Source organism: Dactylosporangium sp. NPDC049525 (genome assembly GCF_040676755.1).
Classification (GTDB): Bacteria; Actinomycetota; Actinomycetes; order Mycobacteriales; family Micromonosporaceae; genus Dactylosporangium.
In genome coordinates this window covers 1-54,881 of sequence record NZ_JBFAPO010000063.1, presented here as the reverse complement: position 1 = coordinate 54,881, position 54,881 = coordinate 1, and the positions used below count along the sequence as shown (strand labels likewise).

Sequence of the window (54,881 nt, the reverse complement as noted above, 5' to 3'; positions counted from 1 at the left end):
CCGGCCGCCGCATACCGCTCGTGGCCGAGCACGCCCGTCATCAGCTCGTGCCAGACGTCGGCGATCTTCCAGAAGTTCATGTCGGGCCGCTCGGTCAGCGGGGTGGAGAACCCGAACCCGGGCAGCGACGGCACGATCACGTCGAACGCCTCGGCCGGGTCGCCGCCGTGCGCGGCCGGGTCGGCGAGGGCGTCGACGACCTTCGACCAGTGCCAGAACGTCCACGGCCAGCCGTGCGACAGGATCAGCGGCGTCGGGGCCGGTCCGGTGCCGGGCCGGCGCATGAAGTGCAGCGGCACGCCGGCGACGTCGACGCGGTAGTGCTCGTAGGCGTTGATGGCCCGCTCGGCGGCGCGCCAGTCGTAGCCGTCGGCCCAGTATTCGACCAGCGCCCGCATCTGCGCGGGCGGCACACCGTAGAAGCCGTCGTCGTTGCCGGTGCCGCGGGGCCACCGGGTGGCCTTCAGCCGCGCGGTGAGGTCGGTCAGGACCTCGTCGGGGACGTGGATCGGCTGCTGCGCCAGCGGGAAGCTCATGCCGCACCCAGCTTGATGACGCGGGCGAAGGCCGGCATGGCCGCGGCGATCGCGTCCTGCTCGGCGCCGTCCAGCCCGGCGATGAGCTCGGCGAGGCGGTCCACCCGGCTGGCGTGCCGGGACCGCACGATGTCCGCGCCGGCGGCGGTCAGCGTCACCAGCACGGCCCGGCCGTCGGTGGGGTCGGCGCGCCGCTCGACCAGGCCGTCCTCCTCGAGGCGCTGCACCAGGCTGGTGATGGCGGGCTGGGTGAGCTGCTCCGTCGCGGTCAGCGCGGTGAGCCGCATCGGCCCGCGCCGCGACAGCGTGTGCACCACCGACAGTGCGCTGAACCCCAGCCGCTGCACCATCGGCAGCCGGATGAACAGCGTGTTGAAGTCCTCGATGAGCGTGGTCAGCGCATCGACCTGGGTTCGCTTCACCGGCGAACTGTATCGAGAATCTATATAAAAATTCAATGCGACACGGGCGTGGTCCACGCCACCATGCACCGCACCCGACCCGGCGCGACGCTGGTGCACGTCGCGGGCGCGGGGCACGTCATCGCCCGCAACCAGCCGGACCGCTACCGCGACCTCGTCACCGGCTTCCTCGCCGAGGTGCGCTGAGGCGGAGCCGGACGGGCGCGGCCGGTCCTTGCCCAACGGCCAGCGTGACGGCTACGGTGCAGCGGTGACTGCCGGGTCGGCCATGTGCCGTGCACAGACAAGGCGTCCGGCAGTTCGTTGAGCTGCCGGCGGGCCCGTGGCCCGCCACTCCTTCCGCACCGCCCCGCATGAGCGGAGCCTGCCGAGGAAGGAGGTGATCGCATGTCCCGCTTCGAAGATCTCAGCATCGGCGACGTCGTCGTCGGTGAGGTGTCCGGCGTGGTGCCGTTCGGCACGTTCGTTCGGTTCGCCGACGGTGTCGACGGCCTGCTGCACGGCGTGACCGGCCTGCAGGTCGGCGCCGCCGTGACGGTCCGCGTCCTGGACAAGGACGCGGAGCGCCGGCGCGCCAGCCTGGCCCTGGCCTGATCGACGGCGGGCACCCTGGAAACGGGTGCCCGCCTTGGTCAGAGCGCCGCCGGTTGCAGTTCCGCCGCGCGGCGGCGGGGTGCGACGCGGGCCACGAACAGGGCCGCGGACACCAGCAGCGAGCCGATCGCGAGGATGCCCATCGCGGTGCCCGGCGGCACCCACTGGGCGATGAGCCCGCCGAGCGTGGCGCCGACCGCCTGCATGGCCAGCAGCCCCGAGCCGAACAGGCCGAGTGCCTGGCCGTGCAACGGTTCCGGCGTCGTGGCCAGGAGCCGGTCCTGCAGCAGCAGCGTCGCGCCGTAGCCGATGGACGCGATCCCGGCCAGGGCCGCCGCGACCGGCAGCGGCAGTTCGAGGAAGAACAGCAGGTACGGCGCGGCGAGCAGCCACCGCAGCGGCCCGCTGAGCCGGAACCGCAGCCGCGGCGGGACGAACCGCCCGGCGATCGCGTCACCGGCGAGCATGCCGATGGCGGAGGTGACGAACAGCACGCTGGCCGCGGCCGGCGAGTACGGCACGAACAGCGCCTCGCAGCCGACGATGAGCCCGTTCGGCACCCACATCGCGATGTACACGCCGGGCTGCCACACCTGCCGGTTGCCGCGCCAGGTCGCCCGCACCGACGCCCGGTCCGTGGCGCGCGGTGGCCGCCGGCTGAGCCCGAAGCGGGCCATGAGCGCCGACACCACCTGCAGGCCTGCCCCGACGAGCAGCGCGCCGCGCGGCGACACGGCGGCGACGAGGGCACCGCCGACGGCGAAGCCGCCGATCTGCATCGCGCCGACGGACATGTTCAGCAGCGATCGACCGAGGATGTAGCCCTCCGCGGGGAGGATCTCGGCGAGCAGCCCGTACCGGACGCCGCCGCCGACGGAGTTGGCCAGGCCCTGCGCGAAGATGACCGCGAACAGGGCCGCGATCGGCAGCCCCGGCACGGCAAGCACGGCGGTCGTCAGCGCCGCGAACACGGCGAGCCCGGTCAGCGCGGCCCGGGGCGGCACCCGGTCCGCCCACGACAGCACCGTCGCCGCGCCGATCAGCTGGGCGAACGACGCACCGAACATGCTCAGCGCCGACAGCAGCGGCGAGTCGGTGGCCGCGTAGACGAGCGTGCCGAGCCCGATGCCCGCCACCGTCCCCGCCGCCACCTGCCCGGACACGGTTCCGAACAGGGCGGTGAACTCCGGCGCGCGGAAGAGTTGCCGATACGTTCGCATGATCGGCATCCTGCGGCGCCGGTACCGGCGAGCGTAAAGTTTCGAGTGGAGGCGAAACGTGGGGTTCTGGCAGATCGGCACCGACGTGCTGGCGCGCAGCCGGTTCGTGGTGTCACCGCTCGCCGAGACCGTCGCCTGCCTGTCCGCGCTCGGCGGTCAGCACGCCCGGTCCGCGCCGCAGCGGGAGTGGCTCGCCGCGCACCGCCCCGCGTTCGACGCCCACTACGCCGGCGACCCGTTCGTGCGCCCGTTCCTGCGCGCCGCGATCCGGCCCGGGTGGCTCGCCGACTTCCTGGTCATCCCGCCGCACACGCCCGGCGAGACGTTCTCCACGGAGCTCGCCCGGCTGCGCCGCACCCCGGACGCCACCGCCCGCTCGCACCTCGGCCTCGAGGGCGCCCTGCCCGACGTGCTGCTTGCCGACGGTCTCACCGAGCGGGCCGGCGACCTCGTCGAATGGGTGTGGTCCCACCTGGTGCGACCGGGCTGGCCGCGGCTGCGCCGCGTCTTCGAGGCCGACATCGTGTCGCGCACCGACCGGCTCAGCACCGGCGGCTGGGCCGCCGTCCTGGACGGCATGCGCCCCGGCATGCGCTGGCTCGGCGACGGCCGGCTCCAGATCAACACCTACGACTACGCGCCGATGGACATCAGCGACGCCGACCTGCTGCTGATCCCGACGACCGCGGCCCGCGGCTGGGTCGGCTGGGAGGAGCCGCCCCGGTCCTACTCGATCATCTATCCGTGCACGGGCTGGCTCGCCGCCCCGACCGGCGACGCCCCGCCGGACGCGCTCGCCCGCCTCCTCGGCCCGCTGCGCGCCACCGTCCTGACCCTGCTCGCCACGCCGCTGAGCACGACGCAGCTGGTCGCGCTGACCGGCGCCGGCCTCGGCTCCGTCGGCGGCCACCTGCGGGTCCTGCTCGACGCCGGCCTGGTCACGCGACGCCGGTCCGGCCGCTCGGTCCTCTACTACCAGACCCCGACCGGCAGAGCCGTCACGTCGCCGAACGCCTGACCGGCGTCGCGTGCACCCCGACCCGCGGCGCGACCGATCCCGACGCGAATATGAGGAACTCTCGTCCGCGGTGACGATCACGTACCTACCGTGGACTCGTGGCTCTGCGTGATCTCAGTGTGAACGTCAGGATCGTCGCCGCCGTGCTCGTCGCGGTGCTGGTGGCGCTCGTCAACGGTGTGCTGTCGGTGTCGGCGCTCGGCAAGGCCAGCGACGCGGCGCAGCAGATCTACAGCAACAACGTCATGAGTACCAGCGCGGTCGGCAAGGTCCGGGCGACGGCGACGCTGGCCCGCGTCGACCTCGCCAACCACGCCGCCGCCAACGGCGACGCAGCCACCCAGGAGCAATTCGTGCAGGCGTTCACGGCCGACCTCGCGGCGTTCAACGCCGCGCTGGAGGAGTACCGCAGGAGCGGGCCGGCCGGCGACGTCGCGGTCGTCGACGACCTGCAGGCGACGTGGGCCGAGTACGTGCGGATCGCGCAGAACGTGCAGCTGCCCAACGCCACGAAGGGCGACCTCGCCGCCTGGCAGAAGGTCCGCACCACCGAGGTGGCGCCGGTGTTCGCGACGATCAACAAGGACCTGGACAGCCTGGAGACGTCGGAGGCGGCCGCCGCGGCGGCGTCGGCGACGTCGGCGCGCCACTCGTACGAGTCGAGCCGCACCGCGGCGATCCTGCTGCTCAGCATCGGACTGCTCGGCGCGCTCGCGCTGGGACTGCTGGTGGCGCGCGGCATCGTGCGGTCACTGAACCGGGTCAAGGCGGTGTGCGAGGGCCTCGCCGACGGCGACCTGACCCGCACCACCGGTCTCACGTCCCGCGACGAGCCGGGCCAGATGGGCCTGGCCCTGGACACCGCCACGACCCGGCTGCGGCAGACGGTGTCGACGATCGACGGCTCCGCGACCCGCCTCGCCGGCGCGTCGGAGCGGATGTCGGGCGTGGCGACCCGGATCGCCTCGTCGGCGGAGGAGACCTCGACCCAGGCGCAGACCGTCGCCGCGGCCGCCGAGGAGGTGTCCCGCAGCGTCGACACGGTGTCGGCGGGCAGCGAGCAGATGGGCGCGTCGATCCGCGAGATCGCGCAGAACGCCAGCGAGGCGGCCCGGGTCGCGAGCGAGGCGGTGCAGATCACCGAGCAGACGTCGGCGACGATGAGCCGGCTCGGCGACTCGTCCGCGGAGATCGGCAACGTCATCAAGGTGATCACGTCGATCGCCGAGCAGACGAACCTGCTCGCCCTGAACGCGACGATCGAGGCGGCGCGGGCCGGCGAGGCCGGCAAGGGCTTCGCGGTCGTCGCGTCCGAGGTCAAGGACCTGGCGCAGGAGACCGCCCGGGCCACGGAGGACATCTCCCGGCGGGTCCAGGCGATCCAGAACGACACCACCGGCGCGGTCGCCGCGATCGAGCAGGTGTCGGCGGTCATCGCCCGCATCAGCGACTACCAGACCACCATCGCCTCCGCCGTGGAGGAGCAGACCGCGACCACGTCGGAGATGAGCCGCAGCGTCACCGAGGCCGCCGCCGGCACCGGCGAGATCGCGCAGAACATCACCGGCGTCGCCGAGGCGGCCCGCCTGACCAGCGCCGGCGTCAGCGAGTCCGAGCAGGCCACCACCGAGCTCGCCCGCATGTCCGGCGAACTGACCGACCTCGTGGGCACGTTCCGCTACTAGATCGTGTTGTACCGCGGGACCCGCTCCTGCCCGGACAGGGCGCCGATCGCGGCCATGATCTCGTCGGTGGCGGTGCGCCGGTCGCGGGCGTCGCCGGCCAGCCCGGCGAGGTGCAGCGGCGCGCCGAACCGCACGGTGATCCGTTCCCGCCCTGGCAGGCCGCCGGTGCCCGCCAGGGCGACCGGGACGACCGGCACGCCGGCGGTGAGCGCCAGCCATGCGACGCCGGTGCGGCCACGGTACAGGCGGCCGTCACGCGACCTGGTGCCCTCCGGGTAGATGCCGAACGCGCGGCCGCCGGCGAGCACGTCGAGGGCCGTGTCGAGGGCCTCCCTGGCGGCCGGCCCGTCGCCGCGGCGCACGGGGACGGCCCCGGTGGCCCGGAACCACCACCGGCGCAGCCGGCCGCGCTCGAAGTATTCGGCCTTGGCCAGGAACACCACCCGGCGCGGGACGACGAGCGGGATGACGACGCTGTCGTAGAACGACAGGTGGTTGCCGGCGATGATGACGGCCCCGCGCCGCGGCACGTGCCGGAGCCCTTCGACGCGCGGGCGGTACCAGAGGGCGAAGAGCAGACGCAGCAGTGGCATCCGGCGAATATAGCGTCCGAACGGTCGGACGCTATAGTGGTGTGATGAGTCCCCGCCGTACCGTCGCGGAGGCCCGCCAGACCCGGGCCGGCATCGTCAGGCACGGCGTCGACGTCGCCTCCGTCGAGGGCCTCGAAGGTCTCACCATCGGCCGGCTCGCCGCCGACCTCGGCCTGAGCAAGTCCGGTGTCCTGGGCCACTTCGGTGACAAGGAGACCCTCCAGCTCGCCGTCGTCGAGCTGGCCGCCGACGAGTTCTGGCGCGACGTCTGGGAGCCGGTCGCCGCCACCCCGGCCGGCCTGCCCCGGCTGCGCGCCGTCGCCGGCTCCTGGCTGCGCTACCTCACCTCGGACCGGCCGCCCGGCGGCTGCTTCTTCATGGCCGCCGGGCCGGAGTTCGACGACCGGCCGGGCCCGGTCCGCGACGCGATCGCCGGCGCCGCCGATCGCTGGCACCGCGAGCTGCTGCACCAGGCCCGCACCGCCGCCCTCGACGACCCGGAGCAGGTCGTGTTCGAGCTGGCCGGCGTGATGCTGTCGCTGCACGCCGCGCACCGCCTGCGCCGCGACCCGGCCGCCGCGACCCGCGCCGCCCGCGCGGTCGCCCGCCTCCTCGACCGCCCGTGACCGTTCACCGCAGGACGAGCAGGTCTCACCGCAGGACGAGCAGGTCGAGGGTGTCGACGACCGGGCCGGGCTCGGTCGCGGCGGCGTTGCGCAGCCGCACCAGACCCGCGTCGTATGCCTCGTCGCTGATCAGCTTCAGCGGGGTGTGCGCGTCGCGGCGCAGCATCGCGACCGCCTCCGGCAACGACGCCGCCGTCGTCTGGGCGACCCGTTCGAGGGCGACGGTGCGGAATCCGGCCGCGGCGAACGCCGCCTCCACGTCCTCCACGCTGGGATAGGTGTCCAGCACGGCCGCGGCCTCCGGGAAGAACCGGACGAGGCCGATCCCGTCGTGCCGCCCGGCGAACACCGACCGGATGAGCACCGGCGCACCTGGCCGCACGACCCGGCGCAGTTCGTGCGCGGCGGCCGTGAGGTCCGGCACGTGATGGATCACCGTCGACATCCAGACGGCGTCGACGACCCCGTCGACGACGGGCACCCGCGCGGCGTGCCCGGCGATCACCGGCAGGTACACCGACCGGGCCCGCATCGCCGCGGACGGCTCCACCGCCAGCACCTCCACGCCGTGGAACCAGGCCGTGAAGGCCCGGGCCCAGCTGCCGGTGCCCGAGCCCAGGTCCAGCAGCCGCTGCCCGGGGTGCGGGTCGAGATGCCGCCCCACCGCCTCCCGCCAGGCGCTCAGCCCGTCCCCGCTCAGATGCCGGTTCGTCTCGAACGCCGCGGCGTCCCCCTCGTCGTACGCGATACGAGCCATCCCACGACCCAACGCCCTGGCGGCCACCGGTACAAGAGGAAGGTGCGTCGATTCACAGCTGCGCGGGCCTGTTAGCGTGCGGTCCATGCCGCCGAGGTTCCTGGTGTTCGACCTGTTCCACACGCTGGTCGACGGCGCCGACGCAGAACGCGACCGGGTCGTCCGCGAGATGGCCGGGATGGTCGGTGTCGAGCCGGAGGCGTTGCTGCGGGCGTACCGCGAAACCTGGGACGAGCGGCTCATGCGCTGGAGCGTCGAGGAGACGATCCGGATCCTCGCCGGTCGGCTCGGCGCGGACCCGTCCGACGAGGCGGTGGCCCGCGCCGCCGCGCACCGCCGGGCGCTGGCGCGCCGCGTCCTGGACTCCGTGGACCCCTCGACGCTGGCGGCCCTCGACGCGCTGCGGGCCGGCGGCGCCCGGCTCGCCCTGGTGAGCAACGCGACCGCGGAGGCCGCCGAGGTGTGGCCCGCGTGCGCGCTCGCGTCCCGGTTCGACGTCGCCGTGTTCTCCTGCGTCCTCGGCATCGGCAAGCCCGACCCGCGCATCTACCTGGCCGCCGCCGAGGCCCTCGGTGCCGCCCCGGCCGACTGCGTGTACGTCGGCGACGGGGCGGACGGCGAGCTGGCCGGCGCCGCCGCGGTCGGGATGCGGGTGCTGCGCACCGTCGAGCACAAGGACACCGACCCGACCTGGCCCGGCCCGGTCATCCAGGCCCTGCGCGACCTCGAGGACTGCCCCGTGTAGAAAGACCCGGTGAGCCTTCCGCAGCCCGAGGACCTGGCGTCGCTGGTCCTGCGCACCGACTTCAGCGACGACGCCGCGTGGGCCGCGGTGATGGCCGCGATCGACGCCGAGACCGACGGCGCCACGTTCGTCAGCGATCCCGCGTATGACGGGGTGAGCATCCAGGCGCTCGTGGACGCCGACGCCGCCGCCAGCGAGGACGAGCAGATCACCTACCTGTTCCTCGCGGACGCGACCACGATGCGCGACGAGGAGCGGCCGCTGCTCGCGGTCGACCTGTGGGGCGAGCCAGGGCGCACGTTCCGGGTGCTGGCCCGCTGGTATGCCGACGTGTCGGCGAACCTCAGCATCGCGAACCTGGGCTTCGACGAGTTCGCCGACGGTGTCGACGAGGACGGCGCCTATCGCGGCTTCGGCGACGACGACTAGGACGCCAGGTGCCGTTCGACGGCGGCGACCTTCGCGTCGAGGGCGCCGGTGACGCCGTCGCGCCAGTCGACCTTGATGACGGTGGAGGTGCGCGGGGACTTCGCGTGGACGGCCTCGACCGCGGCGCGGACCACGGCCATCGCCTCGTCCCAGGTCTCGCCCTCGACGGTGGTGAACATCGCGTCGGTCCGGTTGGGCAGGCCTGAGGCCCGCACGACCCGCACCGCCTCGGCGACGAGCGCGCCGACCTCCGGGCCCGCACCGAGCGGGGTCACGCTGAACGCCACGAGCACCGACATGGCACCACCCTACCCAGCACCGGCCGGCGGCGGGTCAGCACATGCGCAGGAAGCGGTCCAGGACGCGGGTGCCGAACAGCAGGCCGTCGACGGGGACGCGCTCGTCGACGCCGTGGAAGAGGGCGGTGAAGTCGAGGTCCGGCGGCAGGCGCAGCGGGGCGAAGCCGAGGTGCCGGATGCCGAGGCGCTGGAAGGCCTTCGCGTCGGTGCCGGCCGACAGCATGTACGGCAGCAGCCGCGCGTCCGGGTCCTCGGCCGTGATCGCCGCGGTCATCGCGTCGACCAGGGTGCCGTCGAAGCTCGTCTGTACCGACGGCATGCTCTTCCACTCACGGCTGACGCCGGGCCCGACCACGGCGTCGACCTCGCGCAGGAACGCGTCTTCCCGATCCGGCAGCAGCCGGCAGTCGAAGATGGCCGAGGCGGTCGACGGGACGACGTTGTCCTTGTAGCCGGCGGAGAACATGGTGACGTTCGCGGTGTCGCGCAGGGTCGCGCCGATCATCCGGGCGACGGAGCCGAGCCGGCCGAGGATCGCCGACGGGTCGTCCTCGTCGAAGGCGACGCCGGTGAGCTCGCTGACGCCGGCGAGGAAGTCCCGCACCGGCGGGGTGAGGGCGAGCGGGAACTCGTGCGCGTCGAGCCGGGCGACCGCGGCGGCGAGCCTGGCGACGGCGTTGTCGGTGTGCAGCAGCGAGCCGTGCCCAGCCGTGCCGCGGGTGTACAGCCGCAGCCAGCCGACGCCCTTCTCGGCCGTCTCCACCAGGTATGCGCGGACACCGTCGGCGACGCTCAGCGAGAAACCGCCGACCTCACTGATCGCCTCGGTGACCCCGTCGAACAGTTCCGGCCGGTGCTCGACCAGCCAGCCCGCGCCGTGGACGCCGCCCGCCTCCTCGTCGGCGAGGTACGCGAAGACCAGGTCCCGCGGCGGGACGACCCCGTCGCGGCGGAACCGGCGGGCGACGGCGAGGCTCATCGCCGCCATGTGCTTCATGTCGACGGCGCCGCGCCCCCACACGTATCCGCCGGAGACCTCGCCGGAGAACGGGTGCACCGACCACTCGGACGGCTCGGCCGGCACGACGTCCAGGTGGCTGTGCACCAGCAGCGCACCCCGTTGCGAGGCGCCGGGCAGGCGGGCGATGACGTTGCCGCGGCCTGGCGCGCCGGACTCGACATACGTGGTCTCGTAGCCGGCGTCCTCGAGGCGCTCCGCGACGTACTCGGCGGCGAGCCGCTCACCCCGGGTCCCGGACGCCTCGCCCGTGTTGGTGGTGTCGATCCGGATCAGTTCGCTCGCCAGTGTCACGACCTCGTCCACGCGGCCGAGGGTAACCGGTCGCGCCCCAGTGCACGGTGGCGTACTGGCCGAGCACCGCAGCCCCGCCGCACACCCAGAACACCGCCTCCGCGTGCCGGGCGAGGGCCACCAGCGCGGCGACGAACAGCGCCGCGGGGACCAGCCCCACGGCGCGGTCCACGGCCTTCAGGCCACGGACCGCGCCGCCATCCCACCACCGTGTCATCCATATGAATCCTACCGGCACGATAGGCAAATAGGAATGGTGCGTACGTGTGCGGCCGGCCTGCCTATGTGGCGGGCTTGGCGGGCACCTCGAAGTCGTAGACGAACGTCTTCAGGTCGACCTTGACCAGGAGCGTGCCGGCCGGCGCGGTCTTGCCCGCCTGCTCGCAGGTGACGCTCACGTGCTGCACCGCGTTGGGCGGCAGGCCCGGCAGTGCGTGGGCGTCCGCGGCCCCGTCCACCTGGTTGCAGGCGGCGACCTTGCCGTCCGGCGCCCGGAAGCCGTACTTCGCACCGGCCGGACCGACCACCTCGAACAGTGCGGTCTCCGGCGCCGACGCCTTCGCCGTGAGCACCCGCACGGACGTCGGCCCGTACTCCGGGGCGTCCTCGGCCCGCGGGCTCGCGCTGGGCTCCGGCGCCGCGGTGCTCCCGGCCGCGGTCGGCGTGGCGCTTCCCGAAGCGGCCGCGACCGGCGCCTCCCCGCCGCCCGAACATCCGGCCACGCACGCCGGAAGTAGCACCGCAAGCATTCCGCCACGCAGCAGATATGACAGCTTGAAATTCGCCATGTGTACCCTTTCTCGCCTTTTCTCAGGTCGTGATAGTAGACAGCACGGAATGCATTGCATAGGCCTGTTGCGATGCCGTCGGTATGCGTTATCTTCCTCTAGCCATCGAGCTTGATGGCGCTACGGGGCGACGTCGCTCCGGTTCCTGGGGAGGAATACGATGAGTTTCACAAGAAGGGTCGTGAACGCCTCATTGGCGGTCTCGATGATCCCGGTCTCGGTGGCCGGTGCCACCATGCTCGGGGTGGCGCCGGCGGCGGCGTCGGACACCGGCGTGCAGGCCTGCCCGCCGGAGGGCGACACCACCAAGTACACGTTCACCAACATCTCGACGTCATCGCGGCCGACGGATGTCTACAGCGCGTACATCACCGGGCCGGGCACCATCACGTACACGGAGAACACCACCGCAACGGTCGGGTTCACGGCCTCGGCGTCGGTGACCGCGGAGGCCGGTGTCGTGTTCGCCAAGGCGAGCGCGACGATCGGCGTCAGCGTCACCGCGCAGCGGTCGTGGACGTCAGGGTTCAGCTACGCGCTGGCGGTCCCGGACGGCCAGCGGCGCAGGATGCGGCTGTTCCAGGAGTCTCGCAGCTTCCTCGTCAAGAAGGAGAACTGGAGCTCCGGGTTGTGCACCTTCACGGTCGCCTACAGCGGCCAGAGCGCCAACGCACCGCGCACCACCCGCGTCGATGAATGGAAGCTCGAAGCCTGACATCGACCGTCGGCACGACCGGCCCCTGCGGATCTCCTCCGCGGGGGCCGGCTCGCATCCGGCCGCAATTTCGAAACCACGCAATGATTGGCGCCGACGCATATTCCGTCGCGCCCATGGCGGCGTAATTGCAATTCGGACGGTCGACGGGAATGCCGCTTCCGGGCATGCCTCAGCGGTCCGTCGCGATACACGCCGGACATCGCGGTGGTCAGTGGCTGACAATTCTTCCGGTGACGCCTGAGAGCTTCTGCCTCAGCGCACAATGCAACCCGGATCTGAACACCCCCGTGCTCCCCCGTTGACGCACGATCGTTGGTTACCGCGCGTGCCGCCGATCGTGACACATTGCATCAGCGCACGCAAGATGCACGTCCGTCACTTCCGATACCGACAATGCCGGCGGCACGACCTATGGCATTCGACGATTGTCCGGAGTGTTGCGTTCATTCGGCCGCATGGCGGGCGGGCACCGCGGATTCGCGGACACCGGCCTCGCAGTCGTCGACGGCCTCGTCGAGGACGTCGGCGGCGGCCGGGCCGGCGGCGCCGCGGAGCCCGGCCAGGTAGTCGGCCCGGGCGTAGGAGTGGGTCGTCTCGGCCCACAGGAACCGCAGCGCCGGCACGGCCGCCGCGACGCCCAGCCGGCCGAGGCCGCGAGCCGGGGTCTCGGCGGCGCACCACGCGCGCTCCTCGGCCGCGGCGGTCAAGGCCCCGAGCAGCACCGGCACGTCGTCCATGGTGCCGTGCCCGGCGAGGACACCCACGGCACGGTGGGCGAGCACGGCGTCGCCTCCACCGGCCCAGCCCCGGGCCCGCTCCAGCGCAACCACCCCGAGCGCGTCCAGGGCGGCGCCCAGGCCGGGCACCGTACCGAACGCGTTGCGCAGCACAACGTTCTCGGCCAGGTCGAGCAGCACCGGGTCGCGGCGGCGGCCCAGCTCCTCCAGCGCGAACCCGCGGCCAGCGCCACCCCGCTCGACGGCCGCGACCAGCCGCGCGCTCGCCTCCTGCCGCAGGGACTGCCGGGACGGCACCGGCGAGGACCGCGCTCGGGCCCGATCCCAGTCGGCGCGCTGGGCGTCGAGCGCGGCCCGGATCCGTGGCGACGCCTCCGCCCACGCCGACCAGGGACCCCAGTCGCCGTCGACGGCGTCCCGCAGCTCCTCGTCGCAGGCCCGGGCGAGCACGACCGGCTCGAGTCCGGCGCACATCGCTGGTCCGCCGTCCTCCCACATGCCGTTGACCGTCCACCTCCAGAACCGCCCGCCGGTGACGTAACGGCGCAGGCGCTCCAGGGCGCCCACCGAGTTTCGCGAGCAGGACGGCGACGTGGTTCTTGACGGTCGCGGGGGGAGATGCCGAGCACCGCGGCGATCTCCGCGTTGGGCAGCCCTCGGGGCGACCTGCACCCGGCGATGATCCATACCTTCCGGAGACTGACAGGCGTGAACGGGGCGCGGTCGAGGACGTCCACGACCATCCCGGCATTCGCGACGTCCAACAGCAACAGCGTCGCCGGGGCGTTCGTCGCGTCCTCAACGAGCAGCGGCCACCCAGTCAGGTCCACGCCCGGCGTAGCTTTGCCGCCGAGATACAGCCTTCCTGTGCGGTCGCTCAGGTAGCTGTGCGGCGCCGGATCGGCACGGTCATGGCCTTGATTCTGCGGCATACGGGCGAGGCAGCACCGAAGGGCGTGGCGTGCCGCGGGCGGCTACCGGGTCAGGGCGACCGTCACCGGGCCGCCGGCCGGATCGGCGCCCGCGACGAGGGTGAACGGGACGCGGAACACCCGCCCCGGCGCGGCCGGCCACGGCAGCCGGGCCGAGCCGATCCGGCGGCCGTCCTGCACGGCGACGACGTGGGGGAGGCGGCGGAACTCGTCGCACCACAGCTGCAGCCGGCCCCGCACCGGCGCGGGACCGCCCGGGCGGACGAGTTGCGGCGCGATCCAGCGCAGCGGCGCCGCGCAGCGTAGCTCGACGTGCGGGGCGGCGGCCGGCGGTACACCATCCGACCCCACACCGGACAAGTGGTCGAGGACGGCGGGCGCGACGTGCCGGCCGTCGAGGGCGGCGAGGTCGGCGGTGTCGACGGGGTGCAGGAGGTTGCCGGCCGCGAACACGCCCGGCCGGCTGGTCGCCAGGGCGGTGTCGACGCGGGGGCCGCGGGTGCCGGGGTCCAGGACGAGGCCGCCGGTGCGGGCCAGCTCGTGCTCGGGGATCCAGTCGCCGGTGAGGACGACGGTGTCGCACGGCACCCGGCGGCGGCGCCCCGTGCGCAGGTCCTCGACGTCGACGGACGTGACCCGGCCGTGGCCGTTGACGGCGACGAGGCGGGTGCGGGTCAGCACCGGGACGTCGAGCGCGACCCGGCCCGCGACCCGCAACGTCGCGTGCGCGTCCGCGGTGGTCATCACCACGGGACGGCACCCGGCGTGGCGCAGCGTGAGGACGGCCGACCAGCTGACCAGCTCCGCGCCGACGATGACCGCCCGCCGCCCGACGTCGCGGTGGTACAGGTGGACCAGCTGCTGCAGCTGCCCGGTGGTGTAGACGCCGTCGGGGCGGTCACCGGGGATGTGCCGGGCGGGGCGGGGCCGTTCGCGGGCGCCGGTCGCGAGCACGACCGCGTCGGCCTCGATGACGCGCCGCCCCTTGGGCGAGGTGACCTCAAGGGCGTGCTCGCCGGCCCAGCCCGTGACCATCGCCCCGGTCTCCAGGCGGGCACCGGCGGCCCGCGCGGCGGCGGTCAGGCGGCGGGCGTAGTCGGGGCCGGAGACGAAGCGGCGCAGGTCGCGGATGCCGTACCCGAGGTGGTCGCTGTGCCGGGGGATGCCGCCGGTCTCCGCCTCCCGCTCGATGACCAGGACCCCGTCGCCGAGCCGGCGGGCCAGCGCGGTGGCCGCGGTGAGCCCGGCCGGCCCGCCACCGACGACCGCGACCCGGACGTGTTCGCTCATGCCGTGCCGCCGCGGGTCTCGACGAGGTCGTGGAGCTGCGCGCCGCAGTAGAAGCCCTGGCAGCGGCCGTTCATCGCCCGGGTCCGGCGGCGCAGCCCGTCCAGGCCGGCCGGCGGGATGGGGGAGCGGTAGGCGTCGCGGAGCTCGCCGCTGGTGACCCGCTCGCAGAAGCACACGATCCGGCCGTACTCCGGGTCCGCGTCGATCGCCGCCGCGTCCTGGTACGGGCGGATCCCGGCCTCGCCGAGGTTCGGCATCCGCGGCGGGTCGGGCAGGTCCGCGCGGGGCGTCAGGTCCAGCAGGCCTTCGAGGAGCTCGCCGACGTGCTCGGCGATCGCCATCCCCGCGGTGAGCCCGGTGGAGCGGATGCCGCCGACGAGCACGTAGCGCCGAGCGGCGTCCACGTCGATCAGGTAGTCGTCGCGGTCGATCGCGGCGCGCAGCCCGGCGTAGGTCGCGGTGACCTCCTCGTCCAGCAGGCGCGGCATGAGCTCCCGGCCGCGCTCCAGCAGGAACGCCAGCCCGTGCTCCGACGTGCCGGTCGCGGTGCGATCCCGCAGGTCCTCGGCGGTCGGGCCGAGCATGACGTTGCCGTAGATGGTGGGGCTGACGAGGACGCCCTTGCCGACCTTGGACGGCACGGGCAGCACGATGCACGGCACCAGCGGCCGGGCCAGCTTGTCGAACACGAACAGCTCCCCGCGCCGCGGCGTCACGCTGAACCGTTCGTGGCCGAACAACCCGTCGAGGGTGTCGGCGCCCAGCCCCGCGGCGTTGATGACCCAGCGGGCGGTGACGTCGCCGCCGGCGCACGCGAGGCGGGTGGCGTCCGGGCCGGCGGCGACGGCGGTGACCCGGTGCCCGCGCAACAGCGTCACGCCGCGGTTGACCGCGTCGGTGGCCAGGGCGAGGTTCGTCGTCCACGTGCACGTGATCGACTCCCCGGGCACCGTCAGGCCGCCGAGCGCGCCGGGGCCGAGGGCCGGCACCCGCCGGTAGACCTCGGCCGCGTCGACGAGCTGGCAGCCGGTGTACCCGTTGCGCTCCGCCTTGCCCCGTAACGCCGGCAGCGTCCGCTGCTGTTCGTCCGTCCACGCGACCAGCAGCGCGCCGGTGCGCTCGACCGGGATGCCGGTGGCCGCCGCATAGTCGCCGAGCATGGTGTACCCGCGGGCGACCAGCCGCGCCTCGAGCGTGCCGGGCGTCGCGTCGAACCCGGTGTGCAGGATCGCCGTGTTCGCTTTGCTGGTGCCGTCGCCGACGTCGTCGCGGGCCTCCAGGAGCGCGACGGACAGCGACGTGCCGCCGAGCAGCCGGGCGATCGCGGACCCGACGATGCCCGCGCCGACGACGGCGACGTCGAAGTCGGCGGTCATGCGGTGGCCGGGGCCGAGGCCGGGGTCGAGGTCAGGGTCGCGGCGGCCGCGGTGCGCCACCGGCCGAGGTGCTCGGCGGCGCGGTCCGCGGACCATTCGGGTTCGTACGTCGCCGCCGGCCGCCACCCGCCGGTGACCCCGGCGACGGTGAGCGCCGGGTCGAGGGCGAGCGCGGCGCAGGCGGCGGCGCCGAGCGGGGTCGCGTGCGGCGACGGGTACACATCCACCGGCAGCTGCGCCAGGTCGGCCTGGGCCTGCATCAGCACCCGCGAGCGGGTGAGGCCGCCGTCGACCCGCAGCCGGGTCAGCGGCGTGCCGAGGTCGTCGCCGACGAGCGCGGCGAGGGCGGCGACCTGCGCCGCGACGCCTTCCAGGACGGCCCGCACGAGGTGGCCGCGGCCGGTGCTCAGCGTCATCCCGGTCAACGACGCGGTCGCGCCCGCGTCCCACCACGGCGCGGCCAGCCCGGCGAGGGCCGGCACGCAGAGCACGCCGTCGCTGCCCGCCGCGGCGACGGTGTCGAGCTGGTCGGCGCCGTCGATGAGGCCGAGGTCGGTGAGCCAGCGGACCGCGGACGCGGCCGTGTACACCTGCCCGTCGACGCAGTAGTCGACGGCGTCGCGCAGCCGCCAGGCGATGGAGGTCGACAGCCCGGACCGGGACCGGGTGGCGGCCCCGCCGAGCTGGGCGAGCAGGAACGCGCCGGTGCCGTAGGTGCATTTCGCGGTCCCGGCCGTCAGGCACGACTCGGCCAGCAGCGCCGCCTGCTGGTCGACGATGAGCCCGGTGACCGGGACGTCGCCGCCGAACGCGCCGGTGGTGCCGACGACCGCGTCGCTGGCCACGATGTCCGGCAGCGGCTCGGCGCCGAGCCCGAACACGTCCAGCAGCTCGCCGTGCCACTGGCCGGTGTCGAGGTCCAGCAGCAGCGACCGGCTGGCCGTCGACGCGTCGGTGACGAACGCGCCGCACAGCCGGTGCACCAGCCACGTGTCGGTGGTGGTGACGACCCCGCCGGTGGTGAGGTGCTCGCGGATCCAGCGCAGCTTCGGCGCGGAGAAATACGGGTCGAGGACCAGGCCGGTCAGCGCCGCAACCCGGTCGGCGGACGCGGACCGCGCGGCGCAGACCGTCTCGGCCCGCCGGTCCTGCCAGACGATCGCCGGGGTGAGCGGCGCGCCGGTGACCCGGTCCCAGGCCAGGACCGTCTCACCCTGGTTGGCCAGGGCGACCGCGGCGAGGGGCACCCCGGCCTCGGCGACCGCCCGCCGGCCGGCGGTGAGCACGGAGTCCAGCAGCGCGAGAGGGTCCTGCTCGACCGCGCCGCCGGGCAGGTAACTGGGCCGCAGCGGCTCCTCGGCGATCGCGAGGACCGCCCCGTCCGCGCCGGCGACGATGGCCTTCGTGCCCGACGTGCCCTGGTCGATCGCGAGAATGTGCATGTCCACCGTCGCCTCCTCGACGGTGTATATCAGCTCGACCGTGCACGACTGCCACGACGCGGCCGCCGGCCACGTCGAGTGACCATCTGGTCGCCGGCCGCGCCGTACCCCACGGCGAAAGTGAACAACAGATGTTGCGGGCATGAACTCCGCTTGCGGGTCGCCGTGTGGGGCCGGACGGGTCCTACCGTCGTGCATATGACCAGCTTGGTGCGGCCGCGGGTCGACGTCGCCGCGGCCCGGGACCTCGCCGAGGCCCTGCTCGCCGACCTGCCGCAGCGGTGGGCGCACACCGCCGGCGTTGCCCGCCGCGCCGCCGAGCTGTGCGCCGCGATGGACGCCGCCGACCGCGACCGGGTCGTGACCGCCGCCTGGCTGCACGACATCGGCTACGCCGAACCCGTCCGCGACACCGGCTTCCACCCGCTGGACGGCGCCCGGTTCCTGCGCCGCTCCGGCTGGACCGCGCGGATCAGCGCCCTGGTCGCGCACCACTCCGGCGCCTGCTACGTCGCGGAGGTCCGCGGCCTGCACCACGAGCTGGCGGAGTTCCCGCGGGAGCTGTCACCGGTCGCGGACGCGTTGACCTACGCCGATCAGACCGTCGGCCCCGACGGTGCCCGCGTCGACGTGCGTGCCCGGATGGCGGAGATGCTGGCCCGGCACGGCGCCGCGTCGGACAACGCCCGCGTCCACCACCTGCGGGCCCCCGACATCCTTGCCGCCGCCGAGCGGGTCGAGCACCGGCTGCGCCTGGCCGCACTCGCGGCCTGACGGCCGCAGGCACGGCCCGCTGGTGACCCGCCCGCCGCGGCGGGGTCGTGGGTCAGCCGGCGCCGCGCATCATCCACGCCGAGCGGCCGAACGCCCGGCGGAACACCCCGTTCTGCGAGCTGGGCTCGTCGTCGCCGGCCCGCCGCAGGTCGCGCGGCACACCGTCCACCTTGGACCGTGACGACAGGAAGATCAGGCCGCTGATCAGAGACCCGATCAGCAGGATTGCGAGGACTAGGTACAGCACTGGCATCGCCCCCCGATGAGTTGTGGCCTTCAATGTAAGGTCGGCGCGTCGGCCCGCACATCGGCCGCTCGGGTCTTGCCGGAACCTTGCGCGGCGGGCCGCCTGCCCGCCACCGGGCGGCGGTCGATCGGCCACCTCCCGTTCACCGGATCGCGCCGCGGGCAAGGGTCACCCGGTGCCGGCGTTGAGGATGCGGCGGGCGACCTCGTCGATCGGGGCGGCCGGCAGGTGCAGCGTCGGCGTGAGGCCGTCCGGCAGGTCGGCGCCGACGAACACCGACGTGCCGCACGCGCGGAGCATCGGCACGTCGCCGTGACTGTCACCGACCGCCGCGACGTCGGCGAGCGACCAGCCGCGGGCCGCCGCGTGTTCGGCCAGCAGCGTCGGCTTCGTCGACGGGAACACGTGGCGGAACCCGCCGCCGTCCAGGATCTCGGTCGCGATGACCGCGTCGACGCCGAGCCGCGCGGCGAAGTGCGCGGCGTGCGGGGCGAAGGCGAGCGACACGATCACGACGTCGAGGCCGGCGTCGCGCAGCGCCGCGATCCCGTCCGCGGCGCCGGAGGCGAGGGGGACGTCCGCGAGGGGCGCCGCGAGCCGCTCGGCGGGCCACCCGCGCAGCAACGCCCACACGGCGTCGCGGACCTCGACGATGGCGTCGTCGCCGCGGGCCTGTTCCCAGACCGCCATCCGATCGGCGAACCCGTGCCTGGCCGCGGTCGCCTCCAGACACGTCGGCCCGCGGGTCAGGGTCCCGTCCAGGTCGAATGCGACCAGCCGCACCGTCATATCGCGAGTCTGCCGTGGACCCGGCGCGGCCCGCCACCTCTCGGAGCGCGGGCAACGCGGCGTCCGATCGCCGCCAGACGCGGGCCGCGCCACCCGCGAGGCTGATCCACATGACGACGAACACGATCTCGAACCCGATCTCGAACCCGCTTGACGGCAAGGTGGCGCTGGTGACCGGCGGCGGGCGCGGGATCGGCGCCGCCGTGGTGCGGCGCCTCGCCGCCCAGGGCGCCGACGTGGCGCTCACGTTCCAGCACGACCATCAGCGGGCGGCCGAACTCGCCGCCGCGGTGACCGCGACCGGCCGGCGGGCGCTGGTCATCCAGGCCGACAGCGCCGACCCGGCGGCCGTGGTCGGCGCCGTCGACCGCGCCGCCGCCGAGCTCGGCCGGCTCGACATCCTGGTCAACAACGCGGGCGCGTTCCTGCTCGGCCCGCTGCAGGAGCTGAGCCTGGCCGAGTTCGAGCAGACCGTGGCGGTCAACGTCCGGGCCCCGTTCGTGGCCACGCAGGCGGCGGTGCGGCACATGAGCGCCGGCGGCCGGATCATCAACATCGGCAGCAACGCCGCGGAGCGGGTCGTGTTTCCCGGCTTCTCGCTGTACTCGATGAGCAAGACCGCGCTGGTCGGGCTGACGAAGTCACTCGGGCGGGAGCTCGGGCCGCGCGCCATCACCGTCAACCTGGTCCACCCGGGCGCGACCGACACCGACCTCAACCCGGCCGGCGGGCCGAACGCGGCCACCATCAACGGTTTCACCGCACTCGGGCACTTCGCGGACCCGTCCGACGTGGCCGCCGCCGTCGCGTTCCTGGCCGGCCCCGACGGCCGGTACATCACCGGCGCCACCGTCCACGTCGACGGCGGCTTCACCATCTGAGCCGGTTCTGAGCCGGTTCTGACCCGGATCCGACCCGGATCGGGTCCGTCGTCAGGACCGAGGTCGGCGACGGTCGGGTATCGGGCACCGCGGGGCCGAACCGGGGCGGGGCGGCGGCCGTTGCCCAGTACAGCCGGACGGTGCAGCGCCGGGGAAGACGGGGCGCCGACCATGCCGCAGGCGACAGAACCCGCTGTCCTGCCCGGCGCGGTCGCGACGATCATCGGCGGGACGCTGCGCCGTGCCCGCGGGCGGGTGACGGTCGCGTTCGCGGTCGCCGGGGTGCTGTGCGGGGTCGTCGCGGCCGGGGTACCGGCGCTGGCACACAAGCTGGACCTGTCGGCCGGGCAGGTCGGCGCGGTGCTGTTCGCGTGGGGCCTCGCGGCGTTCGCCTCGATGCAGTCGCTGCGGCTGCTGCTGCCGGTCGCCGGTCACGCGCTGGTGCTGCGGGCCGCCGGGCCGGCCTGCGCGGTCGGCGCCGCGGCGATGGCCGTCGCACCGGGCTTCGGGCCGGTGCTCGCCGCCGCGACGGGTTTCGGCGTGGCGTTCGGCGCCCTCGAAGCCGCCGTCAACGCGCAGGGTGCGGCGGTGGAGCGGGCATACGGCCGGCCGCTGCTCAACGGCATGCACGCCGCCTGGGCGGTCGGCGCCGGCGCCGCGGGCGTGTTCGTCGCGGTGTGCACGCACCTCGCGGTCTCCTACACGGTGACGGTGGCGGCCGTGGCGGTCCTGGTGCTGCCGCTGACCCTGCTCGCCGGGCCGCCGTCGCAGGACATGCCGTTGCCGGCCCGGCGGCGGGGTTCGCTGCCGCCGGCGGTGTACCTGCTGAGCGTGCTCGCCTTCGCCGCGTTCATGGTGGAGGGGACCTTCGCTGACTGGTGCGGGCTGCTGCTGCGCGACGGTGCCGGGGCGTCCGCGACCGTCGCGGCGCTGGGCCATCCGCTGCTGCAGGCGGGGATCCTGACGGGACGCGCCGTCGCGGACCGGCTCCGGGCCCGGGCCGGCGCCGCCGCCGTCATCGTCTGGTGCGGCACCGCGGTCGCGGTGGCGTGCGCGCTGCTCGTGGTCCTGCCGGCCGTGCCGGTCGTGCTCGCCGCCGTCTACGTGACGGGCGTGGCCGTCAGCCCCGTCCTGCCGCTGGTGTTCTCCCTTGCGGGCACCGCCCGCCCGGACCGGGCCGAGGCCGCTATCGCCCAGGTCGGCGCCGCCGGCTACGCCGGGCTGCTGGCCGGGCCGGCCGTGCTGGGCGCCGTCGGCGGGATCGTGCCGCTGCCGGCGGCGATCGGCGGCCTGGCCGTCGTGCTCGGCATCGCCATCGCGCTCCTCGGCCGCCGCGCCGGCCGCTAGGGGCTGTTCCGCGCGACCGGCAGCGTCGCAGGTGCCTAATGCGACCCGGTCCCGGCCGGACTGTCCAGCGACGGTTTCGCCGGCACGGTGGCCGCGGGCTGCGGGCGGGTCCGGCGGGCCCAGGCGACGACCGGCGGGACCAGCGTGCCCAGGACCGCGAACACGGCGCCGAGCAGCAGCCACCCCGGCGCGCCCCAGCCGACCGCGAGGCTGGTCACCACGAACGGGGCCAGCATCTGGCCGAGCTGCATGCCCATCGCATAGGCGCCCTGGTACTGGCCGTGCGCGTCCGACGGCGCGAGCCCGAACGAGATGCCCCAGCCGGCCGCCGAGTGCCACAGCTCGCCGGTGACGTGCGCGAGCGCGCCGAGCACCAGCAGCGCGACGGTCACCGGCATGCTGGTGCCGCCACTGAGCGCGAAGAGGGCGCACCCGGCGAACAGCGCCAGCCCGGCCCGCCGCGACGAGCGGGCCGCGCCGGACAGCGACTCCGTGCCGCGGGCGGCGCGGACCTGGAACAGCACCACCGCCGTCGTGTTCACCAGGAACAGCACGGCGATCAGCCAGCGCGGGGCGTCGGTGCGGTGCGCGATCCACAGCGGCAGCGCCACCTCGAACAGCCCGAAGTGGGTCGCCATCAGCCCGTCCAGCACCACGAACGCCAGGAACGGCCGGTCCCGCAGCGCGACCAGCCGCGGCCCCGTCGTCCTGGACGGCGCCGCCGGCACCGGTGCCAGCCGGCGCAGCACCAGCGCCGCCGCCGCGTAGGTGACCGCGTCGAGCAGGATCAGCGTGAGGTACGCCTGGCGCGTGTCGACCGCCAGCCCGACGCCGGCGACGGCGGCACCGGCGGCGATCCCGACGTTGGTCACGGAGCGCAGGTACGCCCGGGTGTGCACGCGCCGGTCCCCGGGCACCGCCCCGGCGATGACGGCGCCCTTGGCCGCCCGCTGCGCCGCGTCGGCGATTGCCATCGGCACCCCGACGAGCAGGTAGGACCAGAATCCGTGGACCGTGACCAGCGCCACCGACCCCGCGCAGAGGACGAGCAGGCCGGCCACGAGGATGCCGCGCGGGCCGCGGTGATCAGCGACGTACCCCATGGGCGCGCTCGACACCAGGCACACCAGGGCCGTCACGGTCAGTGCCAGCCCGGTCTCCCGCACGCTCAGCCCGACCGACCGGGTGAGGAACAACGCGACCGAGGTCATCGACACGCCGTTGCCGAACGTGTTGATCAGGGTGGCACCGGCGAGCAGCCGCAGTGGACCGGGTTCGGGAAGCATGCGGACATTAAACAAGACGTACGTACGGTTTGCTACCCCGCCGTGGTCTTCGCCTCGGCGCGGGCGGACAGGTCGGCGCGGATCCGCTCCAGGGTCGCGGCCATGGCCTGCGGCATCGCGCGGTCCCGGCCGCTGACCCGCTCGAAGGTCAGCACACCCCGGCCGGCGCTCAGCGCCATCGTCTGCACCAGGCGCGTCCCGCCCGGCACGGCCGTGAGCACGAAGCGCCACGTGGTGCTGTCGGGGAACCGCCCGCGCCGCAGCGTGCGGAACGCGAACTCCGCCCCGGGCTCTGCGACGGTCACCACGCACTCGCGCGTCCAGCTCACCCCGCCGCTGCGACTCGACCCACGGAACCTGGCACCGGGCACCGGTCCGGTCGCGGCGTCGTCCCACTCGCAGCGGTAGCACTCCGGACTCCAGCGCCCCATCCGCGTGACGTCGGCCACGGCGGCGTAGACCTCGGCGGGCGGGGCGGCGATCACCACCTCGGCCCGGGCGCTCATCGCGACGACCGGTTCGGCCGGCGCGAGGTCGGCGTAGGCGTCCTGCAGCCGCCGGGCGTACCGGCCTCCGGTGGCGGCCAGGATCAGGCGCAGCGGCAGTCCGCCGGTGCGCAGGACCCGGCCGGCCAGGTCGGCGTCGGCGGCCATGACCCACGGCACGACGAACCCCATCCGCACCGGCAGCGCCTTGCGCATCGCCCGCTCCATCGCGGCGTGCCGCGCCGGGGTGATCCGGTCCGCGACGATCGGGACGACCACGGCCTCCTCTTCCGCGAGGTGTTCGACCATCAGGTCCCGCAGCCGCACCGCGGCGTCGGCGAGCTGGGCTTTGGCGTTCTGATCGCCGTTCATGAGCCCGTCCAGGGCGGACCGGATGAGGTCCATCAGCGGGTCCAGCTCGCCGTGGTCGCCGCTGAGCGCGTCGAGCTCGGGGCTCGGGCCGGTCGCCTCCAGCAGCATCGGCCACAGGAAGTCGTCCTCGCCGACGTGGTGGTGATGGATCGCGTCGATCACGTCGCCGACGTGCGCCCGCAGCGCGGCGAGCTGGCGTGGCCCGGGCCGGCGCCGCCCTTCGTTCAGGCTCACCGCGAACTCGGCGAGCCGGGCGAGCTCTCCCCGGATCGCGGCGTGCATCAACAGGTATCCGGACTGGTCTGTCATCGTCATGGCCTCTCAGGTATATTCGATACAGCCACACTGTATTCGAGCCAGTGAGCATGGAGTCAATATCGTGGATACGACACAGAGCCGGGCCTACCGCTCGCCGAGGCGCCAGGCGCAGGCGGAGGCGACCCGGACCGCGATCGTCCGCGCCGCCGCCCGGCTCTTCGCCGACCGGGGCTACGCGGGCACCACGATGCAGGCCGTCGCCGACGAGGCGGGTGTCGCCGTCGAGTCGGTCTACAAGGCCGGCAGCAAGGCCCAGCTGCTGCGCCGCGCCCACGACGAGGCCGTCGCCGGCGACGACCGGCCCGTCGCGCTCCTGGAGCGGGACGAGGTGCGCGCCGCCCTCACCGTGGACGACCAGTACGCGCTGATCCGCGCGTTTTCCCGCACGGTCGCCGACCGGGCCCGCACCCTGAGCCCGATCAGCCGCGCGTTCGTGCAAGCGGCCGGCGCCGATCCCGCGATCAACGCCTCCTGGGAGGAGCTCGAGTCGCAGCGCCGCACCGACCTGCGCCGCCTGGTCGACGCGATCGCCGCCCTGGGCCCGCTGCGCCCGGGCCTGACCGCGGACCGCGGCGCCACCCTCGTCTGGACGCTGCTCAACCACCAGTCGGGCTGGCTCGTCACCCACCACCTCGGCTGGGACGACGACCAGGTCGCCGACTGGATGACCGAGACGATCACCTGCCTGCTACTGCCCCCGGGCTGACCCCGCCGGCGCCGCCGCCAGGAACAGGCCGAAGTCCTCGGCCGGGACGGGGCGGGAGAAGAGGAAGCCCTGGCCGACCGGGCAGCCGAGGCGGCACAGTTCGTCCGCCTGTTCCTGGTGCTCGATGCCCTCGGCGACCACCTCGAGGCCGAGCGCGGCGGCCAGGTCCAGGATCGACCGGGCCAGCGCGGAGCGTTCCGCGCCCTCGGCGACCCCGTCGACGAACGGCTTCGGGATCTTCAGGATGTCGATCGGGAAGTCGTGCAGCCGGGACAGCGACGAGTAGCCGGTGCCGAAGTCGTCGACGGCGAGCTGCACGCCGAGGGCCTTGAGCTCGCCGAGACGGTGCTGGGCGACCTCCGCGTCCTCGCGCAGCAGCGACTCGGTGATCTCAAGGGTGAGCAGGTGCGGGGGCAGGCCGGAACGGGCGAGGGTCTGCTGGACGTACAGGACGACCGCGGGGTCCTGCACCTGGCGCGGCGAGAGGTTCACGCTGATCTTCAGGCCCGGCCAGGCCGCCGCCTGGCGGCAGGCCGTGTCCAGGACCGCGTAGCCGAGGGGAAGGATCAGGCCGCTCTCCTCGGCCAGGGGGATGAAGCTGTCGGGCGGGATGAACCCCTTCGCCGGATGCGGCCAGCGCACCAGCGCCTCGGCCCCCACGACGACGCCGTTGTTCAGGTCGATGAACGGCTGGTAGTACACGAGCAGCTCGTGCCGTTCGACGGCGCCGCGCAGCTCGTCGGCGAGGTCGAGCTTCTCCAGCAGGCCCGCGTGCATGCTCGGGGCGAAGTAGGCATACCGGTTGCGCCCCTCCCGCTTCGCCATGTGCATCGCGACGTCGGCGTTGCGCAGCAGCTCGTCGGCGTCCGGGGGGCGGTCCGGGTCCGGCAGGGCGATCCCGACGCTCGCCCGCGGCTGGATCTCGCGGCCGCCGATGGACAGCGGCTGGCGCAGCGTGGCGAGGACCCGTTCGGCGACCCGGGCCGCCTCGGCGGCGTCGTCGAGGTGCTCCAGCAGCATCGCGAACTCGTCGCCGCCGAGGCGGGCGGCGGTGTCGGCGGAGCGCAGGCAGGTCCGGAGCCGGTCGGCGGTGGCCCGCAGCAGCCCGTCGCCGACCGCGCGGCCCAGGGAGTCGTTGATGGTCTTGAAGTCGTCGAGGTCCACGACGAGGACGGCGAGGTGCTGGTACGGGGTGCCGCGCCGCTCCAGCGCGTGGTGCACCCGGTCGGCGAGCAGGGCCCGGTTGGCCAGGCCGGTCAGCTCGTCGTGGAACGCCCGGTGGGTGAGCTGGTCCTCCAGGGCCTTGCGCTCGGTGATGTCGCGGGTGGTGAGCAGGTAGCCGCTGATGTCGGCGTCGTCGACGACCCGGCCGACGGTCTCCGTCACGATGTACTGCCCGTCGGCGCGCCGCAGCCGGCACTCCAGCGGCCCGACCCGGCCGGCCTGGTCGCCGCCGTTGCCGGCGCTGCTGAGCAGGGCCACGACGCGGTCCCGGTCATCGGGGTGCATCAGGTCGGTCAGAGACGTGCCGAGCAGCGCGTCTGGGTGGTGGCCGAGCAGCGACCGCACCGACGGCGTCACGTACTGCACGGTCGCGTCCCGCCCGCAGATCGACAGCACGTCGGTGACCTGCTCGGTGAGGCGCTGGAAGCGGCCCTCGGCGCGCTGCCGCTGCACCTCCCGCAGGACCGCCATCAGGTCCGCCATGCGGATCAGGATCAGGACGAACAGGACGCACGACGCGGCGAGGAACACCGGAAGCTCGCCCACCGCCGTCGACCGGACCGTGATGACGGCCGGGATGAGCAGCGCGGCGACCGCGAGCAGAGCCGCGAACCGGCCGCTGGTGAGCCTGGCCGGGCCGGCCGGCACCGGCTCCGCGAGCCGTCGCATGTCCGGGTGCAGCGCGGCGCAGCCGATCCCGACGTAGAAGACGATCCAGCCGACGTCGACCCAGCCGCCGACGTCGAACTGTCCCCGCAGCTGCTGCCACGTGAAGATCCCATCGGTGGCCAGCAGCGCGAGCAGGCTGACCAGCAACAGCCGGAACGAGGTGCTGCCCGCCGTCCGGCCGCTGCCGAGCCGGGCCAGGACGGCCAGCACGAGCACGTCGCCCAGCGGGTACGACACCGCCGTGACCCGCTCCAGCGCGGAGCCGCCGGACCCGTCCAGGTACGGGTGGATCAGGAACACCCAGGTCAGCAGGGCCATGCCAACGGTGATGATCGACGCGTCGAGCAGCGCGGCCCGGTCGCCGCCGGGGCTCTGCCGGCGGACCAGAATCGTCAGGGCGGCGGCGAGCAGCGGGTACATCGCCAGGTAGAACACGTCGGCGAGCGACGGGCCGAGGGGTTGTTCGCCGTCGGCCAGCTGCGGCCAGTAGTACAGCGTCTCGCCGACGGAGTACGACGCCAGGCCCGCGGCGGTCAGCACCCATGGCAGCGGCTGTGCCGGGCGGTGCCTGGCCACGCCCGTGACGACCGCGACCACCGACGACGACGCAATCGCCGTCCACAGCATCGAGCGCAGCGGCGAATCGGGCGTCAGGTAGTACACCGCGCTGAGCGCCACAGCGAGACAAACGTAGGCCCGGACCAGCACGGACACCCCCTCTCCCACCGCTCTGATCGGCCGGTGCGGTGCCGGGTTTACGAAGTCGCACCAACGCGGCAACCCGCGGCCCCTCGCGGGCCGTCCCACTGGGGTGAACATGTCGGACGAAGCGGAGTTCCGTGACTACGCCGGACCACGGATGGCCGCCTGGCGACGGACCGCCTTCCTGCTGTGCCGCGACTGGCATCTCGCCGACGATCTCGTGGCGACGGTCCTGGACAAGTTGTTCCGGCAGTGGCACCGGCGGGAGGCGATCCGCAGCCTCGACGCGTACGTCGGCGGCATGCTCGCCCGCGCCGTGGTCGACGAGCACCGCCGGCCGTGGCGCCGGGAACGGCTCGAGGACGGCGACGACCCGCCGGAGGGTGCCGCCCCGGTCGGTGGCGGCGTCGACACCACCGTGGAGCGGCTGACCCTCGACTCGTACCTGGCCCAGCTCGGGCCGCGGCGCCGGGCGGTGCTGGTGCTGCGCTTCTACTGCGACCTGTCCGTCGAGGAGACCGCCGAGATCCTCGGGGTGTCCGTCGGCACCGTCAAGAGCCAGACCTCCCGCGGTCTGGAGACCATGCGCGCGCTCGCCGCGCCCACCCCGACCGTCAGGCAGGCATGATGAGCCACCAGCAGCTGTTCGAACCGGTCCTCGCCGACGAGCCACCGGCCCGCGACACCCTCGACGGCCTCGTGCGCCGGTCCCGGCGGCGCATCCGGCGCCGGCGGCTGACCGCGACCGGCGTGGGCCTCGTCGCCGCCACAGTGGTGGCGGTGCTGACGCTGCCGGGGACGGCACCGCCGATGGTGACCGGCGCGCCGCCGACCACGTCCGCCTCCTCGCCCAGCCGCCCCCCGGACGTGCTGCTCGGCGAGGACCTGACCGAGCCGGTGGACGCCGCGACCTCCCGGCTCACGGACGCCCTCACGGTCGCTGTCAAACGGGTGGCCCCATCGGGATGGCACGACGCGGTCATCATCCGGCGCGACGTGCGGCCGCCGAGCTCGAGCGCCGACGTCGACGTCGACGCGCCGCAGTCGACGGTGTCCTACGAGTTCAAGACGGAGGTGCACGTCGACGGCGTGGTCGGCAAGCTGGTCGTGACCATCAAGCGCCGCTCCGTGGAGCTCGGGTGCGCGGCGGCGTTCCCCGCCGACGTGGCGCCGTCGGTGCTGCGATCGCAGTGCGCGCCCAACGCCGACGTGGGCCAGCCGTCCACGGCCCAGACGGTGCGCGACGAACGGCCGGGCATGATCCGGCACGTCGCGTCGCAGAACCGCCAGGACGCCACCACCGTCGAGGTGTCCGTGAGCAACGAGCCCGCCCTGACCGGGGCGCCGCCGCTGACCGGCGAGCAGGTCGTCCAGCTCGCCGGCGACCCCGGCCTCACCCTGTACCCGTAGCGCCTGCCGCCACGGCGGGCCGGCGAGTGCCCTGGCGTTGTCAAGGCCGGTCCTGGCAGTGTCGGTACCAGGACCGGCCGGCCGGATCTGGCTAGCGTGGCGGTCATGACCGACGGACTGCTGTTACCGCCCGGGGGCGGTCAACCCATTCAGAACATGACGATGAAGGTCGGCGCCGGGCACTCCAAGGCGTTCTCCACGTTCGAGGCGCAGGTCGCGCCGGGCTTCGACGTCGGCGCGCACTTCCACGACCAGGCCGAGGAGGTGTTCTACGTCCTGGACGGCGAGCTCGACCTGCTCGCCTTCGAGCCGGAGGGCACCGCCGCCGGCGACTGGCGCACCTGGCGCTCCGCGTCCGGCATGACCGTGCACCGCGGCGGCCCCGGCAGCTTCATGTACGTGCCGGCCGGCTGCCCGCACGCGTTCTCCAACCCGGGCACGGAGACGGCACGGATGCTGTTCCTGGTGTCGCCGTCGGGGCACGAGGACTACCTGCGGGAGCTGACCGACCTGGTCGGCGGCGGCGGCCCGCCGGACCAGGCGGCCATCGCCGACCTGCGCGCCCGCCACGACATCCACCAGCTCACCCCGCTGCGCAACGCCCCGCGGACCTGACGCGGGCCTGCATCAGGACCGGGTCAGGACCGGGTCAGTCCGGTCAGCTCCCGGTACGCCGCGACGATCGACCGGGTCTGCGCCGCCAGCTCACCGGTCTCGTCCGGGGCCGTGACGACCGGCGGGACGACCCGGCCCAGCGAGCGGTCCGCCCGCTGGATGGCCTCGACCGCGGCGTGGGCGGCCCGCTCGTCGCGGACCAGGTCGACGCACTCCCCGGCCAGGGTCTCCAGGGCCGCCACGCGGGCGTCGACCGCGGCGGCGAGGTCGTCCAGCGAGACGCGGACCAGCGCCCGGCGCTGCGCCAGCCCTTCCCGCAGCGGCATCGCCGCCGGTCCGGTCCGCAGCCGGGTCATGGCCCGCGACAGCGAGGCGAGCTGCTCGTCGAGGACGGCCCGGTCGTGCAGCAGACCGGCGAGGGTCCACAGCGACCCGGCCAGCTCCCGCCGCGGCGTGGCGACCTGGACCAGGTCGCGCAGGCGCGGCCACAGCATCAGGACCGTCTGCGCGGCGCTGAACGCCCCGGCGAACACCTCGGCCTCCGCGGCGCGGTGCAGCGTCCGGTGCCGGTCGGCCCAGCGCCGGTCGAGCGTCGACCGGCCGGTGCGGTAGCCGGCGCCGCACAACGCCAGGCCGGCCGCGCCCACCGGGCCGCCCACGATCGGGGTGAGCAGCGCGGACAGTGCCACGGTCGCCCCCGCGACGGCGACGGTCCCGGCGCCGGTCAGCAGCCGCAGCCCGGTGCTGCCGGGCGGGTCGCGGCGCAGCCGCGGGCGGTCGGCGGGGACGAGGTGGATGAGGCCGTCGCGGCCGGTGCGGGACACGGGCCCGGCCAGGAGCGGCTCGTCGAGGGCGACGAGGCAGCCGCCGGCACCGTCGAGCACGACGAACAGCAGGTCGTCCGCGGCCACCCGCAAAGTGTATCGACGCCCGCCGGACGGTGCGTCACCGTAGAGTGCGGCAATGGGTCATCCCGCGCTGCGCGACGCCGAGAGCACCCCGTTCTGGCTGGACCGGGACCGCCCCGACCCGCACCCGCCGCTGCGCGGGGCGACGACCGCGGACCTGGCGGTGGTGGGCGGCGGGTTCAGCGGGCTGTGGACGGCGCTGCTGGCGAAGGAGCGCGACCCCGGCCTCGACGTCGTGGTCCTGGAGGGCCGGCGGATCGGCTGGGCGGCCAGCGGGCGCAACGGCGGCTTCTGCGCCGGCAGCCTCACCCACGGCCTGGCCAACGGCGTCGAGCGGTTCCCGGACGAGATCGAGACCCTGGAGCGGCTGGGCCGGGAGAACCTCGACGGGATCGAGGCGGCACTGCTGCGTCACAAGATCGACTGCGGCTTCGAGCGGACCGGGGAGCTGTCGGTGGCGACCGCGCCGTGGCAGGTCGACGGGCTCCGCGAGGGCCTCGACATCTCGCGGCGGCTGGGGCGGCGGGTCGAGTTCCTCGACCGGGACGCGATCCGGGCGGAGGTGCGCGGGGCGACCTACGAGGCCGGCGTGTGGGACCGCGACGGCACCGCGATGCTCGACCCGGCGCGCCTCGCGTGGGGCCTGGCCGAGGCGTGCGCGTCGCTCGGGGTGCGGTTCCACGAGGGCACCCGGGTCACCGACATCGGCAAGGCCGGCGGCGGGCTGCGGCTGCGTACCCCCGACGGCACGGTGACCGCGGCGAAGGTGGCGCTCGGCACCGGGGCCTTCCGGTCGCCGCTGCGGCGGGTCCGGCCGTTCATCGTCCCGGTGTACGACTACGCGCTCATGACCGAACCCCTGACGGAGGCGCAGCGGGCATCCATCGGCTGGGCGCGCCGGCAGGGCATCGGCGACGCCGCCAACCAGTTCCACTACTACCGGCTCACCGACGACAACCGCATCCTGTGGGGCGGCTACGACGCGGTCTACTACAACGGCGGCGCGATCCGCCCCGCCTACGACCAGCGACCGTCCACATCGGACAAGCTGGCGGCGCACTTCTTCGAGACATTCCCGCAGCTGGACGGCCTGCGGTTCACGCACGCCTGGGGCGGGGTCGTCGACACCTGCTCGCGGTTCTGCGCGTTCTTCGGCACCGGGTACGGCGGGCGACTCGCCTACGCGGCGGGCTTCACCGGACTCGGCGTCGGCGCGACCCGCTTCGGCGCGCAGGTGATGCTGGACCTGCTCGGCGGCGAGCCGACGCCGCTGACCCGGCTGCGGATGGTGCGCGCCAAACCGGTGCCGTTCCCGCCGGAGCCGGTGCGCTCCGGCGTCATCCAGCTGACCCGGTGGTCGATCGCCCGCGCGGACCGGCACGAGGGCCGCCGCAACGCGTGGCTGCGCACCCTGGACCGGCTCGGCCTCGGCTTCGACTCCTGAGAGCGCCCAGCCTTCGTTGAGAGCGCCCAGCCCTCGTGTGAGCGCCCAGCTCTCGTGAGAGCGCCCAGCCTCAGCGTTGCGCCTGGGCGATGACCTCGCGGACGTGCCGCGGCCGGGCGATGCCGTGCAGCACCATCGGCCGCTGCTCGGCGCGCCGCCACGAGCGCTGCATCCCCACGTCCCGCAGCGCGTCCATGACCCCGGGGAACTCGCCGAACGCGATGCTGCCCGTGTCGCCGGTGGCGTCCTCGCGCATCACCGGCGGCTGCAACATCCGCAGGTAGACCTCGGTGCGGCGGCGCCACGGCCGGCGCCGCTGCGCCACGATGCGGCGGTCCGTCACGGTGTAGGTGGTCGAGCGCCGCTGCACCTGCCGCACGAACAGCCGGCCGACGGTGAAATACAGCCCGAAGACGAGGAACAGCCCGCCCCACACCTGCATGAACACCGGCCCGGTGGCGATCGCGGCGGCCTCCCAGACCAGGACGAACGCGAACCACACCAGCGACAGCGGCACGATCGCCCAGTCGGTGCGCTCGAACAATGGAACGCGCTGCGGCTCACCCGTCCACAGCACCCGCTCGCCGGTGCTCAACTGGAGGTCATCCTGCATGGCCGCATTGTCCACCCGATCCGCGCGCGGCGGTGTCCCGTCAGGGCCCGGTCGCGACCGGGCGGTCCGGGTCGGTGATCCAGTCGCTCCAGGATCCCGCATACAGCCGCGGCGTGAACCCGGCCAGCTCCAGGGCGAGGATCTCGTGGGCGGCGGTCACCCCGGAGCCGCAGTACGCGGCGACCGGCCGGTCGTCGGTGACGCCGAGGGCGGCGAACCGCTCGCGGAGCCGCTCCGGCGGCAGGAACAGCCCGTCGGCGTCGCTGTTGTCGAACGTGGGCGCCGACACCGCGCCCGGGATGTGCCCGGCGACCGGGTCGAGGGGCTCGACCTCACCGCGGAAGCGTGGCCCGAGCCGGGCGTCGAGCAGGACCCCGTCCTTGACGAACGCCGGCACGTCCTCGGCCGTGAGCAGGTCGTCGCGGGGCTCGCCGGCGGTGAAGTCGCCCGGCGGCACCGGCACCGGGTCGCCGGACTCGGTGGGCCGCCCGGCGCGGACCCAGGCGGCGATGCCACCGTCGAGGACCCGCACGTCGCGGTGCCCCCAGTGCCGCAGCATCCACCACAGGCGGCCCGCGACGGAGGCGTCCCGGTCGTCGTAGACGACCACCGGGGTGCCGTCGCTGACGCCGAGGCGGCGCATCGCGGCCTGGAACGCCGCGGCGGTCGGCAGCGGGTGCCGGCCGCCGGCGCCGGGTGGCGCGGCGAGGTCGGTGTCGAGGTCGACGAACCCGGCGCCGGGCAGGTGCGCGACCCGGAACCGGTCGAGCGCCGGAGGCGGCTGCGGCGTCCATCGCGCGTCGAGCAGCGTGACGCCGTCCCCGACGTCCTCGACCCGCACGAGTGGATTCATCCGTCACCCTCCAGCGCTCGACCATGCCTACCCGATGGCGCTGATCCTATGCGCAGGCGGCGTCGGCACCCGCCACGTTGACCGCCGTCCACGCCTTCTGGACCGCCTTGTACTCCGCGCCGCAGCTGCCGTACAGGTCGGCGGCCGCCTGCAGGGTGTACGCGCGGGCGGTGTTGCCCGGGTTCTCCGCGTTCACGTAGGCGGTGTTCGAGGTGAAGTACACGTCCAGGGCCCGGTACCAGATCTTCTCCGCCTTGGCCCGGCCGATGCCGGTGACCCCGGCCGCGGAACCGCAGACCGGTGACGTGCCGAACGCGGTCTTGCCGGTGCCCTCGGCGAGGTCGAAGAAGAAGTGGTTGGCCACGCCCGAGGACAGGTGCACGTCGACCCCGGCGGTCGCGGTCGACCAACAGCTGTGCGACTCGCCGTCCAGGGCCGGGTTGTACATGTAGCGCAGCGGCGTGCCGTTGCCGTTGATGTCGATCTTCTCGCCGATCTGGTAGTCGCCGGGGTCGGCGGCGTTGTTGGCGTAGAACTCGACCATCGTGCCGAAGATGTCGCTGGTCGCCTCGTTGAGACCGCCGGACTCGCCGGCGTAGGTGAGGTCGCCGGAGACGCTCTTCTCGGTGATGCCGTGGCTCATCTCGTGCCCGGCGATGTCGAGCTGGACGAGCGGGTGGGTGTTGTCACGCCCGTCGCCGTAGGTCATCTGGCCCCGGTCCCAGAACGCGTTGACGTACGCGTCGCCGAAGTGCACCCGGGACGGCACCCCGCGGCCGTTGTCGCCGATGCCGCGGCGGCCGTGCACGGACTTGAAGTAGTCGAAGGTGACCGCGGCGCCGTAGGCGGCGTCGACGGCCGCGGACGCCGGGTCGGTGGTCTTGCCGTCGCCCCACGTGTTGTCGGCGTCCGTGAACAGCTTGCAGCTGCCAGACTCCTGGTGCTGCATGTCACAGACGGTGCCCCGGCCGTGCGTGGTGTCGGTCAGCCGGAACGTGGTGCCGAACTTCTGGGTGTCGATGCCGACCTTGCCGCTGTACAGGCTGTTGCCGCTGCCCGTGACCGTCTCGACCTCGTCCCAGGAACTGATGAGCCCGCCGCTGTGCGCGTCGGTGAGCACGTGCAGCCGCGACGGGGTCTGCCCGTCCTTGGCGACACCCTCGACGACGTTCTCCCAGGCGAGCCGGCCGACGCCGGTGGACGCGTCGATGAGCAGCCGGGGCGCGCCGGTGCCGGCGACCTTGCCGGTGAAGTGGGACTTCGCCGCGGCCATGGCGTCGGTCGCGGAGACCTTCGGCGTGATGTCGACCTGCAGCGGCTTGGCCAGGCTGTTGGACGCGCCCTTGTACGCGCCGCCCGGCCCGGTGTGCACGACGATGTCGCCGCCGTGGACGCGCAGCCCGCGGTACGTGCGGGTGTAGCGCACGTGGGCGCCGCCGCCGGCGTCGTCCAGGCGGCTGCCGTAGAAGGAGAACCGGTCCTCGCCGGTGGCGCGCACGTCACCGGCGTGCGCGTCGAGGGCCTTGCGGGCCGGCGCGGCGGCGGGGTCGGCGGCCTCGGCCGCGGACGGGTCGACGGACGGCTCGGCGGAGGTGGCGTCCTGCGGTTCGTCCACGTTCGCGGAGGTCGTCGAGGACGGGGTGGACCGCGGCGAAGGTGTGCAGCCGGTCACCACAACGGCTGAGGCCGCCGCGACGACCACGAGTAAGTGGCGAAATGACATGGGATACAGAACGCAGGATTCCGGCCGCCGGTTCAGCCGTCCGCCGGTCTTTGGCACGAAGCCGGGAGTTCGCCCCGCCTGGTTGTCGGATGGTTGACGTCTCCGTCTATGTTCGGGGACATCATCGAGACGGGGAGATGTTTCTTGGCAACCGCGTGGCGTCGACTCATCCGCCGGGCCGCGACGAGCCCGGGCCGGCTCACCACGCTGACGGCCGTCGTGGTCGTGCTCGGCCTCGCGTTCGGGCTGGCCGGCGTCCTCACGATGCGGGCGAGCGTCGGGCTGGTCCGCGACGTGACCGACCGCAGCGGGCCGCTCAGCCTGCAGGCGCAGGACATCTACCGGTCGCTGTCCGACGCCGACGCGACCGCCGCCAGCGCGTTCCTCGGCAACGGGGTCGAGCCCGCGCAGCTGCGCAAGCGCTACCTGGATGACATCGCCAGGGCGTCCTCGGCGTTGACGGTCGCGTTGCACAGCGCGGAGGGCCGCAGCGCGGCGGCGCTCGGCGTCCTCGTCCGGCAGATCCCCGTCTACACCGGCCTGGTCGAGTCGGCCCGCACCTACAACCGGCAGGGCATTCCGCTCGGCGGCGCCTACCTGCGGGAGGCGTCGGCGCTGATGCGGCAGACGATCCTGCCGGCGGCGCAGGAGCTGTTCCGGGCCGAGGCGACCCGCCTGTCCGACGCGCAGCGGGCCGTCGCCCGGTGGCCGTGGACAGTGACCCTGCTCGGGCTGGCGCTGCTCGGTGCGCTGGCGCTGACCCAGCGGTACCTGGTGCGCCTGACGAACCGGCGGCTCAACCGCGGCATGATTCTCGCCACGCTCGCCGCGATCGTCGCGTTCGGCTGGCTGGCGGCGGCCACCAGCGGCGCGGCCGGGCACATCAGCACCGGCCGCGACGGCGGGTCCGAGCAGGCCGGGCTGCTCGCCGAGGCGCGGATCACCGCCCTGCAGGCCCGCGCCGACGAGGGGCTGACGCTGATCGCCCGCGGCGACGGCAAGGCGTTCGAGCAGGACTTCACGGTCATGATGGAGCGGCTCGCCGGCAAGGACGGCAAGGGTGGCCTGCTGCAGCGGGCGCACGACGAAGCACCCGACGCCGCGGCCCGCGCGTCCGTGCAGAGCGCCCAGCAGCACGCCGCGGACTGGCTGCGCATCCACCAGGAGGTCCGCAAGCTCGATGACAGCAGCCAGCACACCGAGGCGGTGAAGCTCGCCACCGTCGGTGACGCCAGCGCGGCGAGCGTCGCCGGCCGGCTCGACGCGGCCCTCGCCGAGGGCATCGCCGGCGGCGGACGCCGCTTCGACCGGGAGGCGACCAGCGCCGGTGACGCGCTCGGCGGCGCCGACGTCGCGGTCGCGCTGCTCGCCCTCGCCGTCGCGGCGGCCGCCGCGTTCGGCCTGAACCAGCGGATCGCGGAGTACCGATGAGAATGACAAGGATCGTCGCCACGCTGTCCTTGCTATCCGTGCTGTCCCTGCTGGCGGGCTGCGGGCAGGACCCGGCGACCCCGGCGGTGGACAGCTCGGCCGCCGCCGCCGTGCCCCGGCCCCTCAACGTGCAGGACCCCGCGGAGATGCCGAGCCCGCCGGCCACGTCACCGCCGGCGTGCGACCCGCGCGCCAGCCTCCGCCCGCCGGCGTCCTTGCCGCAGCCGGGGAAGATGCCGGCCGGCACCGCCATGGCGAGGATCGCCGAGCGGGGCCGGCTGATCGTCGGCATCGACCAGAACGCGTACCTCACCAGCTACGCCGACCCGATCACCGGGCAGGTCGTCGGCTTCGAGATCGACCTCGCCCGGGAGATCGCCAGGGCGCTGCTGGGCAACCCCGACGCCATCCAGTGGCGCGCGATCACCACCGCCGACCGGATCCCGGTCCTGCAGCGGCGCGAGGTCGACATGGTGATCCGCACCATGACCGCGACCTGCGAGCGGATGCAGCAGGTCGCGTTCTCCACCGAATACCTGACCTCCGCACAGCGGCTGCTGGTCAACCGCGACTCCGGCATCAAGGACTTCGCCGATCTCGCCGGGCGCAAGGTGTGCGCGACGCGGGGGAGCACCAGCATCGTCACCATCATGAAGCAGCCGTCGAAACCGATCGCGGTCGCCACCGACAGCACCCTGGACTGCCTGGTGCTGCTGCAGCAGGGGCAGGTCGACGCGGTGTCCACGGTGGACGTGCTGCTGCTCGGCCTGGCCGCGCAGGACCCCAACACCGAGGTCGTCGGGGCATCCGTCAGCGACGAGCCGTCCGGCGTCGCGATGCCCCTCGACACGCCGGAGCTGGTCCGATTCGTCAACGGGGTCCTCGACCGGGTCCGGGCCGACGGCACCTGGACCCGGATCTACAGCCAGTGGTTCGCCAAGTACGGGCCGGTGCCCGCGCCCCCGCCCGCGAAGTACCGGGACTAGCCGGGGCATGCGGACCGACACCGACCGGGTGATCGCCGAGCTGGCCGCCACGCACGACCGGCTGGCCGCTGCGCTGTACACCGTGGACACCCACCCGACCCACGCGCTGCTGCGCGGCGTCGAGCCGCGCGGTGCGACGGCCAGGCTGTGCTCCGGCGTCGACGTCGGCCGGCTGTGGGCCGGGTTCGTCGCGGCCCGGGACGTCCTGGAGCGGCTGCGGGCGCTGAGCGGCCGGCACCGCGACGCCGACGCCGCCCGCATCCTGGCGGCCCTCGTGCCGGTCGACCCGCTCGACGGCCTGCCGGACCTGCCGCCCGCCGCGTTCCTCGCCGACCTGGAGCGGCGGTGCGCCGAGACCGTCGACGCCCTCGACCGGATCGGGGCGGCCAGGGCGGCGCTCACCGAGCGGATCATCGAGCTGGACACGGCCCTCGAGGCGGCCGTCGCCGCGCACCACCGGCTCGGCGCCGACCACACCCCGACCACCGGACCGCTGCGGCAGCGGCTGCAGCAGGTGTACGGCGAAGCCCTGCACGACCCGTTGACCGTCGACGAGGCCGCCTGGTCGGCGCTGCGCGACGAGCTCGCCACGACGGTCCGGCGGCTGTCGGAGCTGGCCGCGCTGCGGGTCGCGCTGCCCGGCCGCCTCACCCGCCTCGACATGCTCCTGGACGCCCTCGCCGCCGCGGAGCAGCGGGCCCGCCAGGCCCGCGCCACGGCCATGGCGAAGATCGCCGACGCCGGGCTGCCCGACGCCGCCGACGTCCACGACCGGTGGCGGGCCGCGGTCGCCGACGTCGTCCGCGCCACCGACGCGCTCGACCTGGCCGGCTGGCCCGCGCTCGACCGGCGCATCGCCGCCGTCGACCGGGACCTCGGCGCCGCCGTCACCGCCGCGGAGGACCGGGTCGCGGCGGCCACCGGCCTGCTCGACCGGCGCGAGGAGCTGCGCGGCCGGCTGGAGGCATACCGGGCGAAGGCGGTCCGGCTCGACCGCGTCGAGGAGCCCGACCTGATCGAGCGGTACCGTGCCGCCCGCGACCTGTTGTGGGCGGCACCGTGCGACCTGCGGGCGGCGACCAGAGCCGTCTTCGCGTACCAGCAGGCGCTGTCCGGCGCCGCCGAAGGGAGTGCGACATGAGTCGCTGTTCGCGTTCCGGCTGCCCGGGCTCGTACGACGAGGACGGGTACTGCGACGAGTGCGGTCACAAGGAGGCCGGGGCCGCCGCCGCGCCGCCGGCGCCGGTGACCGAGGGCTCGACGCCGTCCATCGCAGGGCGCACCTCGGGTCGCACGACCGGCCGGGGTCGAGGTGCTGCGGTGCTGGCCGCGCTGCCGGTCGTGCCGCGCCGCGACCCGGCCGGCGCGGTCCTGCCCGACCCGCAGGTGCCGGAGCACCGCCGGTTCTGCGGCAAATGCGACCAGCCCGTCGGCCGCTCCCGCGACGGCAGGCCCGGGCTCGTCGAGGGGTTCTGCACGAACTGCCGCACCCAGTACAGCTTCCGCCCCTCGCTGCCGCCCGGCGCCGTGGTCGCCGGCAGGTACGAGGTGCTCGGCGCCATCGCCTACGGCGGCCTCGGCTGGATCTACCTCGCCCGGGACCGCAACGTCGGCGACGAGGTGAGCGACCGCTGGGTCGTCCTCAAAGGACTCATCGACTCCGGCGACGCCGACGCCACCGCCGCCGCCATCACCGAACGGCGGTTCCTGGTCGAGGTCGACCACCCGTCGATCGTGAAGATCTACGACTTCGTGTCGCACCCCGACCCGCGCAGCGGCGACCGGGTCGGCTACATCGTCATGGAGTACGTCGGCGGCCTGTCGCTGCGGGACATCTTCCTCGCCCGCCCGGTCACCGGCGGGGTCCGCCAGTCGCTGCCGCTGACGCAGGTCATCGCCTACGCCCTGGAGATCCTGCCGGCGCTGGGCTACCTGCACGAGCGGGAGCTGCTGTACTGCGACTTCAAGCCCGACAACGCGCTGCACACCGACCAGCGGGTCAAGCTCGTCGACCTCGGCGCGGTGCGGCGCGCCGACGACGACGTCAGCGCCGTGTGGGGCACCGTCGGTTACCAGGCCCCGGAAGTCGCCTCGGTCGGGCCGTCGGTTGCCTCCGACCTGTACACCGTGGCCCGGTCGATGGCGGTGCTCAGCTTCGACTTCCGCGGGTTCACCACCACGTTCGCCGACCACCTGCCGGACGCGGCGAGCGTGCCGCTGCTGGCCCGCGAGGAGTCCTACCACCGGCTGCTGCTGCGGGCCACCGACCCCGACCCGGCCCGCCGGTTCGGCTCCGCCGCGGAGATGGCCGAGCAGCTCACCGGCGTGCTCCGGCAGGTGCTCAGCGCCGGCGACGGGCAGCCGCGGCCGAGCGTGTCGAGCCAGTTCACCGGCGAACGCAGGGCGTTCGGCACCATGGCCGGCGTCATCACCGCCGAGTCCGTGCGGCCCGCCGGCACCGTCCAGAACGCCGGCACGCTCCAGATCACCGCTGCCGCCCAGACCGCCGGCGCCGTTCAGAACGGTGGTGCCGTTCAGAACGGTGGTGCCGTTCAGAACGGTGGCGTTGGTCAGAACGGCGGTGCGGCCCGGAGCGGCGGTGCGGCGGCGCGGCCGGACGGGGCGGAGATCGTCGCGGCGCTGCCGGTGCCGACCGTCGACCCCGCCGACCCCGGCGCCGCAATCCTGGCGACGATGCAGACCGCCGACCCGGCGATGCTGTCGTCGGCGCTGTCCTCCGTCGGCGCCGACGGGGTCGAGGTCGCGCTCGCCGTCATCCGGGCCCGCATCGCCGCCGGTGACCTCGACGGCGCCGCCGCCGACCTGGCCGCCGTCACCGACCCTGACTGGCGCGTCGACTGGTACCGCGGCATGGCCGCGCTCGCCGGTGGCCGGCCCGACGAGGCCAGGGCCGCCTTCGACGCCGTCTACGGCGCGCTGCCCGGCGAGCTCGCCCCGCAGCTCGCCCTCGCCGCCGCGGCCGAGGCGGCCGGCGACACGGACACCGCGCTGCGCCACTACGCGGCGGTCTGGCGCACCGACCGGACGTTCGTCAGCGCCGCGTTCGGCGTCGCCCGGATCCTCGCCGAACGCGACGACCTGTCCGGCGCCGTCGCGATCCTCGACGCGGTCCCCGACAGCTCCAGCCACAGCGTCTCGGCGCAGGTCGCCGCGGTCCGGGCCCGGCTCGCCGCGCCCGTCGCCAGCCTCGCGGAGCCCGACCTGCTGGACGTCTCCGGCCGGGTCGAACGCCTCGGCCTGGACGTCGAGCGCCGCGCCCGGCTCACCGTGGAGACCTTGCGCACCGCCCTCGCCTGGGTACAGGCCGGCCACGCGGGCACCGCGACCGTGCTGACCCACCGGCTGGCGGAGCGGGACCTGCGGCTCGGCCTGGAACACGCGTTCCGGGTGCTGGCGAAGGTCGCCCCCGACCGGGAGACCCGCATCGACCTCGTCGACCAGGCCAACCGGATCCGCCCGAGGACCTGGCTGTGACGGCCGCCTGCCCGGCGTGCGCGGCGTCCACCGTGGACGGTGACCGTTTCTGCGAGTCGTGCGGCACCCCACTGTCCCCGGCAGCGGACAGCTCCTTGGCGGTGGACGGTTCCCCGGCGGCGGACGGGTTTTCGGCGGCCGGCGGAGACGTTGGTCAATTGGACGCAGGTCACATTGACCAACGTCTGGGGGAGGAGCGACCACAGGTCCCGCCGTCCCCTGGCGCCGCTTCGCGCGGCGGTGCTGAGCCCGGCGCTGCCGGCGGTGTGTGGCTGTCGTCGCGGGCCGTCGACGGGCCGTGCGTCGCGTGCGGGACCGCGGTCGGCGGCGACGGATACTGCGACGGCTGCGGGCGCCGGCGCAACGCCGGCAGCGACCACGCCGAGCACGACCTGCCCGGCGTCGCCGCCGTCACCGACCGGGGGCTGCGCAAGAGCCGCAACGAGGACGCGTACGCGATCGGCGTGGCCGGCGGGCGCCGCGCCGTCGTCGTCTGCGACGGGGTGTCGAGCGCACCGGACTCCGACGCCGCCGCGACCACCGCCGTCGTCGAGGCGATCGGGGTGCTCGTCGGCGGTGGCGACATCGCCGGTGCGTACCGGTCGGCGGCGGCCGCGGTCGCGAAGCTCGCCGGTTCCAGCGCCCCGATCGACGCGCCCGCCTGCACGTTCCTTGCCGCCGTCGTCGAGGACGGGCAGCTCACCGTCGGGTGGGTCGGTGACAGCCGGGCCTACTGGCTGGACAGTGACGGCGCCCGCTGCCTCACCGTCGACGACTCCCTGGCCGGGCAGCTCGCCGCGGCCGGGGTCGACGCCGGCGCGCTGCGACTGTCCGCGCAGGCCGCCGCGCTGACCCGGTGGCTCGGCGCCGACGCGCCCGCCGGCGACCCGCACCTCACCACCCTGCGCCCCGCCACCGCCGGCGTGCTGCTGCTCAGCAGCGACGGGCTCACCCGGTACCCCGCGTGGACCGACGCCGTCGAGGGCAATGGCGGCGCACCCGCGCTCGTCCGGCGGCTGACGGCCTTCGCCCGCGACGCCGGCGGGGCGGACAACATCACCGTCGCCGCCGTCCCGTTCGACCCCGAACCATCGAGAGGAGCGCCGCGGCCATGACCGACGAGTCCAGCGGTGTCGTAGCGGAAGTCTTCCAGAACGAGTTCCTGCCCGAGGGCGCCACCGTGGCCGACGCCGTCGTCACCGTCACGGCCCGCACGGGCTCGGGCACCGGCGCGGCGGCCGGCGCACCCGCCGCCGAGGTCATCATGATCGACTGTTCCGGGTCGATGAGCGGCGAACGGATCGTCGAGGCGCGCAAGGCCGCCGCGGTCGCGGTCGACACCCTGCGCGACGGCGTCGCGTTCGCGGTCGTCGCCGGCACCGACTGGGCCCAGATGGTGTACCCGGAGCAGCAGGTCCTCGCCGTCGCCGACGCCACCACCCGCGCCGCCGCGAAACAGGCGATCCGGCACCTGCGGGCCGGCGGCGGCACCCAGATCGGCACCTGGCTCACGCTCGCCCGCGAGCTGTTCCTGGCCGACCGGGCCGAGATCCGGCACGCGATCCTGCTCACCGACGGCCGCAACGGCGAGTCCACCCGCACCTTCCAGGCGGCCCTGGACCAGTGCGCCGGCCTGTTCGTCTGCGACAGCCGCGGCGTCGGCCAGGGCTGGAGCGCCGCGGAGCTCATCAAGGTCGCCGACGCGCTGCTCGGCACCGCCGACGGCATGAAGGACCCGGCCGGTCTCGAGGCCGACTTCCGCTCGATGATCGAGGCCGCCATGGGCAAGACCGTCGCCGGTGTGGCCCTGCGCCTGTGGACCCCGGTCGGCGCCCGGATCCGCTTCGTCAAACAGGTACACCCCGAAATCCTCGACCTCACCGACCGGCGCACCAACGTCAGCGCGCGCGTCGGCGACTACCCGACCGGCGCGTGGGGGGCGGAGAGCCGCGACTATCACCTGTCCGTCGAGCTCGACCCGGGCACCGTCGGGGTCGTCGGCGAGGAGAAGCTCGTCGCCCGCGTCAGCGTGGTGCGCGGCGAGGAGGTCCTCGCCAAGGGCCTCGTGCGCGCCGTGTGGACCGACGAAGAGGCGAAGTCGACCCGGCTCAACAAGCGGGTCGCGCACTACACCGGCGCCGCCGAGCTCGCCTCCGCGATCCAGGAGGGCCTCGCCGCCCGGGAGGCCGGCGACACCGTCACCGCGACCGCCCGGCTCGGCCGGGCCGTCCAGCTCGCCACCGAGTCCGGCCGGTCCGACACCGTGCAGCTGCTCGCCCGGGTCGTCGAGGTCCAGGACGCCCGGACCGGGACGGTGCAGCTCAAACGCCGCTCCGAGAACAAGGACGTGGACATCGACGCGGAGATCGCGGCGATCGGGTCCCGCAAGACGACGCGCGTCCGCCCCAGCTGAAGGAGACCATCATGGCCGCCTGCCCGAAGGGCCACGAGTCGGAGACCACCGACTACTGCGACGTCTGCGGCGCCGCCATGACGGCCGGACCCGCCGGGCCTGCCGGGCCTTCTGGGCCTTCTGGGCAGGAGCCGGCCGGGCCGTCGTCGGCGTCGTCGCCGGGGACCGCCGCCTGGGCGTCGCCCCGGGCGGCGGCGGGCCCGGCGGCCCAGCCGGGCGCGTGCCCCGAGTGCGGGACACCGATGACCGGGCGGTTCTGCGAGGTCGACGGCTTCGACGCGCTCGCCGCCCCGGTGCCCACGGCGGCGGCCACCGCCACGACGCCCTTCCCGGCGGCCACTGCCGGCCCGGCCGTGGCCGCGACGCCGGGCGACGTGCAGGAGGCCACGCTCGCCGTGTCCACGGTGACGTCGGCCGGTCCCGCGCCCGCCGGTCCCGCCACGAACGGCACCGCCACGGCCGCGGGGTGGCACGTGGTGGTCTCCGCCGACCGGGCCCACTTCGACCGGGTCGAGGGCTGGAACGGACCCGATCCCACGATCGTCTACCCGCGGTTCTGCCCGGAGCGCCGGTTCCCGCTCACCGGCGAGCAGGTCCTCATCGGCCGGCGCAGCCGCTCCCGCGGCAGCTACCCCGAGATCGACCTGGCCGGCCCGCCCGAGGACATCGCCGTGTCGCACCTGCACGCGCTGCTCGTCGCCCAGCCCGACGGCGGCTGGGCGGTGGTCGACCTACGCTCCGCCAACTGTACGTTCGTCAACGACGCCACCGACCCCATCCAGCCCGAGCTGCCCGTCCCGCTGGCCGACGGCGACCACATCCACGTCGGGTCGTTCACCCGCATCACCCTGCGCGCGACGCCGCTGTAGCCGGCGGGCGACGTCCGCGACGGACGGGCCGCCGGCGAAGCACCACAGCGCGATGACCGGGTCGCAGATCGCGCACCCGAACGACGAGTCGTGCGCGAACGGCAGCAGCGGCTCGCCCCGCACGTGATGCGCCACGTCCCACGCGGTGTGCAGCAGCCAGCCGACGCCGATCCAGCGCCATGACCCCAGCCCCCGGAACGCGACGAACGTCATCACGGTCGTGAACACCAGCTCGCCGGGTCCGAAGGTGCCGCCGCTGATGTACGCCGCCCCGGCCCCGGCGATCATCAGCGCGTTGAACGGCCGGCGATGCCGTTCGGGCACGAACGAGTTGGCGGCCGCGTAGAGCAGCCCGATGAGCACGGGCCCCAAGATGAACATGCCGCGACGCTAAGTCCGCCACGGACCCGGCGACAGCGCCCCGCCTGCCACGTTCCAACGGGTTCCGGCCGCCCGGCCCGGCTCCGCGGCGTGTCGCGTCCGTCCGGGCGGCGAGCAGGTTCGCACCGTGCCGCAGCTACGGACGGACCAGGGCCCGGAAGCCGTTGGCGGACGGCTTCCGGGCCGGTCTCAGATCACCCCTGTCCGTATCCGTTGCACTGGCGCCCGCCGTTGATGCAGTAGGTCACCAGATACGCCTGCCGAGCCGCGTCCCACCCGTTCATGAAGTCGTAGTGGAACGTGTAGCTGGCTCCGGAGGAGTACGCCAGGTTCGACGTGTTCCCGCCGGGCAGCTTGTAGGGCAGCTTGATCTCCAGCATCGGCAGCGGCACCGGGTGCGAGGTCGGGCAGACCCCGCTGACCGGCCACGCCATGTGCGACTTGTGGTCGGCGGTGTCCAGGTGTACGCCGTCCCAGCAGCTCGGAGCGGTCATCCGGACGACCAGCGACGAGCCCGACGGGCACGACGCGGGGATCTCGTTGCCCTTGTAGCCGGGGCACTGCCAGTTGCCGGTGAAGTGCGCGGCGTCCGGGGTCTTGGCGTCGCCGACGAGCAGCTTGAAACCCGCCGGGAACGGTTTGACGGTGCGGTAGTCCTTGACGTCGGACTTGTAGTAGACGGTCGGCTTGTCCGGCAGCACCGGGTTGCCGTTCTGCAGCAGCGTCGGGAACCAGTACCCGGACGCGTCCAGCTGGTCCTCGCAGGAGGTGGCGCCGCCGACCAGCGACGCCGGGGTGGAGTTGGCGTTGGTGGCCGGGTTGCCGATGAACGAGTGGTTGTGGGAGGCGCCGGCGAGCCCCGGGAACACGATGGGGTCGTCGCCGAGCCGGTGGTTGACGGTGCAGTTGGCGTGCATCTCGTGGTACTGCGTGCGGGGCGGGTCGTCCGCCGCGGCGGCGGTGCCGAGCCCTCCGATGGTGGCTAGCACCGCCGTCGTGACGGCGACGACGAGGATGCGCCGGCCCGGACGAATCCGGGCACGGGGCAGCATGGACCTGATGCTCATAGCAACTCCTTGGCGGTGGAATCGAGCATCTCCAATGGGATGAAACCCGACGCTAGCAGCGCGTTCTTTCCGTCGACAACCGTTTGCCACCGGTTGCCAGTTGGATCAAGCGTCCACTGTGGACAGCGCCTGGGCGAGGTCGGCGAGGATGTCCTCGAGCTCCTCCAGTCCCACCGACAGCCGCAGCATCGCCGGGTCGACCCCGGACGCCGCGAGCTCTTCCGGGCTCTGGTGGGCGAACACCAGGGAGGCCGGGTGGGTGATGAGCGTCTCGGGACCGCCGAGGCTCACCGCGTTGCGGCACAGGCGGGTCGCGCGCAGCACCCGCGTCGCGGCATCCGCATCGGCGACGGTGAAGGCGAGCATCCCGCCGGACCCGCGCATCTGCCGGCCGGCCAGGTCGCGCTGCGGGTGGCCGGGCAGGCCCGGGTGGTGCACCGCGCGCACGGCGGGATGGGCGGCCAGGAACTCGGCGACGGCGAGGCCGGACGCGTTGTGCCGGGCCATCCGCAGCGGGAACGTCTTGAGCCCGCGGGCGAGCAGCCACGCCTCGAACGGGTGGCAGACCGGCCCGAGCACCCGCGCGGTCTCCCACGCCTTCGCGACCAGCGCGGCGGAGCCGGTGACGACGCCGGCGGTGACGTCGCTGTGCCCGTTGAGGTATTTCGTGGCCGACTGGACGACCAGGTCGACGCCGAAGTCCAGGGGCCGGGTGTTGTACGGGGTGGCGAACGTGTTGTCGGCGATGATGACGGCGTCCGGCGCGGCGGCCCGGACCGCGGCCAGATCGGTCAGGGTCAGCTGCGGGTTGCTGGGCGTCTCCACATAGACGACGCGGGTCGACGGGCGCACCGCGGCGGCGAGGTCCTCCTGCGGCACCAGCCGCACGTCGACGCCGAGCGCGGGCAGCATCGTGCTCAGCAGCGTCAGCGTCCCGGTGTAGTGGCTGCGTTGCGCCAGCACCTCGTCACCGGCGACCACGGTGGACAGCAGCGCCGCGCTGACCGCCGCCATGCCGCTGCCCACCAGCAGCGCGGCCTCGGCGCCGTCGAGGTCGGCGAGCATCGCCTCGGCCTCACGGGCGTTGGGCGAGCCGTAGCGGGTGTAGTAGCCGCCGGGAGCCACCGCGGCCGCGATCTGCGCCGCCTCGGCGGTGCGGGGCAGCTCGTAGGTGCTGGTCTGGTGGATCGGTGTGACGAGCGGCGTGCCGCCCGGCTGCGGCGCGACGTTCGGGTGCAGCAGCCGGGTCATGCTCGGTAGTGCGTTGTCCATGGACCCACCCTCGCACGGGTGCGTCCGGCTCAACCGGTGGTGGGGTGCACCCGCCACGGCTCGCCGTGCAGCCCGCCGCGCTGGTTCATGCCGTCCTTGATGCGGTTGCCGAGGTCGGCGGAGATGCCGGGCGCCAGGTAGGGCGGGATCTCGATCGCGTCGGCGATGTACCCGTCGCCGTCGCCGGTGTACTCGACGCGCAGCGCGACCGGCCCGCGGTCGGTCTCCAGCACCACGAACACGGTGCCGTCCGGGTCGCCGGTCATCGTGGTGCGCCGGCCCAGCATCATGCAGGAGGTGATCGCGCCATACGGCGTGCTCTGCGCGGTCGTGCCCTCCGGACCCCCGGCGAGCAGCGCGCACGTGCCGCGCTGCCGGGCGGCGAGCGTGTCCGACCGGCCCGGGAAGCCCGTCGCGACGAGGAACCCGACCACCACGACGAGCACGCCGGCCACGCCGCCGCACCACCACCAGAGACGTTTCATGCCCACCTTGATACCGGAAACCTTCCGAAGATGTAGTACCGGGGAGCTACGGCGAGATGATCCCGCAGCGTGACGACGGTACAGGGGTGCCGCTCGTACCGTCGATCCATGGCCCTGCATGCCCTAGCCGCTCGCGTGGCGGACGCGACCCCGCCGACCCGTGACCGCGCCGTGGACGGGCTGCGTGCCCTCGCGATCGGTGGCGTCGTCCTCGGCCACTGGCTGGTCACTGCGCTGGTCACCGACGGTGACACCGTGCGTGGCGCCAGCCCGCTGCGCTTCCAGCCGGAGCTGGCGCCGGTGTCGTGGCTGTTCCAGACCCTGGCCGTGTTCTTCCTGGTCGGCGGCTACACCGCGGGCCGGCCGCGGACGCAGCCGTACCGGCGGTGGCTGGCGGCCCGGCTGACCCGGCTGCTGCGTCCGGTGCCGCCGCTGCTGGGCGTGTGGGCGCTGGTCGTGGCCGGGCTGCTGGCCTCGGGCGCCACCGACCGCACGGTGCACACGCTGGTGAAACTGGTCCTGTCGCCGCTGTGGTTCCTGCTGGTCTTCGCCGCGCTGACCGCCGCGACGCCGCTGGTGTCCCGGGTGCACTGGCAGTGGCCGCTGAGCGTGGTGATCGTGGTCGACGTGCTGCGCTTCGGGCCGCTCGCCCCGGCCGTCCCGGCGTGGATCGGCTGGGTCAACCTGGCCGCGGGCTGGCTGGTGCCGTTCTGCCTGGGAATCGCCTGGTCGCGCGGCACCCTGCGGCTGCGCCGGACCGGCTGGCAGCTGCTGGTGGGCGGGGGTGCCGCGACCGTGGTGCTGATCCGCTGGTTCGGCTACCCGGCGTCGATGGTCGGCGTGCCGGGCGAGGGCATCTCCAACCTCAACCCGCCGACCCTTGCCGCGGTCACGTTCGGCCTGGCGCAGTGCGGTCTGGCGCTGCTGCTGCTCGGCCCGCTGCGGGCGCTGCTGGCGCGCCCGGTCGCGTGGGCCGGGGTCGCGCTGCTGAACCTGTCCGCGATGACGGTGTTCCTCTGGCATCAGACCGCGATGATCACTGTGACGCTCGCGGTGGACGGTACCCGGCCCGGGTTGCACACCGTCCCCGACACGCCCGGATGGATGGCGGCGCGGGTGCTGTGGCTGCCGGCGTTCGCGGTGGTCCTCGCGGGCTGCTGGGCGGCGTTCCACCGCTTCGAACGCGGCCCGGCCGGCGCCCGTTCCCGCGCCACCTGAGCATCGCGCGGTGATGCGAATATTCGGATAAGACGGACATATCAGAGCATCGCTCGCTATGTTCCGTTCATGGCTTCAGCTTGGCTCAGGACATCAACCGTGCTCATCACGGCCGTCGTCGCCCTCGCTCCGGGGGCAGTCGCACAGGCGAATCCCGTCCCGCCGGCCGCCCCGCCGCAGTCGGTGACCGTGCAGGCCGGCGACACGCTGTGGGGGCTGGCCCGGCGCAACGGCACCACGGTCGCGCAGCTGCAGCTCCTGAACAACCTCGGCACCTCGACGCTGATCAGAATCGGTCAGACGCTGACCCTCACCGAGTCGAGCCGGGCCGCGCGGGTCGCCACCGCCGTCGCCTACGCGAAGGCGCAGATCGGCAAGCCGTACAAGTTCGCCACCGCGGGACCGGCGACGTTCGACTGCTCCGGGCTGGTCATGCGAGCCTGGCAGGCGGCCGGCGTGCAGCTGCCGCGGATCACCTACGACCAGATCAAAGTCGGACAGCGCGTCACCCGCGACCAGCTGGAGGCCGGCGACCTGGTGTTCACCAACAACGGCGGCCACGTCATGCTCTACATCGGCGACGGCCAGGTCGTGAACGCCGGCCACACCGGCGTCTCCATCCGCCAGCAGGCACTGCCCCGCACGGAGGCGGTCGTGGCGTTCGTCCGGCTGCCCGACCGGTGACCGCCCGGCGCTAGCGCGCGGCGATCCCGGCGACGTCGTCGAGCTGCTGGAGCAGGTCGTGCGCGGCCAGCTCGACCGCCTTGTGCCGCCACTCCGAGGCCCGGTACACGCACGCGATCAGCCCGCTGCGGTGCACCCGGCGCAGGTCGCCGCAGACGAACGCATACCGCGCCTTCGTCTCGTCGGTGGCACCGACGGTGAGCCCGAGGTGCCACCTGGCGTACTCCTCCCAGGAGTGCCGCTCCAGGTACGCGTTCTGCTGCTCGGCCTTCGGCTGCGCCGCACCCCAGTCACTGTCCAGCACGTACTGGCGCGCGTCGATGAGCTTGCGCACGTAGAGCACCGCCGCCTCGTTCGCCTCGTATTCGGCCATGCCCTCCGCGATACCCTCGCCGCGGCCCGCTCAAAACCGGGCGCCGCCGCGGTCAGGCCAGGTGGCGCTCGATCCCGTCGGTCATCGCGGCGAACTCGGCCGGTAGGTCGACGCCATAGCGGTCCGCCAGGACGAGCACCGACCAGAGGCAGTCCGCGAGCTCGTGGCCGAGCCGCTCGCGGGCGTAGGCGGCGATCAGCTCAGGGTGGGGTGAGCCAGGCGGCGATGGCGGCGACGTCCTCGCGGGTGAGGCCGCACCGGCGGTCGACGGCGTGCAGCAGCGCCGGGCCGGGGTGGTGCGCGGCGACCCATTCGCGGTCGGCGGCGGTGATCTCGTCGTCGACCCAGACGAACGGCCGGCCGGCGGCCCAGGCGACGAGGCCGCGCGTCTTCCAGTGCACCGGGCCGGCCGCGGCGTCCTCGTCGGGCCAGTCGACGACCGGCAGCTCCGGCAGGTCGAGCAGCGGGGCGATGACCTCGTTGGCGTCGGCACCCCAGGTGGTGGCCCAGACCAGGTCGCACGGCAGAGCCGCCAGCCAGGGGCCGTGGCGCGGGTCGAGGCGCTCCAGCAGCGGGTTGCCGCGCGCCGCCTGCCGGATCCGTGCGGTGGCCGGCGCGCCGTAGCCCTGCGCGCCGTGGCCCGGCGCGCCGAACGGGATCAGCGGACCGTCGACGTCGAGGAACAGGATCGGCCGCACCCTCACAGGGTATCGAGGCCGCACGGTCCGCCGGCTCGTCGGCCGGCGCCGCGCCGGCTCGTCAGCGGTGGTCGCGTTTGACCGGCAGCAGCGGGGTGAGCAGTGGGGCGAGGGCGTCGAGCATGGGCCGGCCGAACACGCACAGCGTCTGCTCCCACGGGTGGCCGAAGGTGCCGGTCGAGGCGTCCTCGCTGACGAAGGCGTAGTAGTCGCCGTTGGGCACGACCAGGCGCCACAACGGCTCCTGCGACACGGCCTGCACGTGGGGGTGGAACCAGTGGCAGTCGTGCTCCCAGTCCAGGGCGACGACGCGCTCGCCGGGGGCGAAGACGCGGGTCATGGCGAGCAGCGCCAGGGCGTTCACGGCGCGTTCGGTGGCGTTGAACGCCGACTGCTCGGCCGCGGTGAAGAAGCCGGACAGGTCGAACGTCACCGACGGCGACGGCTCGTCGATCGCCGGCACCGCGCCCGGCACGAACCCGTAGCGGGCGGTGAACGGTGCCCACAGCTCGTCGTACCGCTCCGGCGGCGCCACTTCCCAGCCTTCCACGGCTGCAACCTATCAGCGCTCAGCGGCGGATCGGGTGGAGGCGGATCATGCCGCGGCTGTCGCCGGTGGCGAGCCAGGCCCCGTCGGGGCTGAACGCGAGCGACTGGATCGGGGCGCCGGTGGGGCCGCTGGCCGCGATCGGCCGGCGGCCGGGGACGTCGAGGAGCACGACGCGGCCCGTGCCGTCGCCGGTGGCAAGGAGGGCGCCGCGCTGGTCGTACACCATGGAAGTGATCTTCGCGGGGTGCCCGAGGTCGCGGGCGGTGCCGGCGACCGTGGCCGTGGCGGGGTCCCAGAACTCGACCACGACGGCGCCGCCGGCGAGGGCGGCCACGGCGAGCGTGCGGCCGTCCGGGCTGAACGCGAGCCGGGTGGCGGGACTGGTGATGAGCGCGGCGACCGGGGCGCGGCCGGCCACGGCGTACACCTCGACGGTGCCGTCACGGCCGAACGCGGCCCACCGGCCACCCGGGTCGAGCACGGCGTCGGCGGAGGACACAGTGGGGGAAGCGGCGGGCGGGGGCAGGGCGCCGAGCTCGCTGCCAGCGGCGAGGTCCCACAGCCGGAACGTCCCACCGGCGAAGCCGACCGCGATCGGAGTGCCGTCGCTGCCGAACGCGATGTCCGCGATTCCCGCGGTCGCCCGCACCGCACCGGTGGTGACCGGCACGGCCGTCGGCACTCCGGTCTGCGCCGCGGTGTCGGTACGCCATCTGCGGCCGCACTCGTAGCCGCCGGTCGCGAACGTCGCACCGTCGGGGCTGAACCGCACCGCGCGCACCGGATTGGCGTGCCCGGCCAGCGGCGCGCCCCGCTCGGCGTGGGCGGCGACGTCCCACAGCCGGACCGAGGAGTCGCCGCCGCCGGACAGCAGCGTCGCGCTGTCGGGGGCGAAAGCGAGGGCGAGGATCGCGCCGCTGTGGCCGGGCAGTTCGGTGGCGGCGGACAGGCCGAGGGCGGGCCCGAGTGACGGCTGCTGCCCCGGCGGCCGGGCCTGCTGCCCCGACTGCCCCGACGGCCCCGACCGCTCCGGCGAGGGCCACCACACGGCGACGGCGGCGATCCCCGCGACGAGCGCGGCGAGCACCGCCCACACGCCGGCGTCGCGGACCCGGTCCGCGAGCGAGGGCGGCGCGACCGCCGCGGGGTCGAGCACGGGCTCGTCCGCCCAGGCGGGTCCGGACGCCGGCGGCAACGGATCGAACGGCAGCCGGACGGTCGACCCGGCCGCGTCCTCCGGCGACCGCGGCCCCGGCAGCGCCAGGCCCGGCGGCAGCGGTTCGAGCATCGCCAGCACCGAGGTCAGCGGATCGTCCGGCGACGGCGGCAGCGGCATGCCCGGCGGGCGCTGGCCGGGGATCAGCGGCGCCAGGTCGACGCGCAGGCTGCCGGCGGCGACCACCAGCTCCGGATGGTCCAGGACGCTCGGCGCGATCTGCGTCGCCCGGTGCAGCAGGGTCGCCGCGAGCGGCACCCGGGAGCCGCCGCCGACGAGGAACAGCCCGGCGATCTGGTCGGGGATGATCCGGGCGGCCGCGAGGGTCCGCAGCGTCACGTCGACGGTGCGGCGCAGGTACGGCAGCGCGAGCGCCTCGAACTCCTCCCGCGTCACGTGGATCGTCGCGGCGGCGACCGGGATCCGCAGGTCGCCGGTGGCGTGCCGGGACAGCTGCTCCTTGACCGCGCGGGCGCCGTGCCACAGCTGGTGGCGGGCCTCCTGGTCGGGCTGGGTCTGCGGCCGGTCGAGCCGCTGCCACACGGCGGGGCCGGCGTCGACGGTGTCGCGGGCCAGCCCGACGACGGCGGCGTCGAGGTCGAGCCCGCCGACGTCGGCGATCCCGGCCGAGGCGACGACCTCGAAGCCGGCCCCGGTGGCTCGCACGGCGCTGACGTCGAACGTGCCGGCGCCCAGGTCGTAGACGACCAGGCACTGCCCGGGCGGCACGTCCCGGCCGAGGTCGCCGGTGAGGTACGCGGCCGCCGCGACCGGCTCCGACACGAACCGCACGGTGCCGAGCCCGGCCCGGTCGGCGCCCTCGGCGAGGACGGCGAGGCGGGTCGGACCCCACGTCGCCGGGTGCGTCAGCACGACGGTCCGCGGCGGGGCGCCGGTGGACCGCTCCGCCTCGGTGCCGACGCGGCGCAGGACGGCCGCGACGAGGTCGACGACGGTGATCTCGCGCTCGCCGAGCAGGACGGTGCGGTCGTCGATGCGCCGCTTCGGGTTCGGCTCGTACGCGGCCGGGTACGCGACCGCGGCCCGCTCCGCGTCGGCGCCGGTGAGCAGGTCCCCGCCGGGCGCGGCGAACACGGCCGAGGACAGCAGCGGGCTGGCGTCGAACAGCAGCGGCCGGGCGACCCCGTCGGCGCCGGCGAGCATCGCGACGGTGGTGGAGGTGCCGAAGTCGATGCCGAGCCCCGCCGCGCCGTTCGTCACCACCCGCTGACCCTACGGAGTTCCGGCCGGTCAGCGGTACACACGGACGAGGTACTCAGGCGGCGTGCAGGCGGTGCAGCAGCAGGCCGGCCATGGCCCGCACGCCGATGCCGATGGCGCGTTCGTCGGCGGCGAAGTCGGGGGCGTGCGGGATGCCGTTGACGCCCGCGCCGGGGTCGGCGACGCCGAGCCAGAACATGGCGCCGGGGGCCCGGTGCAGGAACAGCCCGAAGTCCTCGCCGCTGAACGGCCACGCGGCGTGCATCGTCATGACGGTGTCGACGCTGGGGTCGTCGCGCAGGTAGGCGGCGGCCGCCTCGGTGTGCGCCGGCGAGCACACCATGGCGGGGAACGGCGGGCCGGGGAACGTCACGGTGGCGCCGGCGCCGGCGGCCAGCTGCCGCAGCTGCTCGCGCAGCTCGGGGTGGCGGGACTCGGGCCACGCGCGCAGCCACACGTCGGCGGTGACCGGGTCGGCGTCGGCGTTCAGCCGCGAGTCGGCGAAGACGAACCTGGCGAGCGGGCCGTCCGGGGTCTGCAGCGCGGACAACAGCGCGGCGAAGTCCTCGGCCGAGCCCGGGCGGGTGACGGTGGTCAGCTCGGCGACCTGCTGGAGCAGCCGCCGGCCGGCGTCGGCGGCGCCGGGCCCCGCCAGCTCGAAGTGGCAGGTGTCCTGGCCGGGGTGGCCCGCGCCGGGCATCGCGGTGATGACGCCGACCGGGAGCGGGGCGCAGTGCAGCGCGTACGCCTCCCGCGCCGGGTAGCGGTCCAGGACGCCGTCGTCGATCATCGCCTGGGCGCCTTCGAGGGTCTCCTCGGCCGGCTGGAACACGACCACGACCCGGCCCGCGAGCCGGTCCCGCAGCCGCGCCAGGGTCTCCGCAACGCCGACGCCGATCGCGGTGTGCAGGTCGTGGCCGCACAGGTGCGCCGCGCCCGGCACCTGCGAGGCGAAGTCGGAAACGTACCGCTCGTCGTCGGCGACGGCGTCCATGTCCGCGCGGTACAGCAGGGTCGGGCCGGACCCAGCGCCGTCGAGAAGGCCGTCGACGACCGTGACGACGCCGTGCCCGCCGACGCCGGTGTCCACGGCCAGCCCGGCGGCGCGCAGCCGGTCGGCGACCAGGGCGGCGGTGCGGGCCTCCCCGCCGGCCAGCTCCGGGTGCCGGTGAATGTCGCGCCGCAGCGCGATGAGCCCCTCGTCGGACAGTGCCGCCGCCGCATCGACAGCCTTGTGTACCTCGACCCCCGTCATGCGGCACATGATAGCGATCGCGCTCGACGTACGGGTGGGGAGTCGTTACGCTCTGCGTCTTGTCGCGTCCCCGCCGACGGCGTAGAGGCAGGTCAGTTTGGACGAGCAGCTCCGCGAACCGTCGGCGCCGCCGGCCGCACCCTCCGCACCCTCGGCCGCGCCCTACGTGCCGCCCGCGCGGGCGGCACGGCCCGGGGACACGGTCCAGCCGTTCGGGCCCGGCACGGAGGCGCTCAGCCCGGTGCGCCCGGCGCGCCCGGTGCACCCGGAGTGGGACGGCACGCGGGCCGACCACCTTGCCCGGGCCGCGGCGCAGGCCGGGCAGGCGGCGCAGGTCGCCGCGCAGGCGGCCCAGGCCGCGCAGGCCGCGGCGCAGGCGGCC

At 74.3% G+C, this 54,881-nt stretch carries 54 protein-coding genes and 2 pseudogenes (1 of these 56 running past the window's edge); 26 read left to right on the top strand and 30 right to left on the bottom strand.

Annotated elements, in window-relative coordinates:
• Both AB0K00_RS48395 and AB0K00_RS48390 read right to left on the bottom strand, forming a co-directional pair.
• Positions 1 to 536 carry the 5' portion of an epoxide hydrolase gene (locus AB0K00_RS48395; protein WP_363536835.1) on the bottom strand. It extends 685 nt beyond the left edge of the window, so the window shows 536 of its 1,221 coding nt (coding positions 1-536); the start codon lies at positions 534 to 536; its stop codon lies off the left edge, out of view.
• Positions 533 to 958 carry a MarR family transcriptional regulator gene (locus AB0K00_RS48390; protein WP_363536832.1) on the bottom strand — a complete coding sequence of 142 codons (426 nt, stop codon included), beginning with the start codon at positions 956 to 958 and terminating at the stop codon, positions 533 to 535. Before AB0K00_RS48390 ends, AB0K00_RS48395 begins: the two co-directional genes overlap by 4 nt.
• A gap of 63 nt (positions 959 to 1,021) precedes the next feature.
• On the opposite strand from AB0K00_RS48390, the gene AB0K00_RS48385 reads away from it, so the two are divergent.
• Both AB0K00_RS48385 and AB0K00_RS48380 read left to right on the top strand, forming a co-directional pair.
• Positions 1,022 to 1,144 carry a hypothetical protein gene (locus tag AB0K00_RS48385; protein ID WP_363536829.1) on the top strand — a complete coding sequence of 41 codons (123 nt, stop codon included), beginning with the start codon at positions 1,022 to 1,024 and terminating at the stop codon, positions 1,142 to 1,144.
• 201 nt (positions 1,145 to 1,345) lie between these two features.
• On the top strand, positions 1,346 to 1,552 hold the full coding sequence (locus AB0K00_RS48380) for a S1 RNA-binding domain-containing protein (protein ID WP_363536826.1): 207 nt from the start codon (positions 1,346 to 1,348) through the stop codon (positions 1,550 to 1,552).
• A gap of 38 nt (positions 1,553 to 1,590) precedes the next feature.
• On the opposite strand, the gene AB0K00_RS48375 is transcribed toward AB0K00_RS48380, so the two are convergent.
• The gene (locus AB0K00_RS48375) at positions 1,591 to 2,772 is read right to left on the bottom strand and encodes an MFS transporter (RefSeq protein WP_363536823.1); all 1,182 of its coding nucleotides are present in this window, start codon (positions 2,770 to 2,772) and stop codon (positions 1,591 to 1,593) included.
• 58 nt (positions 2,773 to 2,830) lie between these two features.
• Here AB0K00_RS48375 and AB0K00_RS48370 point away from each other — a divergent pair, with 58 nt between their 5' ends.
• Both AB0K00_RS48370 and AB0K00_RS48365 read left to right on the top strand, forming a co-directional pair.
• Positions 2,831 to 3,790, top strand: coding sequence for a transcriptional regulator (locus AB0K00_RS48370; RefSeq protein ID WP_363536821.1), 960 nt, complete (start codon positions 2,831 to 2,833; stop codon positions 3,788 to 3,790).
• Between the two features lie 98 nt (positions 3,791 to 3,888).
• Positions 3,889 to 5,475: a methyl-accepting chemotaxis protein gene (locus tag AB0K00_RS48365; RefSeq protein ID WP_363536818.1), complete on the top strand. Its 1,587-nt coding sequence runs from the start codon at positions 3,889 to 3,891 to the stop codon at positions 5,473 to 5,475.
• On the opposite strand, the gene AB0K00_RS48360 is transcribed toward AB0K00_RS48365, so the two are convergent.
• Positions 5,472 to 6,068, bottom strand: coding sequence for a lysophospholipid acyltransferase family protein (locus tag AB0K00_RS48360; protein ID WP_363536816.1), 597 nt, complete (start codon positions 6,066 to 6,068; stop codon positions 5,472 to 5,474). The two genes, AB0K00_RS48365 and AB0K00_RS48360, sit on opposite strands and share 4 nt — an antisense overlap.
• Positions 6,069 to 6,112: 44 nt before the next feature.
• On the opposite strand from AB0K00_RS48360, the gene AB0K00_RS48355 reads away from it, so the two are divergent.
• Positions 6,113 to 6,694 (top strand): TetR/AcrR family transcriptional regulator, encoded by a 582-nt coding sequence (locus AB0K00_RS48355; protein ID WP_363536813.1) that lies wholly within the window; start codon positions 6,113 to 6,115, stop codon positions 6,692 to 6,694.
• Positions 6,695 to 6,719: 25 nt separating this feature from the next.
• Here the strand turns inward: AB0K00_RS48355 and AB0K00_RS48350 are convergent, their stop codons facing one another.
• Entirely contained in the window at positions 6,720 to 7,451 is a 732-nt protein-coding gene (locus AB0K00_RS48350) for a class I SAM-dependent methyltransferase (protein WP_363536810.1), read from the bottom strand.
• A gap of 85 nt (positions 7,452 to 7,536) precedes the next feature.
• Between AB0K00_RS48350 and AB0K00_RS48345 the strand changes: the two genes are divergently transcribed.
• Together AB0K00_RS48345 and AB0K00_RS48340 are read left to right on the top strand one after the other, a co-directional pair.
• Positions 7,537 to 8,196 carry an HAD family hydrolase gene (locus tag AB0K00_RS48345; RefSeq protein WP_363536807.1) on the top strand — a complete coding sequence of 220 codons (660 nt, stop codon included), beginning with the start codon at positions 7,537 to 7,539 and terminating at the stop codon, positions 8,194 to 8,196.
• 9 nt (positions 8,197 to 8,205) lie between these two features.
• Positions 8,206 to 8,625 (top strand): hypothetical protein, encoded by a 420-nt coding sequence (locus tag AB0K00_RS48340; RefSeq protein WP_363536804.1) that lies wholly within the window; start codon positions 8,206 to 8,208, stop codon positions 8,623 to 8,625.
• Here AB0K00_RS48340 and AB0K00_RS48335 read toward each other — a convergent pair.
• The 3 genes from AB0K00_RS48335 to AB0K00_RS48325 all read right to left on the bottom strand — a co-directional run bounded on the left by AB0K00_RS48335 (position 8,622) and on the right by AB0K00_RS48325 (position 11,024).
• Complete coding sequence (locus AB0K00_RS48335) at positions 8,622 to 8,924, bottom strand: MTH1187 family thiamine-binding protein (RefSeq protein WP_363536801.1); 303 nt, start codon at positions 8,922 to 8,924, stop codon at positions 8,622 to 8,624. The genes AB0K00_RS48340 and AB0K00_RS48335 overlap by 4 nt on opposite strands.
• A gap of 34 nt (positions 8,925 to 8,958) precedes the next feature.
• The gene (locus AB0K00_RS48330; protein WP_363536798.1) at positions 8,959 to 10,248 is read right to left on the bottom strand and encodes a M20/M25/M40 family metallo-hydrolase; all 1,290 of its coding nucleotides are present in this window, start codon (positions 10,246 to 10,248) and stop codon (positions 8,959 to 8,961) included.
• Between the two features lie 269 nt (positions 10,249 to 10,517).
• Positions 10,518 to 11,024, bottom strand: coding sequence for a hypothetical protein (locus tag AB0K00_RS48325; RefSeq protein ID WP_363536795.1), 507 nt, complete (start codon positions 11,022 to 11,024; stop codon positions 10,518 to 10,520).
• Between the two features lie 160 nt (positions 11,025 to 11,184).
• On the opposite strand from AB0K00_RS48325, the gene AB0K00_RS48320 reads away from it, so the two are divergent.
• Positions 11,185 to 11,739 (top strand): hypothetical protein, encoded by a 555-nt coding sequence (locus tag AB0K00_RS48320; protein WP_363536792.1) that lies wholly within the window; start codon positions 11,185 to 11,187, stop codon positions 11,737 to 11,739.
• Positions 11,740 to 12,185: 446 nt separating this feature from the next.
• Here AB0K00_RS48320 and AB0K00_RS48315 read toward each other — a convergent pair whose 3' ends face one another.
• The 4 genes from AB0K00_RS48315 to AB0K00_RS48300 all read right to left on the bottom strand — a co-directional run bounded on the left by AB0K00_RS48315 (position 12,186) and on the right by AB0K00_RS48300 (position 17,519).
• Positions 12,186 to 13,046 carry a hypothetical protein gene (locus AB0K00_RS48315; RefSeq protein WP_363536789.1) on the bottom strand — a complete coding sequence of 287 codons (861 nt, stop codon included), beginning with the start codon at positions 13,044 to 13,046 and terminating at the stop codon, positions 12,186 to 12,188.
• Between the two features lie 407 nt (positions 13,047 to 13,453).
• The gene (locus tag AB0K00_RS48310) at positions 13,454 to 14,701 is read right to left on the bottom strand and encodes an FAD-dependent oxidoreductase (protein ID WP_363536786.1); all 1,248 of its coding nucleotides are present in this window, start codon (positions 14,699 to 14,701) and stop codon (positions 13,454 to 13,456) included.
• Positions 14,698 to 16,137 carry an NAD(P)/FAD-dependent oxidoreductase gene (locus tag AB0K00_RS48305; protein ID WP_363536783.1) on the bottom strand — a complete coding sequence of 480 codons (1,440 nt, stop codon included), beginning with the start codon at positions 16,135 to 16,137 and terminating at the stop codon, positions 14,698 to 14,700. The genes AB0K00_RS48310 and AB0K00_RS48305 overlap by 4 nt, the downstream gene beginning before the upstream one ends.
• Positions 16,074 to 17,519 carry an FGGY family carbohydrate kinase gene (locus AB0K00_RS48300; protein WP_363536889.1) on the bottom strand — a complete coding sequence of 482 codons (1,446 nt, stop codon included), beginning with the start codon at positions 17,517 to 17,519 and terminating at the stop codon, positions 16,074 to 16,076. The genes AB0K00_RS48305 and AB0K00_RS48300 overlap by 64 nt, the downstream gene beginning before the upstream one ends.
• Positions 17,520 to 17,717: 198 nt before the next feature.
• Here AB0K00_RS48300 and AB0K00_RS48295 point away from each other — a divergent pair, with 198 nt between their 5' ends.
• Entirely contained in the window at positions 17,718 to 18,293 is a 576-nt protein-coding gene (locus AB0K00_RS48295; protein WP_363536780.1) for an HD domain-containing protein, read from the top strand.
• 52 nt (positions 18,294 to 18,345) lie between these two features.
• On the opposite strand, the gene AB0K00_RS48290 is transcribed toward AB0K00_RS48295, so the two are convergent.
• Both AB0K00_RS48290 and AB0K00_RS48285 read right to left on the bottom strand, forming a co-directional pair.
• Entirely contained in the window at positions 18,346 to 18,546 is a 201-nt protein-coding gene (locus AB0K00_RS48290; protein ID WP_363536777.1) for a hypothetical protein, read from the bottom strand.
• A gap of 162 nt (positions 18,547 to 18,708) precedes the next feature.
• Positions 18,709 to 19,329, bottom strand: a complete 621-nt coding sequence (locus AB0K00_RS48285; protein WP_363536774.1) for an HAD-IB family phosphatase — start codon at positions 19,327 to 19,329, stop codon at positions 18,709 to 18,711.
• A 137-nt stretch (positions 19,330 to 19,466) separates the two neighbouring features.
• On the opposite strand from AB0K00_RS48285, the gene AB0K00_RS48280 reads away from it, so the two are divergent.
• Complete coding sequence (locus AB0K00_RS48280; protein ID WP_363536886.1) at positions 19,467 to 20,210, top strand: SDR family oxidoreductase; 744 nt, start codon at positions 19,467 to 19,469, stop codon at positions 20,208 to 20,210.
• A 171-nt stretch (positions 20,211 to 20,381) separates the two neighbouring features.
• The gene (locus AB0K00_RS48275) at positions 20,382 to 21,557 is read left to right on the top strand and encodes an MFS transporter (protein WP_363536772.1); all 1,176 of its coding nucleotides are present in this window, start codon (positions 20,382 to 20,384) and stop codon (positions 21,555 to 21,557) included.
• 35 nt (positions 21,558 to 21,592) lie between these two features.
• Here the strand turns inward: AB0K00_RS48275 and AB0K00_RS48270 are convergent, their stop codons facing one another.
• Together AB0K00_RS48270 and AB0K00_RS48265 are read right to left on the bottom strand one after the other, a co-directional pair.
• On the bottom strand, positions 21,593 to 22,843 hold the full coding sequence (locus AB0K00_RS48270) for an MFS transporter (RefSeq protein ID WP_363536769.1): 1,251 nt from the start codon (positions 22,841 to 22,843) through the stop codon (positions 21,593 to 21,595).
• A 32-nt stretch (positions 22,844 to 22,875) separates the two neighbouring features.
• A complete protein-coding gene (locus tag AB0K00_RS48265) occupies positions 22,876 to 24,015 on the bottom strand; it encodes an SRPBCC family protein (RefSeq protein WP_363536766.1) in 1,140 nt (379 codons plus the stop codon).
• A gap of 64 nt (positions 24,016 to 24,079) precedes the next feature.
• Between AB0K00_RS48265 and AB0K00_RS48260 the strand changes: the two genes are divergently transcribed.
• A complete protein-coding gene (locus AB0K00_RS48260) occupies positions 24,080 to 24,724 on the top strand; it encodes a helix-turn-helix domain-containing protein (protein ID WP_363536763.1) in 645 nt (214 codons plus the stop codon).
• Here the strand turns inward: AB0K00_RS48260 and AB0K00_RS48255 are convergent.
• Positions 24,707 to 27,331 (bottom strand): EAL domain-containing protein, encoded by a 2,625-nt coding sequence (locus AB0K00_RS48255; RefSeq protein WP_363536760.1) that lies wholly within the window; start codon positions 27,329 to 27,331, stop codon positions 24,707 to 24,709. The genes AB0K00_RS48260 and AB0K00_RS48255 overlap by 18 nt on opposite strands.
• Before the next feature lie 103 nt (positions 27,332 to 27,434).
• On the opposite strand from AB0K00_RS48255, the gene AB0K00_RS48250 reads away from it, so the two are divergent.
• The 3 genes from AB0K00_RS48250 (at position 27,435) to AB0K00_RS48240 (ending at position 29,344) form a co-directional block, all read left to right on the top strand.
• A complete protein-coding gene (locus AB0K00_RS48250; RefSeq protein WP_363536758.1) occupies positions 27,435 to 27,947 on the top strand; it encodes a SigE family RNA polymerase sigma factor in 513 nt (170 codons plus the stop codon).
• Positions 27,947 to 28,729 (top strand): hypothetical protein, encoded by a 783-nt coding sequence (locus tag AB0K00_RS48245; RefSeq protein WP_363536755.1) that lies wholly within the window; start codon positions 27,947 to 27,949, stop codon positions 28,727 to 28,729. Before AB0K00_RS48250 ends, AB0K00_RS48245 begins: the two co-directional genes overlap by 1 nt.
• 105 nt (positions 28,730 to 28,834) lie before the next feature.
• On the top strand, positions 28,835 to 29,344 hold the full coding sequence (locus AB0K00_RS48240; protein ID WP_363536752.1) for a cupin domain-containing protein: 510 nt from the start codon (positions 28,835 to 28,837) through the stop codon (positions 29,342 to 29,344).
• A gap of 23 nt (positions 29,345 to 29,367) precedes the next feature.
• Here AB0K00_RS48240 and AB0K00_RS48235 read toward each other — a convergent pair whose 3' ends face one another.
• Positions 29,368 to 30,255: a hypothetical protein gene (locus tag AB0K00_RS48235; RefSeq protein ID WP_363536749.1), complete on the bottom strand. Its 888-nt coding sequence runs from the start codon at positions 30,253 to 30,255 to the stop codon at positions 29,368 to 29,370.
• Positions 30,256 to 30,307: 52 nt separating this feature from the next.
• Here AB0K00_RS48235 and AB0K00_RS48230 point away from each other — a divergent pair, with 52 nt between their 5' ends.
• A complete protein-coding gene (locus tag AB0K00_RS48230) occupies positions 30,308 to 31,696 on the top strand; it encodes an FAD-dependent oxidoreductase (RefSeq protein WP_363536746.1) in 1,389 nt (462 codons plus the stop codon).
• Positions 31,697 to 31,766: 70 nt separating this feature from the next.
• Here the strand turns inward: AB0K00_RS48230 and AB0K00_RS48225 are convergent, their stop codons facing one another.
• From AB0K00_RS48225 to AB0K00_RS48215, 3 genes are read right to left on the bottom strand one after another with little or no spacing between them, the layout of a single operon-like run.
• Positions 31,767 to 32,309, bottom strand: a complete 543-nt coding sequence (locus AB0K00_RS48225) for a hypothetical protein (RefSeq protein ID WP_363536743.1) — start codon at positions 32,307 to 32,309, stop codon at positions 31,767 to 31,769.
• Between the two features lie 40 nt (positions 32,310 to 32,349).
• On the bottom strand, positions 32,350 to 33,162 hold the full coding sequence (locus AB0K00_RS48220) for a sulfurtransferase (RefSeq protein ID WP_363536740.1): 813 nt from the start codon (positions 33,160 to 33,162) through the stop codon (positions 32,350 to 32,352).
• A 46-nt stretch (positions 33,163 to 33,208) separates the two neighbouring features.
• Entirely contained in the window at positions 33,209 to 34,777 is a 1,569-nt protein-coding gene (locus tag AB0K00_RS48215) for a M4 family metallopeptidase (protein WP_363536737.1), read from the bottom strand.
• Between the two features lie 252 nt (positions 34,778 to 35,029).
• On the opposite strand from AB0K00_RS48215, the gene AB0K00_RS48210 reads away from it, so the two are divergent.
• From AB0K00_RS48210 to AB0K00_RS48180, 7 genes are all read left to right on the top strand, one after another.
• Positions 35,030 to 36,316 (top strand): hypothetical protein, encoded by a 1,287-nt coding sequence (locus AB0K00_RS48210; RefSeq protein WP_363536735.1) that lies wholly within the window; start codon positions 35,030 to 35,032, stop codon positions 36,314 to 36,316.
• A complete protein-coding gene (locus tag AB0K00_RS48205) occupies positions 36,313 to 37,302 on the top strand; it encodes a glutamate ABC transporter substrate-binding protein (protein ID WP_363536732.1) in 990 nt (329 codons plus the stop codon). The genes AB0K00_RS48210 and AB0K00_RS48205 overlap by 4 nt, the downstream gene beginning before the upstream one ends.
• Before the next feature lie 7 nt (positions 37,303 to 37,309).
• Entirely contained in the window at positions 37,310 to 38,443 is a 1,134-nt protein-coding gene (locus AB0K00_RS48200; protein WP_363536729.1) for a hypothetical protein, read from the top strand.
• The gene (locus tag AB0K00_RS48195) at positions 38,440 to 40,797 is read left to right on the top strand and encodes a tetratricopeptide repeat protein (RefSeq protein WP_363536726.1); all 2,358 of its coding nucleotides are present in this window, start codon (positions 38,440 to 38,442) and stop codon (positions 40,795 to 40,797) included. The genes AB0K00_RS48200 and AB0K00_RS48195 overlap by 4 nt, the downstream gene beginning before the upstream one ends.
• A 266-nt stretch (positions 40,798 to 41,063) precedes the next feature.
• Positions 41,064 to 41,912 (top strand): protein phosphatase 2C domain-containing protein, encoded by an 849-nt coding sequence (locus AB0K00_RS48190; RefSeq protein WP_363536723.1) that lies wholly within the window; start codon positions 41,064 to 41,066, stop codon positions 41,910 to 41,912.
• Entirely contained in the window at positions 41,909 to 43,210 is a 1,302-nt protein-coding gene (locus AB0K00_RS48185) for a VWA domain-containing protein (RefSeq protein ID WP_363536720.1), read from the top strand. The genes AB0K00_RS48190 and AB0K00_RS48185 overlap by 4 nt, the downstream gene beginning before the upstream one ends.
• An 11-nt stretch (positions 43,211 to 43,221) precedes the next feature.
• Complete coding sequence (locus tag AB0K00_RS48180; protein ID WP_363536717.1) at positions 43,222 to 44,079, top strand: FHA domain-containing protein; 858 nt, start codon at positions 43,222 to 43,224, stop codon at positions 44,077 to 44,079.
• Positions 44,080 to 44,112: 33 nt separating this feature from the next.
• On the opposite strand, the pseudogene AB0K00_RS48175 reads toward AB0K00_RS48180, so the two are convergent.
• The 4 genes and pseudogenes from AB0K00_RS48175 to AB0K00_RS48160 all read right to left on the bottom strand — a co-directional run.
• Positions 44,113 to 44,460, bottom strand: a pseudogene (locus AB0K00_RS48175) (DUF6010 family protein); the annotation flags it as partial.
• Between the two features lie 194 nt (positions 44,461 to 44,654).
• Positions 44,655 to 45,527: a DUF1996 domain-containing protein gene (locus tag AB0K00_RS48170; protein ID WP_363536714.1), complete on the bottom strand. Its 873-nt coding sequence runs from the start codon at positions 45,525 to 45,527 to the stop codon at positions 44,655 to 44,657.
• Positions 45,528 to 45,632: 105 nt separating this feature from the next.
• Positions 45,633 to 46,799: a PLP-dependent aspartate aminotransferase family protein gene (locus AB0K00_RS48165; RefSeq protein WP_363536711.1), complete on the bottom strand. Its 1,167-nt coding sequence runs from the start codon at positions 46,797 to 46,799 to the stop codon at positions 45,633 to 45,635.
• 29 nt (positions 46,800 to 46,828) lie between these two features.
• Positions 46,829 to 47,284, bottom strand: coding sequence for a hypothetical protein (locus AB0K00_RS48160; RefSeq protein ID WP_363536708.1), 456 nt, complete (start codon positions 47,282 to 47,284; stop codon positions 46,829 to 46,831).
• A 108-nt stretch (positions 47,285 to 47,392) separates the two neighbouring features.
• Between AB0K00_RS48160 and AB0K00_RS48155 the strand changes: the two genes are divergently transcribed.
• Together AB0K00_RS48155 and AB0K00_RS48150 are read left to right on the top strand one after the other, a co-directional pair.
• The gene (locus AB0K00_RS48155; RefSeq protein ID WP_363536705.1) at positions 47,393 to 48,502 is read left to right on the top strand and encodes an acyltransferase; all 1,110 of its coding nucleotides are present in this window, start codon (positions 47,393 to 47,395) and stop codon (positions 48,500 to 48,502) included.
• Between the two features lie 69 nt (positions 48,503 to 48,571).
• Entirely contained in the window at positions 48,572 to 49,186 is a 615-nt protein-coding gene (locus AB0K00_RS48150; protein ID WP_363536702.1) for an NlpC/P60 family protein, read from the top strand.
• Between the two features lie 10 nt (positions 49,187 to 49,196).
• Here the strand turns inward: AB0K00_RS48150 and AB0K00_RS48145 are convergent, their stop codons facing one another.
• From AB0K00_RS48145 to AB0K00_RS48125, 5 genes are all read right to left on the bottom strand, one after another.
• The gene (locus AB0K00_RS48145; RefSeq protein WP_363536699.1) at positions 49,197 to 49,559 is read right to left on the bottom strand and encodes a hypothetical protein; all 363 of its coding nucleotides are present in this window, start codon (positions 49,557 to 49,559) and stop codon (positions 49,197 to 49,199) included.
• 200 nt (positions 49,560 to 49,759) lie between these two features.
• Positions 49,760 to 50,263, bottom strand: coding sequence for an HAD domain-containing protein (locus AB0K00_RS48140; RefSeq protein WP_363536696.1), 504 nt, complete (start codon positions 50,261 to 50,263; stop codon positions 49,760 to 49,762).
• 55 nt (positions 50,264 to 50,318) lie between these two features.
• Entirely contained in the window at positions 50,319 to 50,807 is a 489-nt protein-coding gene (locus AB0K00_RS48135; protein WP_363536693.1) for a DUF2716 domain-containing protein, read from the bottom strand.
• Between the two features lie 19 nt (positions 50,808 to 50,826).
• Entirely contained in the window at positions 50,827 to 53,247 is a 2,421-nt protein-coding gene (locus tag AB0K00_RS48130) for an Hsp70 family protein (RefSeq protein ID WP_363536690.1), read from the bottom strand.
• A gap of 52 nt (positions 53,248 to 53,299) precedes the next feature.
• A complete protein-coding gene (locus AB0K00_RS48125; RefSeq protein WP_363536687.1) occupies positions 53,300 to 54,499 on the bottom strand; it encodes a M20/M25/M40 family metallo-hydrolase in 1,200 nt (399 codons plus the stop codon).
• Positions 54,500 to 54,596: 97 nt separating this feature from the next.
• Between AB0K00_RS48125 and AB0K00_RS48120 the strand changes: the two are divergent.
• Positions 54,597 to 54,881, top strand: a pseudogene (locus tag AB0K00_RS48120) (hypothetical protein); the annotation flags it as partial.

Excerpts from the sequence above, each read along its gene's own strand:
- AB0K00_RS48385 (WP_363536829.1), top strand. The coding sequence starts at position 1,022 with ATGCACCGCACCCGACCCGGCGCGACGCTGGTGCACGTCGCGGGCGCG.
- AB0K00_RS48380 (WP_363536826.1), top strand. The coding sequence starts at position 1,346 with ATGTCCCGCTTCGAAGATCTCAGCATCGGCGACGTCGTCGTCGGTGAG.
- AB0K00_RS48375 (WP_363536823.1), bottom strand. The coding sequence starts at position 2,772 with ATGCGAACGTATCGGCAACTCTTCCGCGCGCCGGAGTTCACCGCCCTG.
- AB0K00_RS48360 (WP_363536816.1), bottom strand. The coding sequence starts at position 6,068 with ATGCCACTGCTGCGTCTGCTCTTCGCCCTCTGGTACCGCCCGCGCGTC.
- AB0K00_RS48355 (WP_363536813.1), top strand. The coding sequence starts at position 6,113 with ATGAGTCCCCGCCGTACCGTCGCGGAGGCCCGCCAGACCCGGGCCGGC.
- AB0K00_RS48350 (WP_363536810.1), bottom strand. The coding sequence starts at position 7,451 with ATGGCTCGTATCGCGTACGACGAGGGGGACGCCGCGGCGTTCGAGACG.
- AB0K00_RS48345 (WP_363536807.1), top strand. The coding sequence starts at position 7,537 with ATGCCGCCGAGGTTCCTGGTGTTCGACCTGTTCCACACGCTGGTCGAC.
- AB0K00_RS48335 (WP_363536801.1), bottom strand. The coding sequence starts at position 8,924 with ATGTCGGTGCTCGTGGCGTTCAGCGTGACCCCGCTCGGTGCGGGCCCG.
- AB0K00_RS48325 (WP_363536795.1), bottom strand. The coding sequence starts at position 11,024 with ATGGCGAATTTCAAGCTGTCATATCTGCTGCGTGGCGGAATGCTTGCG.
- AB0K00_RS48320 (WP_363536792.1), top strand. The coding sequence starts at position 11,185 with ATGAGTTTCACAAGAAGGGTCGTGAACGCCTCATTGGCGGTCTCGATG.
- AB0K00_RS48310 (WP_363536786.1), bottom strand. The coding sequence starts at position 14,701 with ATGAGCGAACACGTCCGGGTCGCGGTCGTCGGTGGCGGGCCGGCCGGG.
- AB0K00_RS48300 (WP_363536889.1), bottom strand. The coding sequence starts at position 17,519 with ATGCACATTCTCGCGATCGACCAGGGCACGTCGGGCACGAAGGCCATC.
- AB0K00_RS48295 (WP_363536780.1), top strand. The coding sequence starts at position 17,718 with ATGACCAGCTTGGTGCGGCCGCGGGTCGACGTCGCCGCGGCCCGGGAC.
- AB0K00_RS48290 (WP_363536777.1), bottom strand. The coding sequence starts at position 18,546 with ATGCCAGTGCTGTACCTAGTCCTCGCAATCCTGCTGATCGGGTCTCTG.
- AB0K00_RS48285 (WP_363536774.1), bottom strand. The coding sequence starts at position 19,329 with ATGACGGTGCGGCTGGTCGCATTCGACCTGGACGGGACCCTGACCCGC.
- AB0K00_RS48275 (WP_363536772.1), top strand. The coding sequence starts at position 20,382 with ATGCCGCAGGCGACAGAACCCGCTGTCCTGCCCGGCGCGGTCGCGACG.
- AB0K00_RS48270 (WP_363536769.1), bottom strand. The coding sequence starts at position 22,843 with ATGCTTCCCGAACCCGGTCCACTGCGGCTGCTCGCCGGTGCCACCCTG.
- AB0K00_RS48265 (WP_363536766.1), bottom strand. The coding sequence starts at position 24,015 with ATGACGATGACAGACCAGTCCGGATACCTGTTGATGCACGCCGCGATC.
- AB0K00_RS48250 (WP_363536758.1), top strand. The coding sequence starts at position 27,435 with ATGTCGGACGAAGCGGAGTTCCGTGACTACGCCGGACCACGGATGGCC.
- AB0K00_RS48245 (WP_363536755.1), top strand. The coding sequence starts at position 27,947 with ATGAGCCACCAGCAGCTGTTCGAACCGGTCCTCGCCGACGAGCCACCG.
- AB0K00_RS48240 (WP_363536752.1), top strand. The coding sequence starts at position 28,835 with ATGACCGACGGACTGCTGTTACCGCCCGGGGGCGGTCAACCCATTCAG.
- AB0K00_RS48230 (WP_363536746.1), top strand. The coding sequence starts at position 30,308 with ATGGGTCATCCCGCGCTGCGCGACGCCGAGAGCACCCCGTTCTGGCTG.
- AB0K00_RS48225 (WP_363536743.1), bottom strand. The coding sequence starts at position 32,309 with ATGCAGGATGACCTCCAGTTGAGCACCGGCGAGCGGGTGCTGTGGACG.
- AB0K00_RS48220 (WP_363536740.1), bottom strand. The coding sequence starts at position 33,162 with ATGAATCCACTCGTGCGGGTCGAGGACGTCGGGGACGGCGTCACGCTG.
- AB0K00_RS48205 (WP_363536732.1), top strand. The coding sequence starts at position 36,313 with ATGAGAATGACAAGGATCGTCGCCACGCTGTCCTTGCTATCCGTGCTG.
- AB0K00_RS48200 (WP_363536729.1), top strand. The coding sequence starts at position 37,310 with ATGCGGACCGACACCGACCGGGTGATCGCCGAGCTGGCCGCCACGCAC.
- AB0K00_RS48195 (WP_363536726.1), top strand. The coding sequence starts at position 38,440 with ATGAGTCGCTGTTCGCGTTCCGGCTGCCCGGGCTCGTACGACGAGGAC.
- AB0K00_RS48185 (WP_363536720.1), top strand. The coding sequence starts at position 41,909 with ATGACCGACGAGTCCAGCGGTGTCGTAGCGGAAGTCTTCCAGAACGAG.
- AB0K00_RS48180 (WP_363536717.1), top strand. The coding sequence starts at position 43,222 with ATGGCCGCCTGCCCGAAGGGCCACGAGTCGGAGACCACCGACTACTGC.
- AB0K00_RS48170 (WP_363536714.1), bottom strand. The coding sequence starts at position 45,527 with ATGAGCATCAGGTCCATGCTGCCCCGTGCCCGGATTCGTCCGGGCCGG.
- AB0K00_RS48165 (WP_363536711.1), bottom strand. The coding sequence starts at position 46,799 with ATGGACAACGCACTACCGAGCATGACCCGGCTGCTGCACCCGAACGTC.
- AB0K00_RS48160 (WP_363536708.1), bottom strand. The coding sequence starts at position 47,284 with ATGAAACGTCTCTGGTGGTGGTGCGGCGGCGTGGCCGGCGTGCTCGTC.
- AB0K00_RS48155 (WP_363536705.1), top strand. The coding sequence starts at position 47,393 with ATGGCCCTGCATGCCCTAGCCGCTCGCGTGGCGGACGCGACCCCGCCG.
- AB0K00_RS48150 (WP_363536702.1), top strand. The coding sequence starts at position 48,572 with ATGGCTTCAGCTTGGCTCAGGACATCAACCGTGCTCATCACGGCCGTC.
- AB0K00_RS48145 (WP_363536699.1), bottom strand. The coding sequence starts at position 49,559 with ATGGCCGAATACGAGGCGAACGAGGCGGCGGTGCTCTACGTGCGCAAG.
- AB0K00_RS48125 (WP_363536687.1), bottom strand. The coding sequence starts at position 54,499 with ATGACGGGGGTCGAGGTACACAAGGCTGTCGATGCGGCGGCGGCACTG.